General features: G+C 37.6%; 50 protein-coding genes, 1 tRNA gene, 1 rRNA gene, 1 pseudogene and 1 other annotated feature (1 of these 54 running past the window's edge). Of the genes and pseudogenes, 15 read left to right on the forward strand and 38 right to left on the reverse strand.

Annotated elements, in window-relative coordinates; translation table 11 throughout:
• Window positions 1-72 (reverse strand): 16S ribosomal RNA (locus ACWM35_RS22615); the annotation flags it as partial.
• Between the two features lie 432 nt (window positions 73-504).
• On the opposite strand from ACWM35_RS22615, the gene ACWM35_RS22620 reads away from it, so the two are divergent.
• The 7 genes from ACWM35_RS22620 (at window position 505) to ACWM35_RS22650 (ending at window position 7,196) form a co-directional block, all read left to right on the forward strand.
• Window positions 505-1,200 (forward strand): MgtC/SapB family protein, encoded by a 696-nt coding sequence (locus tag ACWM35_RS22620; protein ID WP_454821162.1) that lies wholly within the window; start codon window positions 505-507, stop codon window positions 1,198-1,200.
• A gap of 85 nt (window positions 1,201-1,285) precedes the next feature.
• A tRNA-Ala gene (locus ACWM35_RS22625) sits at window positions 1,286-1,358 on the forward strand.
• Between the two features lie 233 nt (window positions 1,359-1,591).
• Complete coding sequence (locus ACWM35_RS22630) at window positions 1,592-2,926, forward strand: spore germination protein (protein WP_454821163.1); 1,335 nt, start codon at window positions 1,592-1,594, stop codon at window positions 2,924-2,926.
• Window positions 2,919-4,001, forward strand: coding sequence for a GerAB/ArcD/ProY family transporter (locus ACWM35_RS22635; RefSeq protein WP_454821164.1), 1,083 nt, complete (start codon window positions 2,919-2,921; stop codon window positions 3,999-4,001). Before ACWM35_RS22630 ends, ACWM35_RS22635 begins: the two co-directional genes overlap by 8 nt.
• Window positions 3,988-5,061, forward strand: coding sequence for a Ger(x)C family spore germination protein (locus ACWM35_RS22640; RefSeq protein ID WP_454821165.1), 1,074 nt, complete (start codon window positions 3,988-3,990; stop codon window positions 5,059-5,061). The genes ACWM35_RS22635 and ACWM35_RS22640 overlap by 14 nt, the downstream gene beginning before the upstream one ends.
• A 267-nt stretch (window positions 5,062-5,328) precedes the next feature.
• Complete coding sequence (locus tag ACWM35_RS22645; RefSeq protein ID WP_454821166.1) at window positions 5,329-5,655, forward strand: DUF485 domain-containing protein; 327 nt, start codon at window positions 5,329-5,331, stop codon at window positions 5,653-5,655.
• The gene (locus tag ACWM35_RS22650) at window positions 5,655-7,196 is read left to right on the forward strand and encodes a solute symporter family protein (protein WP_454821167.1); all 1,542 of its coding nucleotides are present in this window, start codon (window positions 5,655-5,657) and stop codon (window positions 7,194-7,196) included. Before ACWM35_RS22645 ends, ACWM35_RS22650 begins: the two co-directional genes overlap by 1 nt.
• A gap of 42 nt (window positions 7,197-7,238) precedes the next feature.
• Here the strand turns inward: ACWM35_RS22650 and ACWM35_RS22655 are convergent, their stop codons facing one another.
• Window positions 7,239-8,636 carry a DEAD/DEAH box helicase gene (locus tag ACWM35_RS22655; RefSeq protein WP_454821168.1) on the reverse strand — a complete coding sequence of 466 codons (1,398 nt, stop codon included), beginning with the start codon at window positions 8,634-8,636 and terminating at the stop codon, window positions 7,239-7,241.
• Between the two features lie 187 nt (window positions 8,637-8,823).
• Here ACWM35_RS22655 and ACWM35_RS22660 point away from each other — a divergent pair, with 187 nt between their 5' ends.
• Window positions 8,824-9,723, forward strand: a complete 900-nt coding sequence (locus tag ACWM35_RS22660) for a selenium metabolism-associated LysR family transcriptional regulator (protein ID WP_454821169.1) — start codon at window positions 8,824-8,826, stop codon at window positions 9,721-9,723.
• Window positions 9,724-9,740: 17 nt separating this feature from the next.
• Here ACWM35_RS22660 and ACWM35_RS22665 read toward each other — a convergent pair whose 3' ends face one another.
• Window positions 9,741-10,475, reverse strand: a complete 735-nt coding sequence (locus ACWM35_RS22665; protein WP_454821170.1) for an SDR family oxidoreductase — start codon at window positions 10,473-10,475, stop codon at window positions 9,741-9,743.
• Between the two features lie 318 nt (window positions 10,476-10,793).
• On the opposite strand from ACWM35_RS22665, the gene ACWM35_RS22670 reads away from it, so the two are divergent.
• The gene (locus ACWM35_RS22670) at window positions 10,794-13,328 is read left to right on the forward strand and encodes a putative bifunctional diguanylate cyclase/phosphodiesterase (protein WP_454821171.1); all 2,535 of its coding nucleotides are present in this window, start codon (window positions 10,794-10,796) and stop codon (window positions 13,326-13,328) included.
• A 44-nt stretch (window positions 13,329-13,372) separates the two neighbouring features.
• Here ACWM35_RS22670 and thrB read toward each other — a convergent pair whose 3' ends face one another.
• From thrB to ACWM35_RS22685, 3 genes are read right to left on the reverse strand one after another with little or no spacing between them, the layout of a single operon-like run.
• On the reverse strand, window positions 13,373-14,296 hold the full coding sequence (gene thrB / locus ACWM35_RS22675; RefSeq protein WP_454821172.1) for a homoserine kinase: 924 nt from the start codon (window positions 14,294-14,296) through the stop codon (window positions 13,373-13,375).
• On the reverse strand, window positions 14,293-15,354 hold the full coding sequence (thrC, locus tag ACWM35_RS22680) for a threonine synthase (protein ID WP_454821173.1): 1,062 nt from the start codon (window positions 15,352-15,354) through the stop codon (window positions 14,293-14,295). The genes thrB and thrC overlap by 4 nt, the downstream gene beginning before the upstream one ends.
• Window positions 15,351-16,646 carry a homoserine dehydrogenase gene (locus ACWM35_RS22685; protein ID WP_454821174.1) on the reverse strand — a complete coding sequence of 432 codons (1,296 nt, stop codon included), beginning with the start codon at window positions 16,644-16,646 and terminating at the stop codon, window positions 15,351-15,353. Before ACWM35_RS22685 ends, thrC begins: the two co-directional genes overlap by 4 nt.
• A 265-nt stretch (window positions 16,647-16,911) precedes the next feature.
• Window positions 16,912-17,123: a binding site (T-box leader), on the forward strand.
• A 75-nt stretch (window positions 17,124-17,198) separates the two neighbouring features.
• Here ACWM35_RS22685 and serA point away from each other — a divergent pair.
• Window positions 17,199-18,833, forward strand: a complete 1,635-nt coding sequence (serA, locus tag ACWM35_RS22690) for a phosphoglycerate dehydrogenase (RefSeq protein ID WP_454821175.1) — start codon at window positions 17,199-17,201, stop codon at window positions 18,831-18,833.
• A gap of 62 nt (window positions 18,834-18,895) precedes the next feature.
• On the opposite strand, the gene ACWM35_RS22695 is transcribed toward serA, so the two are convergent.
• Complete coding sequence (locus ACWM35_RS22695) at window positions 18,896-20,035, reverse strand: HAD family hydrolase (protein ID WP_454821176.1); 1,140 nt, start codon at window positions 20,033-20,035, stop codon at window positions 18,896-18,898.
• Window positions 20,036-20,187: 152 nt separating this feature from the next.
• On the opposite strand from ACWM35_RS22695, the gene ACWM35_RS22700 reads away from it, so the two are divergent.
• Together ACWM35_RS22700 and ACWM35_RS22705 are read left to right on the forward strand one after the other, a co-directional pair.
• A complete protein-coding gene (locus ACWM35_RS22700; protein ID WP_454821177.1) occupies window positions 20,188-20,649 on the forward strand; it encodes a MarR family winged helix-turn-helix transcriptional regulator in 462 nt (153 codons plus the stop codon).
• A gap of 114 nt (window positions 20,650-20,763) precedes the next feature.
• A pseudogene (locus ACWM35_RS22705) lies at window positions 20,764-21,195 on the forward strand (peroxiredoxin-like family protein); the annotation flags it as partial.
• 43 nt (window positions 21,196-21,238) lie between these two features.
• Here ACWM35_RS22705 and ACWM35_RS22710 read toward each other — a convergent pair.
• From ACWM35_RS22710 to ACWM35_RS22765, 12 genes are all read right to left on the reverse strand, one after another.
• Window positions 21,239-21,547, reverse strand: a complete 309-nt coding sequence (locus ACWM35_RS22710; protein WP_454821178.1) for a DUF3870 domain-containing protein — start codon at window positions 21,545-21,547, stop codon at window positions 21,239-21,241.
• A 9-nt stretch (window positions 21,548-21,556) separates the two neighbouring features.
• Complete coding sequence (locus tag ACWM35_RS22715) at window positions 21,557-22,765, reverse strand: acyl-CoA dehydrogenase family protein (protein ID WP_454821179.1); 1,209 nt, start codon at window positions 22,763-22,765, stop codon at window positions 21,557-21,559.
• Between the two features lie 13 nt (window positions 22,766-22,778).
• Window positions 22,779-23,963, reverse strand: a complete 1,185-nt coding sequence (locus ACWM35_RS22720) for a CaiB/BaiF CoA transferase family protein (RefSeq protein WP_454821180.1) — start codon at window positions 23,961-23,963, stop codon at window positions 22,779-22,781.
• A 240-nt stretch (window positions 23,964-24,203) separates the two neighbouring features.
• Window positions 24,204-25,625: an NAD-dependent succinate-semialdehyde dehydrogenase gene (locus ACWM35_RS22725; RefSeq protein WP_454821245.1), complete on the reverse strand. Its 1,422-nt coding sequence runs from the start codon at window positions 25,623-25,625 to the stop codon at window positions 24,204-24,206.
• 40 nt (window positions 25,626-25,665) lie between these two features.
• Window positions 25,666-27,033, reverse strand: a complete 1,368-nt coding sequence (gene gabT, locus ACWM35_RS22730; protein WP_454821181.1) for a 4-aminobutyrate--2-oxoglutarate transaminase — start codon at window positions 27,031-27,033, stop codon at window positions 25,666-25,668.
• A 31-nt stretch (window positions 27,034-27,064) separates the two neighbouring features.
• Window positions 27,065-28,438 (reverse strand): putrescine aminotransferase, encoded by a 1,374-nt coding sequence (locus ACWM35_RS22735; protein WP_454821182.1) that lies wholly within the window; start codon window positions 28,436-28,438, stop codon window positions 27,065-27,067.
• 21 nt (window positions 28,439-28,459) lie between these two features.
• Window positions 28,460-29,953, reverse strand: a complete 1,494-nt coding sequence (locus ACWM35_RS22740) for an aldehyde dehydrogenase family protein (protein ID WP_454821183.1) — start codon at window positions 29,951-29,953, stop codon at window positions 28,460-28,462.
• Between the two features lie 184 nt (window positions 29,954-30,137).
• Window positions 30,138-32,270, reverse strand: a complete 2,133-nt coding sequence (locus tag ACWM35_RS22745) for a sigma 54-interacting transcriptional regulator (RefSeq protein ID WP_454821184.1) — start codon at window positions 32,268-32,270, stop codon at window positions 30,138-30,140.
• Between the two features lie 233 nt (window positions 32,271-32,503).
• A complete protein-coding gene (locus tag ACWM35_RS22750) occupies window positions 32,504-32,752 on the reverse strand; it encodes a hypothetical protein (RefSeq protein ID WP_454821185.1) in 249 nt (82 codons plus the stop codon).
• 23 nt (window positions 32,753-32,775) lie between these two features.
• A complete protein-coding gene (locus ACWM35_RS22755) occupies window positions 32,776-33,066 on the reverse strand; it encodes an SAV0927 family protein (protein WP_454821186.1) in 291 nt (96 codons plus the stop codon).
• 21 nt (window positions 33,067-33,087) lie between these two features.
• Window positions 33,088-34,377, reverse strand: a complete 1,290-nt coding sequence (locus ACWM35_RS22760) for a Glu/Leu/Phe/Val family dehydrogenase (protein WP_454821187.1) — start codon at window positions 34,375-34,377, stop codon at window positions 33,088-33,090.
• Window positions 34,378-34,689: 312 nt separating this feature from the next.
• Window positions 34,690-36,036, reverse strand: a complete 1,347-nt coding sequence (locus ACWM35_RS22765) for an APC family permease (protein WP_454821188.1) — start codon at window positions 36,034-36,036, stop codon at window positions 34,690-34,692.
• 343 nt (window positions 36,037-36,379) lie between these two features.
• On the opposite strand from ACWM35_RS22765, the gene speB reads away from it, so the two are divergent.
• Window positions 36,380-37,330 carry an agmatinase gene (gene speB, locus ACWM35_RS22770; protein ID WP_454821189.1) on the forward strand — a complete coding sequence of 317 codons (951 nt, stop codon included), beginning with the start codon at window positions 36,380-36,382 and terminating at the stop codon, window positions 37,328-37,330.
• 77 nt (window positions 37,331-37,407) lie between these two features.
• Here speB and ACWM35_RS22775 read toward each other — a convergent pair whose 3' ends face one another.
• Window positions 37,408-38,004: a cell wall hydrolase gene (locus tag ACWM35_RS22775; protein WP_454821190.1), complete on the reverse strand. Its 597-nt coding sequence runs from the start codon at window positions 38,002-38,004 to the stop codon at window positions 37,408-37,410.
• Between the two features lie 333 nt (window positions 38,005-38,337).
• On the opposite strand from ACWM35_RS22775, the gene ACWM35_RS22780 reads away from it, so the two are divergent.
• Window positions 38,338-38,784, forward strand: a complete 447-nt coding sequence (locus ACWM35_RS22780) for a Dps family protein (RefSeq protein WP_454821192.1) — start codon at window positions 38,338-38,340, stop codon at window positions 38,782-38,784.
• A gap of 23 nt (window positions 38,785-38,807) precedes the next feature.
• Here the strand turns inward: ACWM35_RS22780 and ACWM35_RS22785 are convergent, their stop codons facing one another.
• The 3 genes from ACWM35_RS22785 to ACWM35_RS22795 form a co-directional block, all read right to left on the reverse strand.
• Complete coding sequence (locus ACWM35_RS22785) at window positions 38,808-39,233, reverse strand: disulfide oxidoreductase (RefSeq protein ID WP_454821193.1); 426 nt, start codon at window positions 39,231-39,233, stop codon at window positions 38,808-38,810.
• Entirely contained in the window at window positions 39,226-39,945 is a 720-nt protein-coding gene (locus ACWM35_RS22790; RefSeq protein WP_454821194.1) for a DsbA family protein, read from the reverse strand. The genes ACWM35_RS22785 and ACWM35_RS22790 overlap by 8 nt, the downstream gene beginning before the upstream one ends.
• Before the next feature lie 193 nt (window positions 39,946-40,138).
• On the reverse strand, window positions 40,139-40,450 hold the full coding sequence (locus tag ACWM35_RS22795) for a PTS lactose/cellobiose transporter subunit IIA (protein WP_454821195.1): 312 nt from the start codon (window positions 40,448-40,450) through the stop codon (window positions 40,139-40,141).
• 115 nt (window positions 40,451-40,565) lie between these two features.
• Between ACWM35_RS22795 and ACWM35_RS22800 the strand changes: the two genes are divergently transcribed.
• Complete coding sequence (locus tag ACWM35_RS22800) at window positions 40,566-41,618, forward strand: lactonase family protein (RefSeq protein WP_454821196.1); 1,053 nt, start codon at window positions 40,566-40,568, stop codon at window positions 41,616-41,618.
• A gap of 55 nt (window positions 41,619-41,673) precedes the next feature.
• On the opposite strand, the gene ACWM35_RS22805 is transcribed toward ACWM35_RS22800, so the two are convergent.
• The 15 genes from ACWM35_RS22805 to ACWM35_RS22875 all read right to left on the reverse strand — a co-directional run.
• Window positions 41,674-42,768 carry a lipid II:glycine glycyltransferase FemX gene (locus tag ACWM35_RS22805; protein WP_454821197.1) on the reverse strand — a complete coding sequence of 365 codons (1,095 nt, stop codon included), beginning with the start codon at window positions 42,766-42,768 and terminating at the stop codon, window positions 41,674-41,676.
• 32 nt (window positions 42,769-42,800) lie between these two features.
• Window positions 42,801-43,796: an ATP-grasp domain-containing protein gene (locus ACWM35_RS22810; RefSeq protein ID WP_454821198.1), complete on the reverse strand. Its 996-nt coding sequence runs from the start codon at window positions 43,794-43,796 to the stop codon at window positions 42,801-42,803.
• Between the two features lie 23 nt (window positions 43,797-43,819).
• The gene (locus ACWM35_RS22815; protein WP_454821199.1) at window positions 43,820-45,067 is read right to left on the reverse strand and encodes a diaminopimelate decarboxylase; all 1,248 of its coding nucleotides are present in this window, start codon (window positions 45,065-45,067) and stop codon (window positions 43,820-43,822) included.
• A gap of 12 nt (window positions 45,068-45,079) precedes the next feature.
• Window positions 45,080-45,928 carry a hypothetical protein gene (locus tag ACWM35_RS22820; RefSeq protein WP_454821200.1) on the reverse strand — a complete coding sequence of 283 codons (849 nt, stop codon included), beginning with the start codon at window positions 45,926-45,928 and terminating at the stop codon, window positions 45,080-45,082.
• 37 nt (window positions 45,929-45,965) lie between these two features.
• Window positions 45,966-46,862: a beta-1,6-N-acetylglucosaminyltransferase gene (locus tag ACWM35_RS22825; protein ID WP_454821201.1), complete on the reverse strand. Its 897-nt coding sequence runs from the start codon at window positions 46,860-46,862 to the stop codon at window positions 45,966-45,968.
• A 78-nt stretch (window positions 46,863-46,940) separates the two neighbouring features.
• On the reverse strand, window positions 46,941-48,884 hold the full coding sequence (locus ACWM35_RS22830) for a right-handed parallel beta-helix repeat-containing protein (protein WP_454821202.1): 1,944 nt from the start codon (window positions 48,882-48,884) through the stop codon (window positions 46,941-46,943).
• 12 nt (window positions 48,885-48,896) lie between these two features.
• Window positions 48,897-49,712 (reverse strand): glycosyltransferase family 2 protein, encoded by an 816-nt coding sequence (locus ACWM35_RS22835; RefSeq protein WP_454821203.1) that lies wholly within the window; start codon window positions 49,710-49,712, stop codon window positions 48,897-48,899.
• Window positions 49,709-50,914, reverse strand: a complete 1,206-nt coding sequence (locus tag ACWM35_RS22840) for a glycosyltransferase family 4 protein (protein ID WP_454821204.1) — start codon at window positions 50,912-50,914, stop codon at window positions 49,709-49,711. The genes ACWM35_RS22835 and ACWM35_RS22840 overlap by 4 nt, the downstream gene beginning before the upstream one ends.
• 96 nt (window positions 50,915-51,010) lie before the next feature.
• Entirely contained in the window at window positions 51,011-52,549 is a 1,539-nt protein-coding gene (gene murJ, locus ACWM35_RS22845; RefSeq protein WP_454821205.1) for a murein biosynthesis integral membrane protein MurJ, read from the reverse strand.
• Between the two features lie 42 nt (window positions 52,550-52,591).
• On the reverse strand, window positions 52,592-53,674 hold the full coding sequence (locus ACWM35_RS22850; RefSeq protein ID WP_454821206.1) for a hypothetical protein: 1,083 nt from the start codon (window positions 53,672-53,674) through the stop codon (window positions 52,592-52,594).
• A complete protein-coding gene (locus ACWM35_RS22855; protein ID WP_454821207.1) occupies window positions 53,640-54,947 on the reverse strand; it encodes an O-antigen ligase family protein in 1,308 nt (435 codons plus the stop codon). The genes ACWM35_RS22850 and ACWM35_RS22855 overlap by 35 nt, the downstream gene beginning before the upstream one ends.
• Window positions 54,948-54,978: 31 nt before the next feature.
• On the reverse strand, window positions 54,979-55,653 hold the full coding sequence (locus ACWM35_RS22860) for a CpsD/CapB family tyrosine-protein kinase (protein ID WP_454821208.1): 675 nt from the start codon (window positions 55,651-55,653) through the stop codon (window positions 54,979-54,981).
• 16 nt (window positions 55,654-55,669) lie between these two features.
• Window positions 55,670-56,830, reverse strand: coding sequence for a YveK family protein (locus ACWM35_RS22865; protein ID WP_454821209.1), 1,161 nt, complete (start codon window positions 56,828-56,830; stop codon window positions 55,670-55,672).
• A 15-nt stretch (window positions 56,831-56,845) separates the two neighbouring features.
• On the reverse strand, window positions 56,846-57,184 hold the full coding sequence (locus tag ACWM35_RS22870; protein WP_454821210.1) for a helix-turn-helix domain-containing protein: 339 nt from the start codon (window positions 57,182-57,184) through the stop codon (window positions 56,846-56,848).
• Window positions 57,185-57,193: 9 nt separating this feature from the next.
• A protein-coding gene (locus tag ACWM35_RS22875; RefSeq protein WP_454821246.1) for a DegT/DnrJ/EryC1/StrS family aminotransferase crosses the window boundary here: on the reverse strand, window positions 57,194-57,671 show its 3' portion. It continues 680 nt past the right edge of the window; the window shows 478 of its 1,158 coding nt (coding positions 681-1,158); the start codon falls outside the window, past its right edge; it ends in the stop codon at window positions 57,194-57,196.

A 57,671-nucleotide genomic window follows, 5' to 3' on the forward strand; every position in this document is an offset into this window, starting at 1 on the left:
GATTCGCTCGACTTGCATGTATTAGGCACGCCGCCAGCGTTCGTCCTGAGCCAGGATCAAACTCTCCAAGAAAGTTGATATAGCTCATAAAGTTACGTTGGCTTAGTTTCTATAGTAGAAACTAAAATATTATTGTTTGTTGACGTTTTTGTTTGTTTAGTTTTCAAAGAGCAACTAGTACGTCGCCCAAAAGCGACTCCTTTAATTTAACACATCTCAATTCGCAAAGTCAACAACTTTTTTTTTTTTTTTCGTTACGACTCTCTCGAAGAGGACGAGATTTAATATAACATGATATAAAAATGATTGCAATATAATTTTTAACTTTTTTTTGATTTGCTAACATCCCACTATAAAACCGACTTCCTGTTTGATGAGGGAATAAAAGTATAATTAAATAGAGGATAACTATGAAAGTGTAACGAAATCATAAAATATAGGATAACTGTATAAATAATTATAATAACGATTATTTAAATTTTCTGTCATTGGACGTGAAACTTCATGGAATATGTAGATATTGATATGTTAATTAAATTAGGTATTTCAGCAGTATTTGGGCTTATCATTGGACTTGAACGTGAATTAAAAAGAAAACCAGTTGGTCTAAAGACAAGTTTGGTAATATCCGTCGTAAGTTGTCTTCTAACGATTGTATCAATTGAATCCGCCTATATGTTTCCTAATTCTGATGATGTAAGAATCACAATGGATCCGCTCCGACTTGCAGCACAAATCGTTTCAGGAATTGGTTTTTTAGGAGCTGGTGTTATCCTTAGAAGAGGTAATGACAGCATCTCCGGCCTAACCACTGCAGCGATGATTTGGGGAGCAGCGGGAATTGGGATTGCTGTAGGTGCCGGCTTTTATATCGAAGCATTTGTTGGAGTTGCCTTACTAATCATTAGTGTAGAATTTATGCCCTATTTAATGAAACTCGTTGGTCCTAAACAATTAAGAGAAAAAGAAATTATGCTTCAGCTTTTTATTCGAGATCAAATCCAAATTGAAAAAGCGATAACCTCATTAATGGAGAAAAAATATATTATCCGCAGAATCCGAATTAAGGATTTAGACAATGGTGATCATCTTGTTCAAATATTGGTTGCTGTGGATTACCGTGAAAGAACAACCGATGTCTATTCATCTGTTTCCGCACTTGAAGGTGTTAAAAAAGTTGAAATCGAGAGCATGAGTTAAGGACCAAACTTTCTTGGTCCTTTTCAAAAAAATTCTCTTGCCAGAATGCTTTGATGCAGATATAATTTTCTTGTACCACTTATACGGGGGCTTAGCTCAGCTGGGAGAGCGCTTGCATGGCATGCAAGAGGTCGTCGGTTCGATCCCGATAGTCTCCATACGATTTTGACCATGTTAACGCATGGTCTTTTTTGTTTTTGATCAAACAGTAATCAAGTTTATTATCATAGTTAAATTTATCTCCCAAAAGATTAATCTTGTTAATTTGTTAATAATCATTCGAGGTAAATGAATGGTTATTTTTTATGTTAATTTGCTCTATAGGAATTACATAATTTTCTAATTCAAGGGAATAATTGTCATAAGAATATTATTGGGATGTGATTAATCGGTGGATGAGTTATTACATAAAATAAAAGGATCTCTTGGTGACAATGATGATTTCTTCTTTCAGGAAAAAATATATTTTAACAACCCAGTAATGCTTTTAGGCATTAAAACTATCGTTGATTTACCAAACACACTAGCAACCATTCAACATCATCTTGAGAACACGTACACAAGTTATTCATCATTGGTGATGTTTTTAGAAGCATTGGGTGAAAGGCTGGATCCAGCTACTAATCAAGCCGTGTCATCTATATTAGAAGGAAACCTGCTAATCTACAGCCCCGAAAACAGAATTCTAGTTAAAATCACCCCAGTTTCAAAGTCGCTTACACGCTCCATCGAACCTCCATCCAATGAAAATCTCCTCCAAGGTTCATTAAGTTCCTTTAATGAAGATATGGACACAAACTTAGGATTAATAAGAAAACAGCTGATTACAAAATCCTTGCAGATTCGGACAATTTCTATTGGAAAGAAACAGACTAAAGGCATTTCTATTATTTATGACCTAAATTATGCTGATCAAAAGTTAGTACAAAAAATCATTGACCAGGTGCACTCGAAAAAAAACATGACAGTTAATCATCTTCAGGATATTAACAAAATGTTTGGAATCTCCCCATGGAGTGTGCTATCCCAATATAACACCACCGAAGCGCCTCAAGAGGCAGTGAAATTTCTATTAAAAGGGAGAATTATTATGTTTGTGGATAGAATCCCGTTTGCTTTAGTTATTCCTAGTTTGTTCTGGGACATGTTTGCAACAGGAAATGATCGTAACTATCCATTTTTGATAATGTTATGTATACGTTCCTTACGGATTATCGGAGTATTATCAACTTTAATTATACCAGGGCTGTATGTTGCCTTGGTTGCGGTTAATCCTGAGGTCTTAAAAATCGAATTAGCATTATCTGTTGCACAAACACGTGAGGGAGTTCCATATCCAGCACTTATTGAGATTATTTTTCTGCTTATTATTCTTGAATTAGTATTAGAAGCCAGTGTGAGGCTTCCAAATAGTATTGGTCCAACGATCACTATGGTTGGTGGTATTATTCTTGGACAAGCAGCAGTGGAAGCACGGCTCGTTAGCAATCTGCTTATCATTATTTTAGCCGCAACGACCATCGCCAATTCTACGATTGTTGGTTTTCGAAACTCTATCTCGATTCGCTTATTTAAATATGGAATTCTCGTCCTTGCCTCTATATATGGGATTTTCGGGATATTGGCAGGGTTATTCCTTGTTTGTACATATCTTGGCAGTATCAGCACTTTCGGGATTCCATCCCTCAACTTTACTTCTTTTAAGGGTGACGACAAAAGTGGATAAAAGTTTACATGTAGTTTCAATGTACCTCCTAACTCATTTAGGACTTATTTTCTTTTTATATCCTGGAGATGTCATTGCCAGCACTGAGGCTGGGCATTGGCTGCCAATTATGATAGGTGAAGTCGTTCATTTCACCATAATCATGGTATACATGAAAGGATTGAGCTATTTTCCAAACGAAGACATCATCCATATTTATTCTAAAAGAGTTGGGAAATGGACTTCGCTTTTTTTTCTTCTGCCCATTGCCCTCTATTTCTTTGCGGTTATTATAATTACTGTACGAACCTACTCAGAAATAGTATCTATCGTTTTATTGTCAAATACCCCTTTGTGGGCGGTCTTAGCACTAATCTTAATTGTATCTTTTAGTCTTGCCGCACAAGGGGTGGATGCCATTTTCCGCACTGGGGTCTTGCTGGCGTTTCTTTTTCTTCCATTAGTCATTTTTATCTTTTGCATTTCTTTTCAAAATGTCGATTGGTATTATGTATTCCCTTTACTAGATAAAGATTTTTCCTTTTTTACCACTTCCAATTTCCTTAAAAGCTTTTTTGCTTTTGGTGGTGGGTTTTTGTTCCTTGGTTTTATACAGCCTCAGCTTCCTTATAGCAAGAAGTATGTCATTTATACCGCGGTAGCTCTTATTCCTTGTTTTTTATTTTCTGTTTATATCCCCATTCTAACCTTTGGACAAGCGACAGCATCAACCTTTATTTTTCCTTTTGTTGTTGCAGTGGATGCTGTCAATATTAATTGGCTGATGTTTGATAGGATAACGATCTTTTTTCTTATGAGCTTGATTACATTTATCATGCTGTTCCTTGCATTAGTGATATGGAAAATGCTGAAGATTATTAATGCCTACCTTCCAAGCATTAAAAATATTTACCTATTACTATTTTTCATTTCTTTCTTTTTTATAATTTGCATGCTAATTCCAAACTGGGAGGATGCAGAACGCTTCTTTAAATGGAATACCGTATTACGGTTTTATGTCATGTTGGTTATTCCATTTTCAATATACTTTCTTGGTATTCGGAATAGAAAGAGGAATAACAATGAGAATATCTAAAATTGGAAAACTATATCTCATTTGTTCAATGGTATTCACCTTATCTGGCTGTTGGGATAACAAAGATATCAATCATCGGACAATACCTGTGGTCCTTGGCGTGTCCAAAAAGGAAAAAGATTACACAGTCTATTTACAAATTCCAATTCCTCTTAAAGAAACCATAAAAACAAAGATCATTATTGGGAAAGGAAAGACCGTGAATCAAGCGATTGATAATATCAGTAGAGATGAAGAGAGCACCGTGGATTTGCTTCATGTAAAAGTAATTCTAATAGAAAATAACCTTGCTAAACAGGGGGTTAAGGATCTCATCAGCGGATTTATGCGCTCAAGGGATGTTTCTCCAAGGGCTCTAACTGCCATTGTTGAAGGCGATTTTGAGCAATTTTTTAAAAAAATGGAGAAAAACGAAGAGTTTGGAGGAACCAATCTATTAGACTGTTTTGAAAAAAGTGCCGGCTGGAGCCCGCAAATTGCCATCACCCGGATATGGGAGCTTTACCGGAGTATTCATTCGTATACACATGACGTACCAATCCCTCTGTTCACGATTGGAAAAACAACTATGGTTGAACAATTAGGTTCTGCCGTGATAAAAAATGGCAAAATGGTTGGAAAAATCAGCCCTGACGAAACATTGCTGTACAATGCCTTCAAAGGTGAAAGTGTCAACGGTAAAATTGAGGTAATGGATGCAGCAAGTGTAATGATACTCAGCAACCATTTAGACCATGAAAGTAGATTTGTTAAGGGCAAGCCTCAATTAAGTAGTACACTTAGATTAAAAGTGATGGTATTGGAAACGAACAAAAATCCTTCAACTGATATCATCAAGAAACAAACAACCTCATTACTTAGAAATCGATTCCAAGAAATGCATAAACACCTCCAAGAGGAACAAGCAGATATTATTGGCATAGGACAGTACTTTAGGCAAATCCTTCCTCGAGATAGATTAAAGTACTGGCGCTCTCAATACTTTCCAGACTTAATCATGGATTTTCAGGTTCATGTGGATATTCAAAACAGCGGAAATTTAAAAATACCTTTTAAGTGAGCTTGCAAAAGATAGATTTTTAGTTTTTTCCCAATAATCTCTGATAACAAAACCTTTGCCTAGCAAAGGTTTACTCTTTTTTACTTAAATGATATATTTCTTTACTTTAAAAATGACTTAAAATTTTTCCCAACCTTAATGTAGCAGTGCAATAGAAAATAATGTAAATTTCCCTATTGCCAACAATATTTTTTTACCCCTATAATGAAAAACGTAATAAAAATTTCTAATTTTTAGAAAATTCACGTATTGAGAGGGGGGCTTCCATTGGAGGCAAGAAAAATTAAAGGTAATTCTGAAAGCGATTACAGTTCGATAGTGAAATCAGCATCGTTCCAAACACTACTCTCCGAAAAGAAAAAGTTTATTATTCCTGTTACGATCTTCTTTTTTTGTTTTTATTTTGCCTTACCTATCTTAACTTCTTATTCAACCATCCTAAATAGCAAATTTATTGGCAATATTACATGGGCTTGGGTATTCGCGTTTCTCCAATTTGTAATGACATGGGCCTTATGCATCCTCTATTCGAGAAAAGCTGCGCGCTTTGATCAATTAGCGGAAGAAGTTGTTCGAAACGGAGGAAAAAGCTGATGAATACTACTGCCTTTATTATGTTTCTTGGAATTGTTTTCGTGACGTTGATCATTACATACTATGCTTCAAAACGAACGAAAAACGCGAGTGAATTCTATACAGCTGGCGGTGGGCTTACTGGCTGGCAAAACGGGTTGGCGATCGCAGGGGATTATATGTCTGCCGCCTCATTCCTAGGAATCGCTGGTGCTGTTGCCCTTACAGGGTTTGATGGTTTCTTTTATAGCATTGGTTTCTTAGTAGCCTATTTAGTAGTTTTATACATTGTGGCTGAACCATTAAGAAACCTAGGGAAATATACCTTTGCTGACATGATTGCTTCAAGATTTGATGCCAAAAAAGTCCGTGGTTTTGCAGCAATGAATACAATGACCATCTCTATTTTTTATATGATTGCTCAGCTGGTCGGAGCCGGTGCACTCATTAAATTATTGCTCGGCCTAGAATATACTACTTCTGTTTTGATCGTTGGGGTACTGATGACGGTCTACGTTATCTTTGGGGGAATGCACGCCACAAGCTGGGTACAAATTGTTAAAGCAGTCCTTTTAATGGGCGGTACTTTTATTATTTCAATGATCGTTTTTGCTAAATTTAATTTCAGTCTTATGGACATGTTTGCTCAAATGAAAACAGCCACACCTTTAAAAGAAGCTTTCTTAAACCCTGGGGTAAAGTACAAAGACGGAATAGACACGCTTTCGTTAAATTTAGGACTAGTTCTAGGAACGGCTGGTTTGCCTCATATTCTCGTTCGCTTCTTTACTGTAAAAGATGCAAAAACGGCACGTTCTTCCGTGGTTTATGCAACATGGGTAATTGGATTATTTTATGTAATGACGATTTTCCTCGGTTTTGGTGCTGCCGCATTTGTCGGTACGAATGATATCGTTGCTGCCAATGCAGCCGGAAACATGGCTGCACCATTGCTAGCACAAGCACTTGGAGGAAACATGTTGTTTGCCTTTATTTCAGCGGTTGCTTTTGCGACCATCCTCGCGGTTGTAGCAGGATTGGTATTAACAGCTGCTTCGGCATTTGCCCATGATTTTTATAATGAAATCTTGAAGAAAGGTAAAGCAACTGAAACACAGCAAGTACGTATGGCAAGATGGGCTGCAATCGGAGTTTCTGTCTTATCTATTATTCTTGCTTTAGGGGCTCAATCCCTTAATGTTGCGTTCCTTGTTTCTCTTGCGTTTGCAGTAGCGGCAAGTGCAAACCTCCCAGTCATCATTTATACGATTTACTGGAAACGATTTAACACAACTGGAGCTATTTGGGCGATGGTTGTTGGTCTCATTTCAGCCATTGGTCTAGTATTAATTAGTCCTAATGTATTCAGTCCTGAAGTTGGAAAGGCAATCTTTGTCGGAAATCCAATTTTCCCATACACCACTCCAGGAATTGTTTCGATTCCACTAGGATTTATTGCCGGTTATCTTGGCACGATTTTATCAAAACAAAAAGCTGATGTGAAGAAATATGAAGAAGTGCTTGTTAAATCCAATACAGGTATTGGGATTAATCAATCATAAAACAATAAGCGCTGTATTTATGAGAAGAGAGGCTGACCGTGGTCAGCCTCTCTTTCCTGTTCTTGGTTTGCTTGTGGTTTTACGACTAGTTGCACTATGCTTTGATTTTGATTCACTTACTTTTTTACGACTAGTTCCATCTTGTTTTGGCTTACTTGAGTTTTTACGCCAAGTTGCACCTTGTTTCTGTTTACTTTCATCCTTCGCCCTTGGCGGCTTATTACTACGCTCACCAGCCGGTTCAGTGTTTCTGTCTTTTTTGGAACCTGTTGTTTTTTTATTCTTAATTTCATTTTGCTTAGTAGGTTCCTTTTGTCTACCTTCGATGTTTCCGATATTCTGTTTTTGAATTTTAATATTCAGCTCTTTTTCAATCATCTCGAGAGTCTGCTTGTCTTCTGAGGAGTAAAAGGTAATCGCTATCCCTTTTGTCCCCGCTCTACCCGTTCGGCCAATTCGGTGAATATAGCTTTCTGCGTCCTGGGGAATATCGTAATTAAAAACGTGGGTAACCCCTTCAACATCAAGACCTCTTGCCGCTACATCCGTCGCGATAAGTAATTGTATTTCTCCATCCCTGAATCGTTTCATGACTTGTTCTCGTTTCGCTTGAGAAAGATCCCCATGAAGCTCATCACATAGAAATTTATGAGATTTAAGCACTTCGTATAATTTACTAACCCTCCGTTTTGTTCGGCAAAAGATGACAGCTAAATATGGCCGATGCGTTTCAATTAATTGTACGAGTGTTGCCTGTTTTGCCCGATCGATTGTATGAATCGCAATCTGTTTCACATTAGTAGCAGGCCCTTGAGTTTTCTCTACTTGAATATACGCTGGTTCTCTCATATGCTTACCAGCTAAGATTCTAATTTCCTCTGGCATTGTTGCAGAGAAAAGCATAGTCTGACGGCTTGTTGGCGTTTCTTTAATAATGTCCTCTACTTCATTTAAAAAACCGATATGAAGCATTTGATCGGCCTCATCTAGAACAAGGTGATTAACTTTTGATAATTGGATTGTCCCTCTTCTAATATGGTCTAACAGCCTTCCTGGCGTCCCTACAACAATCTGCACATTTCTCTTCAATTTTCTTAACTGTTTATCAACATCCTGTCCCCCATAAACAGCCAGTACATCTACACCTTCTAGATCAGATATTAGCTTTTCAAATTCATCGGTAATTTGTAAAGCCAATTCCCGAGTTGGGGTAACGATTAGAGCTTGTATATGCTCTGCTTCTAGATCTATTTTTTCTAGAATTGGTAAAATAAAAGCAAATGTCTTGCCTGTTCCTGTTTGGGCCTGGGCAATGACATCCTTATTCTCCAATACATATGGAATGGCTTGTTCTTGAATGGGTGTCGGCTCTGCAACACCAAATCCACGTAATTTTTTCACTAATTCATCTGAAATACCTAACGATAAAAAATCAGGCAAAAAAATCCCTACTTTCTAAACTCATATCGTATTTATATTGAGTGTTTATCACCGAAATAGCAAATATTCTTTTAAAAATGTTGAAATCACTCTCATTTTTACAACTGACATGCTATGATAAATTGAATTTACCTCTTCTATCGATGATGATTCATCGATTTTATAGATACGTAAGGAGAAGATTTGAATGGATTTGCACCAGCTCTATGTTTTTACAAAGGTAGTGGAACATAAAAGCTTTTCTAAAGCTGCAGAGGATATTTTCTTAAGTCAGTCTACAGTAAGTTCCCATATTCATACATTGGAAAAAACGTTAAACATAACCCTTTTTGATCGTGTTGGAAGAGAGAGTATTCTTACCCCTGCCGGAGAACGATTGTATCAATGGGCGTTAAAAATGCTACTGCTCAAAGATGAGGCGATGATGGATATAAAAGAAGGAATGACAGATCTTAGAGGAATGATTCGAGTTGCTGCAAGCTCGGTACCTGGTCAATTTATGCTCCCCAAAATGATAAAACAATTTAGAGCACAATATAATCAAGCCATGTTCCATATCACTCAGTCCTCTTCAAAAAATGTCTCAGAAAAGGTACTAAGCGGGAAGGTAGATTTAGGAATTTTAGGTGAAAAGTATGCAAATGATAAATTGAACTATATCCCAATCGTAAAAGAAAAATTGGTATTAATTACATCGAATGACTCGAAACTTCATGGCCCTGTTCATATTAAAGATATAGTAAATTTTCCTTTTATCATGCGAAATTCCGATTCTGGGACAAATGCACTCCTTGAGCGCTTTCTGAAAAAAAATATGATTTCGAAGGACCAATTAAATATTATTGCCTATACGGAAAGCGGACAAAGTTTAATTCAATTTGTTCTCCAGGATATCGGTATCGCGATTATTTCTGAAATCGCTGCTAAGGAATATGAAAGTAATCAAATGCTCAAGGTCCATGAGATAATTGGATTTAATGATGAAAGATATTTTTATCTTGTCTACAATAAACATAAAACGCTATCTATGTTAGCAAAATTGTTTATCGATGAGGCAAAAGGCATTGTAGAAAATAAATATGACTGACTATCACCACAGTCAGTCTATTCTTCATAGATCATTTTTCTTGTCATACCGCCATCTACTACTAAATTAATACCTGTAACAAAGTCATTTTCTTTTGCAGTTAAGTAAAGACATGCCCGAGCAATATCACTTGGTTTCCCAACACGTTTCGAAAAATGTTGTTCATGGTCAAGTGAGGTTAACTGGGAGTAGTCACCTGTATGAATCCAACCTGGTGATATCGCATTAACGGTAATCAAGTCCTCGCTGAAAGAAGCTGCTAATGCATGGGTTATTGCCACAATCCCTCCCTTAGTTGCTGCATATCCTTCCGAATTTGGCTCTGACATAAGCGCTCGGGTGGATGCAACATTAACAATTGCACCACCATTTTCATTGGTTCTCATATACCTTGCTGCTTCCCTCGAACATAAAAAGACACTTCTCAAATTCGTTTGGATAATATCATCCCATTCTTCCACCGTTACATCATAAGGAGATTTAAATAAGCCTTTTCCAGCATTGTTAATTAAGATGTCAATCCTGCCAAAGTTTTCATTTGTTTTATTCATCAACTGAATTATATCCTTTTCTTCACGAACATCTGTCTTGATAAACAGGAGATTACTCCGCTCGTTCATATGCCCCCCAGCGGGTTCTTCGATATCAGCCATGACTACTTTTGCTCCACATTTAATATATTCAGAAGCGATGCCTGCTCCAATCCCATTGGAAGATCCAGTCACAATGACCACTTTATTGTTAAAGTCCACTATTATTACTCCCTCCTCTGTTTGTGATTACATTTAGTTTACCTTCTTAAACGTAAAAGAAATACAATTTTTACTAAGTAAAAAATAAGTAATTTAAGAAAAAATAAGTGAAATAATAAAAGGAGGACAAAAATATGCCCGAAATATGTTTTTATTGCGTAAATGAAATCGAGGGAAATAAACATCATCATGTGAGTTTTCTAACCTCCAATACAGAAAGAGAGGAAGTCCTTTGTGCTGAGTGTTACCAAGAGTGGTTACATGGTTTAAAAGAATAGCTCCACAACAGCAGCAATGGCAGATTCGAGGTGATTGAACATGTCCATTAAAAAGAAACTTCCATTACTATTTACTTTGTCAGTTTTCTTAATCTTGTTATTAAATAACACCTTTCAATATGTTCGTTCAAAAAGTCAATTGCTTGACTATAATGAGAAACAAGTTGCCTTAATTACGAAAGAAGTATCCTTTCAGGTGGAAAATACAACTCAAGCCACATTATATGTAGAAGATATTTTAGCCAGAGAATTAAGAATAGCTTCGGTAGCAATCGCAAACGAACTACCGCCTGATTATCATGATGTTACTAATGAACAATTAATGCAGCTCGCCAAAGATTTGGGTGTATCCCATATTACACTTCTCGCCAAAACAAACGATGACATTATAGGTGTTCGCTCTTCTGACCCTGATGAAATAAACATGTCAACAAAGGATTGGGGCTATTGGTACGATGCATTTCACCAATTGTTTGACTTAAAACCTACCACCGTTAAAGAAGGGTTATCTTTACCCAATTACTGGTCTGGCCCAATCGAGATTGCTGCATCAGACCCAGATCATATTGATAAATGGGGGTATTATTTCGACGGCACCACCAATTACATGATTAACCCTTATTTTCGTGACAATGTGGTATTAGAATATGAAGAGCGATTTGGACCATGGAATTCCATTCGTACCTTAACAAAAGAAAAGGGAATTTTAGAAATTTCGGTTATTAATCCTAAGAATTTTGGTAAAGGCGAGGAAATTGCCTACTCAAACGGAAATAGCTTCATACGCATTTCCTCTCGACCAATCTGGTATGGCACCTACAATTACCGAAATATTAATAAAGATAGCACATATATTGAAAAAGCAATGTACTCAAAAAAGACCCAGTCCTACAAGGACGTGCTGAACGACAAAAGTGTTATGAAAACCTTTGTACCCATTTTCGACCACAATAAAGAGCAGCCTTATGTGATTGGTCTTGTTTATGACTATGGTTTGATTGAGAAGCAGCTTTATGAAGAATTGAAGGTCTATCTCCTCTTTTCAGTAGCCATTATGCTAGTTGTACTTTTCGTTAGTTTCATTTTTTCTCGTTCCATCACTCGGCCGATTGGCTATATTGTTGAACAGGTAAATGAAATTGCTGAAGGTAAATTTGGAAATACTCTGAAGTTAAATCGGAAAGATGAGTTAGGTTTGCTAACCGAAAACGTAAATTCACTTTCGAATCGGCTTCGGAATTATGTTGATGATTTGAAACAAAGTAAAGAACTAATAGAATTCCAAGCCTATCATGATCCATTAACCGGGATGCTGAATCGAAGATTTTTGCTGGAGAATTTATCTTCAATCCTAGAAATGGCAGACGGGCAGGGCGAACCCGTTTCCGTTTTATTTATTGATCTAGACCGATTTAAGCATGTTAATGACTCCTTAGGGCACAACAAAGGCGATGAAATTCTTAAAATCGTTGCAGATCGAATTGAAACTTTACTGCCAGAAAAAAACAATATGATTATAAGACAAGGTGGAGACGAATTTATTATTCTGGTGGTAAATAGCAGCATAGAGGCAATTAAAACTACCGCAAATAATCTTATTCAAGCCTTAAAAAAGCCATATTTTTTAGAAGGCCAGGAAATACATCTTGGTGCAAGCTGCGGTATAAGTCTTTACCCAGAGCATACCAAAAACCAGGTCAACCTCGTTGTATATGCGGATTTAGCGATGTATGCTGCTAAAAAACTGGGTGGTAATCGGTATATTTTTTATGATGAGGAGCTTGGAAAAGCAAACAAAATGAAGCCTCAGATAGAGTCTCGTTTAAGAAAAGCAATTGAGCAAGGAAATATCGAGGTGTATTACCAACCAAAAATGAATGCCAAAACGAATACTATTTTCGGTGCAGAAGCGTTAGTACGATGGACCGATGAAGAACTTGGTTTTGTACCTCCAGACATTTTTATTCCGATAGCCGAAGATACTGGCTTAATTCATCCTCTATGGGAGTTTGTAATGGAAACTGCTTGTCGGCAGATGAGCGAGTGGAACAAACAGTTTTCTCAAAATTGGATTATTTGCGTGAATTTCTCAGGCCGCCAATTTCTTGAACCATGTAATATGGTTAATAAGATTAAAGAGGTATTGGAAGCAACTAACTTGCCACCTAAAAATTTTGAAATAGAGATTACCGAAAGTATTTTAATTAACCATTCCTTAGAACTCGTCCAAACACTTCAATCTATCAAGGAGCTAGGTATAGCCATTGCCATTGATGATTTTGGGACAGGATATTCATCACTAAGTTATTTAAAAAATCTCCCTATCGATGCTTTAAAAATTGATAAGTCCTTTATTCAGAATATCGATGAAGACCTTGGAAATTCAGAGATACCAGAGGCGGTAATTAATCTTGCCCGCAGCCTCCATTTAATGGTTATCGCAGAAGGGGTCGAAAAGGAATATCAAAAAGAGTTCTTATTATCGAGTGACTGTGTATTGATGCAGGGTTATTTGTTTAGTAAGCCTTTAAATAAAGAGGATTTTGGCGATTTTATAATAAAGTATATGAATTAAGGCAATCGACTTCACGGAAAAGCTGAAGCTGATTGCCTTTGTTTTTATCTGCTAGTGCATTCGTCATACTTATATATGACACTGCCTTTGTCATCGATATTTAATTGTTTGACTGCCATATCTTTGAATGCAGCTTGTAAGGAAAGCGCCAAACTTTCCCCTTTTCCTTTTTCACAAAAGCATAAAAGTGTTGGACCAGCACCACTTAAAGCGACACCAAATGCCCCTTTTGCTATAGCCACTTCTTCCACTTCATCATAGAAAGGGATTAATGATTTTCGATAGGGCTGGTGAAAGAGATCCTGCTTCATCATCTTCCCTGCCAATTCCCAGTTTTCGCTAAGTAAGGCTGCCACTAATACATTTGCAGTTGCAGATGCTTGAATGGCATTGGAGTAAGAAAAAACAGACGGCAGTACACCACGGGAAGCTTTCGTTAATAGGCTTTCCTTCGGAATCACGGCTACCATTTCCAACGAGATATTCGTTGCTGAAAAAAGGTCAACATCATTTTCTTGGTAGCAGCCAATAATTAGGCCCCCATATAATGACGCACCAACATTATCAGGATGGCCTTCTTGCTCCGTGGCAAGCAGTAATTTCTCTTGCTTCGATAACCGTAATTCACCAAGGTAATCTGCCAGCTCAATCCCTGCAACAATCGCACTAGCACTTGACCCAAGTCCTCGAGCTAACGGAATTTCACTCTCTACTTTAATCTTACATGGTTGTAGATTCACATTGTATTTAGCAGCTGTTTGAATCGCAATCTGACAAATAAAATGATGTTCATCAGATGGGAACTGCTTAAGTTCATCATTTGTGGTGCTCAAAACCCAATTGTCACTCTTCTCAACTTCTAATCGCAAATACAAATCAAGGGCGACCCCGATCGAATCGAAGCCTGGCCCAAGATTTGCTGAACTTGCTGGAATTTCAATGACAAACTTTTCATCACTCAGAGTCATCGATGGACAACTCCTCTAATATGCTCCTTCACTGCCTTCTCATCATTCGGCAATTGTTGAACGTTTACAAGACTGTTATGAATCGCTGTATCTGGATCCTTTAATCCATTACCCGTAAGAACGGCCACAATTTTAGTTCCTTTTTCGATTTTTCCTTTTTGAATCGATTTAAATACTCCGGCAATCGATGCACATGACGCTGGTTCAGCAAAGATTCCTTCGGAAGATGCTAATTTCTTATAAGCAGCTAAAATTTCTTCATCACTAACTTCATCAAAGAGACCCTTCGATTCCTCTACTGCGGAAACGGCCAAATTCCAGCTGGCAGGATTACCAATTCGGATCGCTGTCGCAATTGTTTCTGGATTTTCAAACACACGATTGTGCACAAGTGCTGCAGCACCAGCTGCTTCATATCCATACATTTGCGGCAAGCCAGTTCCCTTATGCTCTCTGTATTCTTTAAACCCTTTCCAATAAGCACTAATATTTCCGGCATTCCCGACTGGAATTGCTAAAATATCAGGAGCAAAACCAAGCTGGTCACAAACCTCAAAGGCTGCCGTTTTTTGTCCTTCTAAACGGTAAGGATTGACAGAGTTAACAAGGGTAATGGGTTCCTGTTCACTGATATTTCGAACCATCTTTAAGGCTTGATCGAAATTCCCTTCAATCGAGATAATCTCAGCCCCATACATCATCGCCTGAGCTAATTTGCCCATCGCAATTTTGCCCTCTGGAATGACAATGATGCAGCGTAATCCTGCACGGGCAGCATAAGCGGCGGCCGCGGCTGAAGTATTTCCTGTCGAGGCACAAATGATGGTATCACTACCTGCCTCAATTGCTTTTGCAACTGCCATTACCATCCCGCGATCTTTAAAGGAGCCTGTTGGGTTTGCACCTTCGTATTTAACATAAAGCTCTATATCCAGTTCCTTTGAAAGACGATCGAGCTTTACTAACGGAGTATTTCCTTCATGTAAAGTGAGCAAAGGAGTTTCTTTATTTATTGGTAAAAATTCTTTATATGCTTCAATCAATCCCGGCCATCTCATAATGATTTCCTCACAACCCTATATGCGCTTTTTAGTTCTTTCACTGCTGGCAAATCATTTAATTCATGGATAATGGCATCATAATTCGTTAACGATGCCCGATGTGTCACTAAAACAATTTCAGATATCTCATTCTTCTTGACTGGCAGCTGCAGTATTTTTTCAAAGCTAACACCATACTTGGCAAAAATTGTAGTTATCTCTGCAAAGACTCCCACTTCATCTTGAACATGGATGCGTAAAAAGTATTTCGAGTACTTTTCATTATTATCCTTTAAGCGTTTCGGATATTGTGGTGTAACCGCACTTCGACCATTGACTCCGATTCGTAAATTTTTTATGACACCGACCAAATCAGAAACAACAGCAGTTGCTGTTGGCAGGCTTCCAGCACCCGGGCCATAAAACATCGTTTCCCCTACAGCTTCTCCATAAACATAAACAGCATTATATTCATTTTGCACAGATGCCAATGGATGATTATCAGATAAGAACGTCGGCTGCACACTTACCTCGACTTTTTCACCTTCACGATGGGCATATCCTAGAAGCTTCATCGTATAGCCCAACTGCTTGCCATAGCGAATATCTTCATCTGTAACGCTAGAAATACCACTAACACTTACATCTTCCAAATCTATATGCATTGAAAAACCTAATGTCGCTAAGATCGTCATTTTCCGGGCAGCATCCAAACCTTCTACATCCGATGTCGGATCTGCCTCCGCAAACCCAAGCTCCTGCGCTTCTTTTAAAACGTCTTCATATGCGGAGCCTTCTTGGCTCATTTTCGTTAGAATATAATTGGTTGTACCATTTACAATTCCCATCATTTGCGTTATCCGGTCTGATGCAAGACCATCCACTAAGCTTCTTAAAATCGGAATACCTCCAGCAACACTGGCTTCATAGAACAAATCACAGCCATGTTCGGAAGCAACAGTCAACAGTTCAGATCCATGGAGAGCCATTAAATCCTTATTTGCTGTAACCACATGCTTCCCATTACGGAGTGCTCCAAGTAAATATTCTTTCGTCTCGGAGATACCGCCCATTACTTCAATGACAACATCTATTTCAGAATCTTGAAGAATATCAGAAGGGTTCGATGTCAACAAACTTGTATCTATTTCAACAGGTCTTGTTTTATGTAAATCTTGGACAAGGATTTTTTTGATTTCTACCGGGCAACCCACCTGGTGCATCAGTTTATCTTGATGATTTTTGATTATCTTTACAACACCTGAACCAACAGTTCCTAAACCTAATAATCCAATCGAGATTGCTTTCATCCTTTTCCCCTCCTACACTGTCTACTGAGTGTGTACATTTGTATTTCTATAGTAGACATTATATGACTCTATCAAATTTTTTTCAATAAATTCTTTTTTTGTAAAATTCAGTGTAAACGCTTAACCACCTGTCAATTATAGCTTACAAATTTTAAAATAATTTTTAAAATCAAATCATTCAAAAAATTTTAATTTTATCCCTTTACAATGGTAAAGGTGAGGATGTAGAATAATCAGCAAGGTAAGATATTTCAGGTAATTTAATATAAATGTAATGATGAAGACGGTAGTAAGAAAGGGCTTCAGAGAGCCGGTGGTTGCTGAGAACCGGTGCACTTTCTTATCGTACCCAGCCCTTCTGAACTGGCTAGCCGAATTTTATTAAGTAGGCAGGCCCGGATAAAAACCGTTAACCAACCAGAGGCTGCACATTTTGGCAGCGAACGAGGGTGGCACCACGTAGATCACGTCCCTCATAACAAGGCACAACTGTCTTTGTTATGAGGGACTTTTTATTTATTTTTTTAAAAGTCGAGGAGGAATGGATAAATAATGTATAAGGTACTTGTAACAGATGGTATTAGTGATTCAGGATTAAAAAGCTTATTTGAACACCCGAATTTTACAGTAGAACGTCAGCCTACCCTTCCACCAGAAGAACTAAAAAACATCATCGGTGAATATGAGGCATTAATTGTTCGCAGTCAAACGAAAGTAACAGAGGATCTCCTTCAATATGCAGACCGGCTTAAAGTCATTGCTAGAGCAGGTGTCGGTGTCGATAACATTGATATCAACGCCGCAACAAGAAAAGGAATTATTGTCATCAATGCTCCAGGCGCCAATACCATCGCCGCTACTGAACATACATTAGCGATGATGCTCTCATTAGCCCGTAAAATTCCACAAGCCCATCAAAAAACGACTGCTGGCGCTTGGGATCGTAATTCCTTTAAAGGGGTAGAATTGTACAAAAAAACACTTGGTGTTATTGGGATGGGTAAAATCGGAACAGAGGTAGCCAAGCGTGCTAAGAGCTTTGGAATGAATATTTTAGGATATGATCCTTATTTTACTGAAGAAAGAGCAAAAAAACTTGGTATGACCAAAGCAAGCCTTGATTTGATTGCCCGCGAGTCAGATTTTATTACCCTCCATACACCGCTGACGAAGGATACAAAAGGGTTAGTAAATGAAGAATTCCTATCTAAAACAAAAAAAGGTGTCCGATTTGTCAATGTCGCTCGTGGTGGTCTTATTGATGAAAAAGCCTTGGTTCAGGCAATTGAAACCGGCCATGTTGCCGGAGCTGCCCTTGATGTTTTTGAGCAGGAGCCTGCTGTTGATCCAGAACTGCTAAGTAATCCAAACTTCGTTGTGACACCTCATCTCGGTGCCTCAACCGTAGAGGCTCAGGAAAAGGTTGCCCAAGAGGTAAGTGCGGAAATCATCGACATTCTTGAAACGCAATCGATTCGAAATGCAGTAAATATGCCGCAAATGTCTGGAGAAACACAACAAAAAATGCAGCCATATTTACTCCTCGGCGAGCAAATTGGACAGCTAGTGGTTCAATTATTAAAGCATGCTCCTTCCAAAATTGAAATCAATTATTATGGTGATTTAATTGAGGAAGATACAGAGCTATTAACACGAACAATGATCAAGGGAATACTCGGTTACCACTTAAGTGACTCGGTTAATCTAATCAATGCGTTCCATTTATTGAAGGAACAAGGTGTTTCTTACAATGTCCAAAAAAATGCTACGAATAAAGGTTTTGCTAATTATCTAGAACTTTCAATCTCAAAAGGTGTGGAATCCGCTAAAATTGGCGCAACGGTTTTAAACGGCTATGGCGCCAGAATTGTAAAAATTAACGATTCTCGTATTGATGTAAGGCCAGAAAAACATCTTCTGTATGTAAAACATCAGGATGTTCCAGGAATGATTGGAAAGGTTGGTTCTCTTCTCGGAGATTACGATATCAATATTGGAACGATGCAGGTGGGAAGAACAGCCGTTGGCGGAGAAGCAATCATGGTTCTTACACTTGATAAGAAGTTAAGTCCAGAGGTTACCCGGATGTTAACGATGATTAACGGTCTCGATGAAGCTCAGCTTTTAGAGCTCTCCAATGTCGATTCCTTTTATCCAGGAAGGCTCGAGTTGGAAAAAGTAAAATAATTTCAATTGAAAAGAGGACTTGCCGATTTATTGTGGCAAGCCCTCTTTTTTATTAGGCAAGATTATCCTTCAGTATTAATGGTGTTTTTTACCTCAAGGACTGTATCAAGAATATAGTCTGCCTCATGCTTTTCAAAGGTCCCTCTTGCATCATTACCTGATAATCCCGTTAGCACCGCGGCAAATTGACAGCCCATCTGCCTTGCAGCCAGTAGATCTGCCAATGAATCCCCCACCACTAGTACCTCTTCCGCGTTTTCAAGTGGTAAACCAATAGCTAAACACTCTTCATCAGAGGTCTCCCTGCCCAAAATGCCCTTGATATAGGTAAAAGGGTGCGGCTTTGATAACGATTTCCATTCCGGAAGCTTCTTTTCAGCTTTCAGCACATCATCAGCCGTAACAATATGATTTTCATCAAAGTGTTTTAACCAGTCTAAATGTTGAAAAGGCTGAATGGTCTCCAGCTCAGGCCTTCCTGTACCAATCCCAATTTTCACACCTAATCCTATTAAAAACTGAAATAAAGCATCGATCTTTTCTCTTGGGGATAAAGTTGTTTCATTGGCTAGAAACCCCTTTTTACCAGTTTGGACAGATTGCCTTCCAGTCGAACTAAAAACATTTTCATCACCAACATACCATTCCTGGGACACATGTTCACATACAGACCAAAGCTCTCCTTTTTCAAAAATGTTGGTTTCAATTCCCAGCTTTTCTTGAACAAGATAATTCAAATAACTTAATAACTCCTGTTTCATCGCCTGTGACCGCTCAAAATCTTGAACAAATAAATGAAAATCCGTTCTTACTGAATATTGGTTCAAGACCTTCCCAATTGCCAATAATGTTTTCCGATTAACCGGTGCCTGGCACCACGAGATTATTTTTTCTAATTCAGTATCCTTTATTTGCGATAATAGGTGGATTAATTGATAGCTGAAGGCTAGATAGATCATGTCCCAGTTTGCATTTAATCCGCGAGATTTCATAAACTTTAGGACTTCATCGTTTTTACCAAACACAGCCTCTCGGATTTCCTGAATTTCATTACGATTATAGTCTGTTTTAAATTTTTCAGGTGCCAATGCTAAATACTTATCGCTAAATAACATCTCCCAAACGGTTAAGGCAGATGCATCGAAATAATGTTCTTCACTTAATAAGACTCCATCAACATCAAACAAAACAGTTTTAATCATGCTCCTCTACCCTTCTGTCTACTTTTATACTTTATCGTACCACAGTAAACCATATTAGATAAAGGAAAAACAAGCTATTCGTTGACAATAATTAAGTATAGGGAGTAAAATTTAATTGTGCGCAATTTAATTTTACAGGAGGAGTTAAACAATTGGATTCTGAGTATTTTTTAAAGCTGGAAAACCAACTTTGCTTTGCTATCTATGCATGTTCAAGGGAGATTACTCGCTTGTACCGCCCTATTCTAGAAAAGCTGGAGCTTACCTACCCGCAATTTTTAACCTTAACGGTATTATGGGAACATAAACGACTCACTGTAAAAGAAATTGGTGAGTTTCTATATTTAGACAGCGGCACCTTAACGCCAATGTTAAAGCGGATGGAAGCAATGGAGCTGCTTAAACGTGTACGGGCAAGTGAGGATGAACGGAAAGTGTTTATTGAAATAACTGATAAAGGCATGAAGCTTAAAAAAGAGGCATTACAACTACCTGAAGAGTGCATCCCTCATTTTGGGCTATCCAAAAATGGGTATAGTGATTTACTGGTTCAAATGAAACAAATGATTGAAAATCTGCAAACTGTAACAAGATCAACTAACGAGGTGAAATAAATGGATGTCATTCTTCAACGGTCACCACATCATGATCAATCATTTAAGGATATTATTAAAAATCAGAAGAGCTTAGTTGTCTTCGTTAGACACCCAGGCTGACCTGTTTGCCGAGAAATGCTTACGCAGTTGCGTGAGAGATATCAAGATCTAACTGCAACAGGTTTCCAAGTGATAGTGATTACCCCCTCAATCGGCTCATACCTAGAGCAATTTGAAAAAGCTTTCGGTCCGTTTCCATTTCCAATTTACGGAGATCCTAAAAGAGAGCTTTACAACAAGATGGGCCATCAAACGATGGAAAAATGGAAGCTGCTTGCAAAAGCTGGAAAGGCACTTATCAAAGGCGGCTCGAAAACGTTCATGCCAGAGGATCCAGAACAAAAACGCCTCGTTCAAAAAGCGATGAAGACCCATGACATCTATATCCAAGGTGGAACATGGTTATTTGATGAAAAAGGGAATATCCTTTGGAACCATATTGACACCATCCCTGAAGATCATGCTCCCATTGAGACGATACTCTTAGAAATGAAAAACCACTAAACGCAACAACAGCTTAACGAAATGGTTAAGCTGTTGTTTGCACCTATCCATTATATTGACTGAATAAATCTTTAACAGCTGCGATAAGGGCGTTAGCTGCCTTTCCCCGGTATCCTTCTCTTATCAACTCAATAATTTCTTCAATCCCATCCTGTAAACTATGCCCCTTCAATAGCTGTTGAATGTATTCTCTTCCATGATCAGTAGCAAGTGTACAGGAAGATGCGATAATAACTCCATATTTTCTATCGATCTCGATGGTTATGGTTAAAGAATCAAACACACTTTGGGCAGCCATCCCCTGCGGAAGGCGGGCATGCCCTGCGAGAAAATAGGTTTTAATCCCTGTCATAAAAAGCACCTATCCTTTTATCAACATTTCTTCAAATGGCCATGCAGGCAGCATTTTTCGCAGTGGTTTATCCTCGCGGTAACCAAGAGCATATTCCCCCTGCATGATTGTATGAATTTCTCTTGTTCCCTCATAAATAACAGGTGCCTTTGCATTCCTTAAATAACGTTCTACTGGGAATTCATTTGAAAAGCCATATGCACCATGAATTTGCACGGCATCGTTGGCTGCCTCAAAGGCCGCATCACAGGAGATCCACTTAGCCAATGAAGTTTCTTGAGTGTTGCGTTTGCCGTTATTTTTTAACCAGCCAGCTTTAAACACTAGCAGGCGTGAAATTTCAAGATTAGCAGACATTTTTGCAATCATTTGTTGGACAAGTTGGTGCCTGCCGATTTCCTTGCCAAATGTTTTTCGTTCCTCACAGTATTTTACACTTGCCTCAAGCGATGCCATAATAGTCCCGCATGCCCCTGCGGCCACAGTAAACCGGCCGTTATCAAGTGCTGACATTGCAATTTTAAAACCCTCGCCATCATAGCCAAGCATGTTCTCCGCTGGAACACGAACATTGTCTAAAAACACTTCCCCTGTATTTCCTGCACGGATCCCAAGCTTTCCTTTAATCGCTTTTGTTGATACTCCTACTAGTGTCCGTTCAACAATAAAACAGGAAATGCCTTTATGCTTTGCACCAGGATTCGTTTTGGCAAAAATCAAGAAATGATCGGCGACATCACATAATGAGATCCATGTTTTCGAGCCATTTAATAGATAGTAATCTCCGTCTTTAACAGCGGTTGTCTCCATTGCCGCTACATCAGAGCCGGCGTTTGGTTCCGTGAGCCCAAAGGCACCGATTTTTTCCCCTTTTGCCTGCGGAACGAGATACTTTAGTTTCTGCTCTTCTGTTCCCCATTGCAAAAGCGTCATGCTGTTTAAGCCGGTATGAACAGAAACCGCGGTACGAAAAGCGGTATCCCCCCGTTCTAACTCCTCGCAAACAATGGCGAGTGTGTTATAGTCCATGCCAACGCCGCCATATTCCTCAGGGATACAGACACCCATTAACTGCAAATCAGCTAAGCGCCTTAAAATATTCGTTTCAAAATGCCCCTTCTCATCCCATTCCTTAATAAAAGGAATGATTTCCCGATCAACAAACGTTCTCACAACTTTTCTTACACTCTTTTGTTCCTCTGTAAATGAAAAATTCATCTTTACTTTCCCCCTAGATAATTTGGTTTTGTTTCATGGCTATAATTTCAGCTTTGGAATATCCGAGTTTTATTAAGATTTCTTCAGTATGTTCGCTGTGTAATGGCGGGTGCCGTTCGATTCCTACCGCTGTTCTAGAAAATTTTAATGGCGAACCCACAAGCCTTAAATCAGGGATAGTCGGATGCTTTACATCTACAACCATATCTCTTGACATTGCCTGCTCAGACTCTAATGCTTCTTTTACATTATGAATTGGGCCGTTTGGGATCCCTGCATCATCAAGAAGCTGTTGCCATTCTGATCTTGGTTTCGTAATGATTTTCGCTGCAATCAGTTTTACTAACTTGTCCTTATTTTTCAGCCTGCCTGAATTGGTTTCAAATGCATCTGTTAACAGTGATGGATCCTTGAGCAGAATGGCCAGCTTTCGGTACTGCCTGTCGTTTCCAACAGCGATGATAAAATCGCCATCACTGGCTGTAAACACTTGATACGGGACGATATTTGGATGAGCATTACCAAGACGATCAGGTACCTGCCCTGAACATAAATAGTTACTTGCAACATTCACCATCGCAGCAAGCTGGGAATCAAATAGAGAGATAGCTACTTCCTGTCCCTCACCTGTCTGATCCCGATGTTGAATCGCTCCTAAAATTCCTATACAGGTATATAATCCTGTAAGGACATCAGCAATCGCTACACCGACTTTGACTGGCTGGGCATCCTTCTCACCGGTAATGCTCATTAATCCTGACATTGCTTGAATGATATAATCATAGCCTGGGAGATGGGAGTATGGCCCATCGGAGCCAAAACCGCTGATAGTCGCAAGAATAATAGACGGATTATATTTTTTCATTTCCTCATGTCCAAAACCTAATTTTGCTAGCGTTCCGGTTTTGAAATTTTGAACAACGACATCAGCCTCTGAAACTAGTTTTTGTAAAATTTCAATCCCTTTTTCCGACTTCAGGTTTAACGTCATTCCTTGTTTATTACGATTGGCACATAGATAATAGGCACTTTCACCTTCCACAAACGGAGGTCCCCATCCTCTCGTTTCATCTCCTGTATCAACACTTTCAATTTTTATTACTTCTGCCCCCATATCTCCTAAAATCATTGTGCAATAGGGTCCAGCCAAAACTCTGGATAAATCGATCACCTTCAAACCATGCAATGGTCCTGACACTGCATGATCACCTCATTTCTATTTTCTTTGTAAAAAAAGCCAGTGAAATCAATCCATGACAAATATCGTCACAGATGAATTCACTGGCATTTATTCGTGAATCTTCCTCTGGCAGGAGGATGAAACGAATTTGGCAGTTTTTTTATCGGACAGCGTAGAATAATTCCGCGAGTTTTTGCGAATATTCCGCGGACTTTCGCATTAATTCCGCGATGTGAACAATTTGTTCAGTTAATAAGGTTAAATATCTAACCCAATCGAAATATATTTCACTTCTAAAAATTCTTCAATTCCGAAGTGACCGCCTTCACGGCCAAGACCACTCTCTTTGTAGCCGCCAAATGGAACTTGAACAGCTGACGGAAGTGCATCATTAAGGCCAATGATTCCGTACTCGAGCTGCTCCGTTATTCTAAAGGAACGGCTAAGATTTTCCGTGTACACATACGCAGCTAATCCGAAGCGGGAGTTATTTGCCCGTTCAATCACTTCTTCTTCCGTATTGAAGGTTGAAATCGGTGCCAGCGGACCAAAGATTTCATCTTTCATACATTCCATATTGTCGTGAATGTCAGTTAAAATTGCCGGGGCATAGAAATAACCATGATCTTCAGCAGGTTTAAGCCCGCTGTAAGCGATTTTCCCTCCCTTTTTTACTGCATCATTCACAAGAGCTTCTACTTTATTATAAGCGGCTTTATCAATTAATGGTCCGATATCGGTCCCTTCTTCTAGTCCGTTACCAACCTTCAGTTTCTCTAATTCTGCCTGAAAAAGCTTAAGAAACTCATCGGCTACCCCTTCTTGGACATAGACACGATTCGTACAAATACAGGTTTGACCGGCATTGCGGAATTTAGATTGAACCAATCCAACAGCAGCCTTCGCTAGATTCGCATCATCCATGACGATAAATGGAGCGTTTCCTCCGAGCTCAAGCGATACCTTTTTCACATTTTCAGCGGCACCGCGCATCAACGTTTTTCCAACTTCTGTGGATCCTGTAAAGGTAATTTTTGTTACACGAGGGTCATTCAGCCAAGTTTCGCCGATTTCTGATGATCTGCCGGTGATTACGTTAATTACACCATTAGGGATTCCTGCTTCATGAGCCAGCTCTGCCATTTTTAACGCGGTAAGCGGTGTCTGGTTGGCCGGTTTTACTACGCAGGTACATCCTGCAGCAAGGGCTGGTGCCACTTTTCTTGTTATCATTGCAGCAGGGAAGTTCCAAGGTGTAATCGCTGCGACCACACCCACCGGTTCTTTTCTAACCAGAATTCGTTTATTTGGTTGGGATGCCGGAATCGTTTCACCGTAAATCCGTTTTCCCTCTTCCGCATACCAGGAGATAAAGCCGTTGGCATATTGGACCTCTCCCAATGCTTCTTTCAGAGGCTTCCCCTGTTCCATAGTCATAATCCTGGCAATCTCATGTTTATTTTCATCAATCAAATAAAACCATTTCATCAGGAGCTGATAGCGTTCCTCAGCTGTTTTTTTCGACCAGATTTTAAAGGCCTTATGGGCAGCATCAACAGCCTGCTCGGCTTCAAAAGCACCTCCGGTTGGTACCGCTCCTAAAACTTCCTTCGTTGCCGGATTGATTACCTCGGTAAAAACCTCATAATCATTCCCAACCCATTTTCCATCTATATACATTGGATAGATTTGATATTTCTGCTCTACAATGTCCATTTCATTACCTCCCAGCCGGCAAAGCGGAATCATTCAAATAAACTGCCTCAAAGGCTTCCTCCAAAATTTGTAACCCTTCGTCCAGTTGGTCATCTGTGATTGTTAGCGGCATGAGAAGGCGGATAACGTTGCCATAGAGTCCTGCGCTTAGCAGCATAAGCCCCCGCTCACCTGCAGCTTTAACAATCTTTCCAACTGCCTCTTTATCAGGAGTTTTACTGTGTGGATCTTTCACGATTTCCATTGCGCACATTGCACCGAGACCGCGGACATCACCAATACAATCGTAACGGCTGGCAAGCTCGTTCATTTTTTTGTTCGCTCTCGCACCTAGTTTTTGTGCCCGATCATTGAGGTTTTCACTCTCAATGATATCCAGCACCGTTAACGCTGCCCGGCAGCCAAGCGGACTTCCGGAGTAGGTCCCGCCTAATTCTCCAATATCTGCTGTATTCATAATATCGGCTCTGCCAATCACACCGCTGATTGGGACTCCCGCTCCCATCGATTTTGAAATCGTAATTAAATCAGGAACCACACCAAAATGATCGATTGCAAAATACTTCCCAGTTCGGGCAAAACCTGTTTGAATTTCATCGGCAACAAATAAGATTCCATACTGTGTACAAATTTCGCGAACTCTTTTCACAAATGCAGTGTCAGGCACGATAAAGCCGCCTTCTCCTTGTACAGGCTCCATCACAACAGCAGCAACCGTTTCAGGAGCTACTTCTGCAAGTAAAAATTGCTCAAATTGCTCAATAATCATCGCACTGTATTGCTGTTCGCTCATTCCTTCAGGGCGGCGGTAAACATAAGGATATGGTGCCTTGTATACCTCTGGTGCAAACGGACCAAAGCCGAATTTATAAGGCTTAACCTTACTAGTCATCGTCATCGTCATTAATGTTCTTCCATGGAATCCCCTTGTAAAGGAGATAACCCCCTGGCGCTTTGTATATTTTCTGGCTATTTTCACGGCATTTTCAACGGCTTCTGCACCGCTGTTAAAGAAAGTTGCTTGCTTGTCAAAATCTCCCGGGGCAAGCTGGCAAAGCCTCTCCGCTAGATTAATATAGGATTCATACATCATGACATTGAAGCCTGTGTGAATAAATTGACTTGCCTGCTCCTGAAGAGCCCTGACTACTCTTGGATGGGAATGACCAACATTTAGAGTTCCGATAGCACCAGCAAAATCAATATAATGATTACCGTCCACATCCTCTACCATAGCTCCTTGTGCTTTTTTTACAAAAGATTGACAATTATTACTAATTCCCTTTGGAACGTATTTGTTTCTCCGCTCCAAAATTTCCTTTGATAATGGCCCTGGTATTTCTGTTTGGAGCTTTACATATTTCTTTTCCACTTCCGTGCTCCCCCCTATCAAAAATTAGTAGTTAGACGTTTACTAGATTTAAAACTTCCTTAAAAGTGCTGACTACTTGATCGACTTCTTCATAGCTAATCGTTAACGCCGGCTCAATTCGAATTGTCTTCGAGTTAATCAATGTTCCTGCCACAAGGATACCGCGGTCAAACATCCCTTTGGAAACTTCATAGCCGATTTCATCCTGATGGAACTCAATTCCAATCATCAAGCCTTGGCCGCGAATTTCAAGAACCTTGTCTTCATGACCTTTGGCAGCCTCATTCAGCTTTTGGAGGAAATAGTCACCAATGACTCCCGCTCTTTCTGGTAAATTTTCCTCTATTAATACACCGATGGTGGCAATAGCCGCTGCACAGGCTAATGGATTTCCGCCAAATGTTGTTGTATGCATAAATGGATTCGGGAACCAACTCTTGAACACTTCTTCCCTTGCTACAATTGCTCCAGCTGGCATTACTCCACCACCAAACGCTTTGGCTAGACAGATAATATCCGGCACAACATCGTATAATTCGGCAGCAAACATTTTCCCAGTCCGGCCCATACCTGTTTGCACTTCATCAAAAATTAACAGGGAACCGTATTGGTCACATAATTCACGAACCTGTTTTAAGTAGTTTTCTGGCGGAAGGATAATTCCACCTTCACCCTGAATTGGCTCTAGGATAACCGCAGCAACATCTTCTCCAACGGAGGAACAAACTTCAAAGGTTTTTCTCATCATATCAATATCGCCAAATGGCACATGACGGAATCCTGGAATTAATGGCAGGAATGGTTTACGGAACATTCCCTTTGCCGTCCCGGACAACGAACCAAGACTTTTTCCGTGGAAGGCCTTCGTCGTTGAGATAAAGGTTGTTCGCTCGCTGTACATTTTTGCTAGCTTTAATGCTGCTTCAACACTTTCAGTTCCGCTATTGGTAAAAAAGGCATACTTCAAATCACCAGGAGTAATATCTGCTAGAATTTTTGCCAGCATCGCACGAAGTGGATCGAGAAGGTCTTGGCTATGGAGAGCCTGGCGCTTCAATTGATCAGTAACTGCTTTTACAACCTTTGGATTGCGGTGGCCAACATTATAAATACCGAATCCGCCAAGGCAATCAATATATTCCTTGCCGTTTACATCTTTAAAACAAGCTCCATTATCTGACCATTCGACGGCGGCAAATTGACCATCTTTTGTCACTGTTTTACGATACGCTAGAAATCCTGGGTTCACGTGCTCGCGAAAACCGTCAACCGTTTCTTTTGTAATCCACGCTGCTTCTTCTTGATTAATTTGCTCCTTTTCTACTAAACTTAAGACCTTATTAATATATTCACTCACTTTTTGTTTTTGCTCATTCTTAGTCTCTTGTGTTAAATCGATACTCATGTTATCTCTCCTCATCATCAATTAGTTTGAAAACCATCCAATTGGCTCTACTTGTAAATTGATATTAATTTGTTTAATTTCCTGGAATTCTTCAAGGCCAAATGTTCCAAGACTTCGGCCGATTCCACTTTGCTTGTACCCGCCCCATGGAGCTTCATTATAAGTTGGATGATAGGCGTTCACCCAAGTGATTCCTGATCTTACCTTTTTAATGACTCGTAAGCCCTTTGCTCCATCATTGGTGAATACTCCCCCAGCAAGTCCATAAACGGTACCATTCGCAAGCTTTACTGCTTCTGCTTCATCCTTGAATTTCTGGATGACTACAACTGGTCCAAAGATTTCTTCCTGGACGATTCTCATTTCCTGTTTCACATTAACGAAAACAGTGGGTTCCACAAAGTAGCCTTTATCTAAGCCGTTATTTACAATTCGGTTTCCACCGCAAGCAATTGTCGCACCTTCCTGTTTGCCAATTTCAATATAAGAAAGGACCTTTTCCAAATGCTGCTGGCTCACAAGTGGTCCCATCTCTGTTGAAGGATCATTTCCAGGTCCAACCTTTATTTGCTTTGCTCTTTCTACAAACCTTGCAACAAATTGATCATAAATCGTTTCTTCCACCAAGATTCTGGAACCAGCTGAACACACTTGGCCAGTACCAGCGTATATGCCAAACAGAGCATAATCGACAGCGGTTTCAAAATCAGCATCAGCAAAAATGATATTTGGTGATTTCCCCCCTAATTCTAAGGATACTTTTTTCATTGTATCAGCAGCTGTTTTCATAATATGTTTGCCTGTTTTCGTGCCGCCAGTAAACGAGACCATGTCCACTTCAGGATGCGCTGCAATTTCATTGCCGACGACATGACCGGCTCCCATCACCATATTCGCAACTCCTTTTGGAAGACCTACTTCTTCAAAGATTTCAAAGAGTTTTTTCGGCGTAACTGGTGTTACTTCAGATGGTTTAAAAACGATTGTATTTCCAGCAGCTAAGGCCGGAGCAATCTTCCATACGCTCATTAACAGTGGATAATTCCAAGGAACAATCAGACCACAGACACCAACGGGTTCCCTGACAACCATTGCCTGCATTGGATCTGCTACATGATAGGTATAACCATCAGGCTTGGTAATCAATCCAGCATAATAACGGAAGCAGGCAGCAGCATCACCTACATCGAATCCCGCTTCTCTCAATGGTTTTCCATTATCCATCGTTTCAAGTTGCATAAGCTCATCAGCATATTCATCAATTTTGTCAGCAATTTTAAATAAATATGAGGCTCTTTCTTGGGCTGATAATTCTGACCATACTCCTTCTTCAAACGCTTTTCGTGCCGCAAAAATTGCTGAGCGTGCATCACCTGTAGTCCCTTCAGGTGCGTATGAGATCACTTCTCCATTTGCCGGATTAATGACTGGACGCGTTTCTTTATTTTCTGAATCCTTCCATTCGCCATCGATAAACATTTTTAGGTTTGCTAGCTTGTTTTTTAACTCGACCATTATCTATTCCTCCTTTTTTCTCCTTTACTAACTTATACTGCAAGTTCCATGCCAACTAAAAAATGACGATAATCGCTGCTTTATGTTCGGTATTTTCCAAAGACTATTCAGTTTTGCATAATCCTATTAATTTGTGCATAACAGAAAAAAGCCGCTTCAGAATGTCATCTGAAACAGCTTTGTATTAGATTGATAAATTCTCAATCTTAATGTTTTTCTCATTGAGTATTTTTTGATATTTCCGGCTCACGGATGATTGACTGATTCCTAATGCTTTGGCAGCCTTGGTTGTAGTCTTGTATTGATTCATAGCCAAAACAATTAGCTGTTCCTCAACATGATCAATCGCCTCCTGCAGCGGGATAACCCTTGTAATCACAGGCTTGACTTTTTTATTATCATAGCCAAGCGATAAGAACTGGCTGACAAACTCAGCATCGATAGCAGCATGGTCCGCAGTAACTACTAATCTTTCAATAATATTCTGTAATTCACGGACATTACCCGGCCAGGAATAAAACTCAAGAACATTAATCGCATCAGGTGTTAAATGATAATTGCGATCATATTTTTCGTTCAGCTGCTGCAGAAAATGAAACGCTAATAGAGAAATATCCTCCGTACGTTCTCTTAGTGGCGGAATTTGAATTGGAATAACATTTAAACGATAGTACAAATCTTCTCGAAAGTTACCTTCCTCAACCATTTTTTCAAGCCGTTTATTGGTAGCGGCAATGATTTGAACATTCACCCTAGTTGGGGTTGTACTTCCGACCGGAATAACTTCCTGTTCCTGCAACACGCGCAGCAGCTTTACCTGGAGATGCATCGGCATTTCACCAATTTCATCCAAAAATAAGATCCCACCATCCGCTTGTTTGAAATAACCTTCTTTTCCATTCTTATCAGCACCCGTAAAAGCACCCTTTGCATACCCAAACAATTCACTTTCCAGGAGATTTTCTGGGATCGCGCCGCAATTTAATTTAAGGAACGGCTTGTCGGAGCGCTTCCCTAATTGGTGGATGGCCTGTGCAATAACTTCTTTACCAACACCAGATTCGCCATTCAGCAGAACCGTCGATGAAAAATCAGCAATTTTCTTCACCTGGTTGATGATTTTTTCCATTTTTGGACTACAGTAGATGAGCTTTTTTAAAAAACGATCTTTGCTTTTAAAGTTATCTAATTCTTTTTTATATTGTTCCGATATTTTTCGCATTTCCTGCAGTTCACTTTTTAAGCGCGTTGTTTCGGTAATATCTCGTGATGCAATGATAATCCGGTCCAGTTCATTCTTTTCATCAAAGACCGGATTTCCGACGGCTAGGATTTTCCTTCCGGATTTCGTTTCCTGGACAACAGAGACTTTTTTTCTTTTTTCTAGGACTAATCTTGTTACCGATGGTGTAAAAAGACCCTGGTCCTCCAGCTCGAGAATATTTTTTCCAATCAACTCTTTAAGATCTACCTTCCAGAAGTCCTGAATAATATTGTCACTGTATCTGATTAATTCGCCTTTGGCATTGACGACAAGAATTTCATCATAAATACTCGACAAGATTGCGTTTAAGTCTCGATTCAAATCCTTGATATATTCAATTTCCAGAGCCATGTCTTCGACCATCGGCAAATCCTGAACAACAATAATAATTCCTTCCACTTCATCATCATAGCTCAAAATAGGGCAATAATCGACGAGTACTCCCATTTCATTGGTAATCTCAAGATGATTCAAAATGGTTTTTCCCGTTTCAAACACATTGTTAATATGCTGCTGGCTAAAGATATTTTCACCAGGTAGATTTAACACTTTTTCAGCAGTGGATTTAATCATATTTAATCCTGATTCATTGCAATTGATAATTTGTTTTTCTTTGTCTAGGACAAAGACTCCCATTGGAATGGAGGTTAGGAGGATTTTTAGCAAATCAACACTGTTATTTTCCTGTTTAAAAAGCTCCGCTAGCACGTCTTCTCTACGTATGTACCCAGTTGGGGCCCCATCCTCACCCATGACAATCGCAAACGGCTCGCCAATAATTTGGAACATGACGGGTAAGGAAATCTTCTGGCTAAGGTGGCAGATACTCTCTATAGACTTGGCATGCTCCATCAAGGACTCAGGTGAAAAATTTTGTTTATCCAGTTCTTCAAGAAACTGACTATTTAAAGCCGCATAAGCAATTAATTTGTCCTCTTTTTCTAAGAATATAAAGGGTTCTTTGAAATTTTTTAACGTCAATCGGATTTGTTCCACATCATCGATTGTAACGGAAATAATCGGCTTTATTTTTTCTTTCGCCACGGTGAGCATTTTTCTATTCCCCCCTAATTCTTATCAACCTAATACTAACATGTAATTCAGAATTTTTTAAATAGAAAATCAGAAAAGCGGAAGCGCCTTGCCCAGGGGCGACAGGCATAAGACGAGCAGGTGAGAAGGTTTCTCTTTAACCTTCTTGCCGGCTTGGCTTATGTCCCGAGCCCCTAGGCGCAGGAGCTAGACAAAAAAAGAAGATGCGGTTACCATCTTCTTTTTTCTAGCCATTAGTCGCTCCCGGTTACAAATAAATCTTCTTTTATAAAAGCAAGGACCATACCAGGAATGACTTGATCTCCTTCCTGGACTTCCAGTGATTCAACTTCTCCACTTAAACCGGTTTGAATCATTTCCACCTTGCCATTTTCATTTTTTATTTGAAACAATGGTTCCCACTCATAAATTCTGGTTTCATTTTTAATTGAAACTCTTTCAACCGTCCCATAGCATGGGCTAAGTACAACTCCAAAATACATCCTATTTCACCCCCACGTTTTATTTAGTATTGTTCCTGAAAATGTCCTGATTGTAAGACAAGACTGAAGAACTCTTGAAATTCTGGTATATCTTCCTCTTCAATCCCAAGTTTCTCGGACCAATGATGTACATGTAAGGTATCCTCTTGACAGAGAAGTACCATTTTCCCAGTTTGCATTGAGATGACCATTGCCTTCCCATAAAAATGATTGGAGTAGCCAATTGTTAAATCATAGCGATGATTATTAGATATAAGGCAAAAATAATGCAGCAGCTGCCGTTCTTTTTGTTCAGTCAGAATATCCAACTTCATTTATTAAACCTCCTCATTGTATTAGTACTTCAACCATCCTCGCAGTCTTGAGGTTTCAGCTAATTTTTTTATTCCTTCTATATAGGCAGCAATTTTCATATTCACTCCATATTTAGTTGAAGTATTATAAACATTCATAAAGCTGTCGGTTATTTTTTCTTTTAAGCGGGCATCAACGGTTTCCTCTGTCCAATAATAGCCCTGGTTGTTCTGGCACCATTCAAAATACGATACGATGACACCGCCAGAATTAGCAAGAATATCTGGAACAACGAGTATCTCACGTTCATCCAATATTTTTAGCGCATCCTTGGTCGTCGGGCCATTGGCGGCTTCAATCACAATATTACATTTCAGACGACTGGCATTATGTTTATTGATAACTCCTGAAATGGCTGCAGGAATCAAGACATCACATTGTTTCTCCAATAATTCCTGATTTGAGATCGAGTTATTAAATCGGTTTGTTACAATTCCAAATGAGTCTCTGTTTTCTAGAAGATAGGGAATATCCAGGCCATTTTCATCATACAAACCACCAAGAACATCGCCAATTCCGATAACAGTCGCCCCTAAATCATATAAATACTGCGCCAAGTAACTGCCAACATTGCCAAAACCTTGAATAATTACACGGAGGTTCTTAATCGGAATTTTTTTCAATTCGGCAACCATTTGAAGAGTATATAAAACCCCTTTGGATGTGGCGGTTTCTCTGCCCTTCGATCCCCCTAATGCGATTGGTTTCCCGGTAATAAAACCTGGAGAGTCAAATTCGCGGATATGATCATACTCATCGAGCATCCATGCCATGATTTGCGAGTTTGTATACATATCCGGTGCCGGAATATCTTTTGTAGGGCCGACAATTTGGCTGACTGCTCGAACATATCCCCTGCTTAATCGCTCTAATTCATCTAAACTCATTTTGCGTGGGTCACAGACAATGCCGCCTTTTGCCCCTCCATATGGAAGATCTGTAATCCCGCACTTTAAACTCATCCATCCGGCTAATGCCTTTACCTCCTCAGGGGTAACATCTGGATGGAAGCGAATCCCGCCTTTCGTCGGCCCAGCTGCATCATTATGCTGGGCACGGTAGCCCTGGAATATCTCCGTCTGCCCATTATCCATGCGAACAGGGATACTCACTTCTAAAAATCTCATTGGCTTCTTTAAAAATTCAAAGACCTGGGGAGGAAAATTCATGATATCTACTGCTTCACGTAGCGTTTCCTGAAACTCTATCAGTGAATTATCCTTTTCGATTACTCCCTCATTCCTTCTCAAATCTAAAGATTCGATTGCCATCATAACACCTCATTTTTTATTGTTACTAAGTAAATAGCAATTTCCGTGCCAAACAGAAAAGCGGAAGTGATTTGCCCAGGTGCGATATAGGGAGAATTAGCGATTGGCGAAGACAGAGCTTAGTCTCACTTAATGCGTACAGAAAGTGATAGCTTTCTGTAGCCAGGCATAAGACAAGCCGGCATCATTCTTTTGGGGGCAAAAAAATTTCTGACCTATGAAAAAATGACTTTGTTATTCAAATTTGCATACTTTTTATTTACACAAAAAAACGCATTCCCTTATTGTGCTGGAATGCGTTTTTCTAGCAATTTATACTTCTGCTTCCTCCGCCTTATATTGCGGAGGTGCTGCTCTGAAAGCTTTGGTTAAATAGGCAAGGTAGGCAAGACCAATAAGAAACCAGCCAGCCCCCATAATCAAGGAACTTATCTCAAGATTTATCCAAAGGATCGCAATCGACCCTGCCCCCAATAGTGGCATGATGACGTAATCAAAAAACCCTTTAGGAGTACGATGCATTTTTTGGCGGAAAGCAAAATGACTAATAACAGAAAGATTAACAAAGGTAAAGGCCATTAAGGCACCAAAATTAATTAAGGAAGTTGCTGTGACTAAATCAAAAAACCAAGCAGATAATGAGATGACTCCAACGATTAATACATTAATCGCAGGTGTTCTCCATTTCGGATGGATATACCCAAACCACTTTTCTGGGAAAACTTTGTCACGGCCCATAACATACAGTAACCTTGAAACACTTGCATGAGAGGCAAGTCCCGAGGCAAGGGTGTTCACAAAGGTTGTACACAAAAAAATGGATTGAAACAGCTTCCCACCAACATATAGCGCGATTTCAGGGAGTGCTGCTTCCGGATCATTAAACCTCGAATTATCCGGAAAAAAGGACTGGATAAAAAATGAGGTTGTAATAAAAATGACCCCTCCCCATAAAGCTGTAAGAAGAATCGCTTTGGGGATTGTTTTTTCTGGATTGGGTGTTTCTTCGGATAAGGTCGTAACGGCATCAAAGCCAAGGAATGAAAAGCAAAGTATCGTTGCACCTGTAATTAGGATTGGAATGTTCATACCATCAACAAAAAATGGCTGTAAGCTAAAAACAGATCCGGTCCCTTCGCCCGAATTTAGACCCTTCACTACCAAGATAATAAAGACAACCATAATTAATATCTGCACTAAAACAAAAAATGTATTGAAATTTGCCAGGACATTGACGCTTCGAAGGTTAAGTAGTGTTACAATCCCTACAAACACTAACACCCAGATAAAATCCGGAACCTCTGGAAAAAGAGCATTTAGGTAGAGTTTTGTTAAAAGTGCGTTTACCATTGGCAGGAATAAATAATCAAGTAATGAGGACCAACCAACTAAAAATCCAAGATGTCTGTTCATCGCTTTTTGCGTATACGTATAAGCGGAACCTGCCTGTGGGAATACCCTTACAAGCTTGCCATAGCTTACCGCTGTAAACAACATACCAATCAAGGCAATAATATACGCTGTTGGTACATGACCCCCTGTTTCACCAGAAACAATTCCGAATGTATCAAATACCACCATCGGAGTCATATAAGCCAACCCCATCATAACAACCTGCCATAACTTTAACGATCTTTTCAGCTTGACGCCATTTTCCACGTATCATACCTCCCCTTTTTTTAAAACGCTTTCATCATTACATAACCCCTTTGTCTTCTTGTAATTTTTTATTCCCCCTTATTTATATTTTGAAAATTCACTATTTTAACATGCAACTTTTATGCCAAAGTGTTTTTTAAAAAAATTTCCTTATTTCATTCCATGAGCGTAAAATAAAAGGAATAGAATGTCAATTTTGAATATTAAGAATTATTCAACTGTGCATACGTTATTCCAACTTAAATAGTCATTGTATTTAAGGGAGTGAAAAGCAGGGGCCTATTACTTGGCACAAAAATTGCAACATAAATATATGAAAAATAGGAAAATGGGGGGAAAATAGATGCAATATCCATTATCACCAGATGTTAAACCAGAGTTTTGTACAACAGGAACCTTTATGAGATTACCTTCAAGTGGGGAGAATGCAAAATTGGCCATTGTCGGGGTACCGTTTGATACAGCAGCTTCCTTCCGGGTAGGGGCCCGCTTTGCACCTCAAGCGATTCGCCAAGCGTCGATGACATTATTCCCATATCATCCTATTCATAAGGTCTATCCTTTTGATGATTGTAAGGCCATTGATATTGGCGATGTCTCCGTCATCCCTCATAATATCCATCGAAGCTACCAAGTGATTGAAAAAGCAGTTATGGAGTTAATGGATCAGGGCATCATTCCAATTGCCCTAGGTGGAGACCATTCCGTAACACTAGCAAATCTTCGTGCCGCCGCTAAAGTGCACGGTCCAGTTGCCTTAATCCATTTTGATTCCCATACGGATACTTGGGATACGTACTATGAAGAAAAATATTGGCATGGTTCCCCATTCATCCGTGCATATGAAGAAAATTTACTGATTCCTGATAAGGTTTTTCAAGTCGGTATTCGCGGAACACTCAATCATCCTGGAGATATTGATGCAAGCACGGACCTAGGCTATAATGTCATCACCACACCAGAATTAAAGGAGCGCGGATTCGAAAACGTTGTCAAAGAAATGAAAGAGAAAATCGGTGATACTCCATGTTTCCTTACCTTTGACATTGACTTTGTCGATCCATCCTGCGCACCTGGAACGGGTACACTAGAGGTTGGCGGTTTAAACAGTTTTGAAACCCTGCAAATGATTCGTGCATTAACGGATTTTAATTTTATTGGTTTTGATTTAGTCGAGGTGTTACCACCCTACGATCCAACCCAGATAACATCGCTGCTTGCAGCCACGATTATCCATGATTTTGCCAGCCTCGTAGCCTTAAAAATAAATAAAGAAGCAACCGTTTCAAAATAAAAAACAGTGGACTCCGTTAAAAGAGTCCACTGTTTTTTGGATAAAACCTATCAATTTGGAAAAGCTAATGTATATCTTTATTTTGCGAATACATGATTCCCAATTCTAGTCGTCACTTGGCGTGATTTAATCCAAGAGCTTGATGCCGTGTTTGGATTATAGAAAAATAGTGAACCGCTCCCTTTACCGATTAAAGCGATCGCTTCATTGACGGCTTTTTTCGATTCTGCATCAGCTGGTTGATTAATCTGGCCGTTGGCAACAGGAGTAAAAGCATAATATCCATTGGAGATTTGATAGATAACTCCACGGACTGTATTAGGAAAGTCAGAGCTCATAAATACCCGGTTTAAAACAACGGTGGCAACAGCTACCTTCCCAGCGTAGGGCTCGCCCACTGCCTCTGCACGAACTAAGCGTGCCAATAAATCTTTATCGGCCGCTGAAATTGGAGAGTTTGGTAGAATCATATTTTGACCAGCAATTAGTGCCTTACTATTGTTTGCAGTCATTAAATTGTTAAGAGGAACACCGAATCCCTTAGCAATTTTCCAGTATGTCTCACCATATTGAATGGTCCGAGTTGTTGCAGCTTCTGATTCTATCGCACCTGAAAACACGGACATTGATAAAATTAATCCAGTAGCAATGACTAGTTTTTTAAGTTTATTCATTTGATAACCTCCTAGTTGTTTGCTTGTTGCTCTACGACTAAGGCTATCAGTTGTAACATATGGAATCATCGTCCAATAAATGGAAGAATTATAAAAAGAAATATTAAACTTGCTATCAAAGCGTTTCTCTACTAAAAGGAATTAATATCCAAACATTAGATATGTCCTTATACTTCCATTTCTGGATAGTTAAGGATGTTTCATGACAGTCTGTTTCATTATTGTCATAAAGCTACTTCACAAAATTGACATTATTCCCCTCAAAAGCCACAGGAATCCTGCGATATTTTCTGGTAATAATATAATGGAAGACAAATATATGGAGGTTTATTTATGGAAAATCAGTTAGTTAGTGTTCTTAACAAGCAAATAGCAAATTGGACAGTATTGTATACAAAGTTACATAACTATCACTGGTACGTGAAGGGTGGACAATTTTTCACTCTACACGCAAAATTTGAAGAGTTCTATAATGAAGCTGGACTCCATGTTGACGAATTGGCTGAACGCTTATTATCCATTGGTGGTAATCCCGTTGCCACGATGAAAGGATGTCTCGAACTTTCATCGATCTCAGAAGCAAATGGATCCGAGAGTGCGGAAGAAATGGTTCAAACGATTATTAATGATTTCTCTATCATCATTGGTGAACTAAAGGAAGGAATGAGTTTCGCAGGTGAAGTGGATGATGAAACTACCGGAGATATGCTACTAGCGATTCATTCAGGTCTTGAAAAACATGTTTGGATGTTAACTGCGTTTCTTGGGAAATCGATTTAAGTCCAATAATATAGAAGGAGAGATTACCCGCGGGTAGTCTCTCCTTCTTTTTCGCTGCGTGTAATGATTACCAAGCAGACTGTAATAATCGTAAAAGCAATAAAAGCTAAAATAGGAATCGTGATAAAGCCTAACCAATTAATATAATCCTTCGAACAAGGTACACCTGTTGTACACATTTCAAACTGCTGAAGATAAGGGATCTTCTGTAACGCACTATGATAGCCAGAAATGATCATCCCGATTATTGATAACGGTAAGGTGTATTTCGTAATTCCTTTGTCATTCCGGTAAAAAGCAACACCAAGGATGACCGCTAATGGATACATAAAAATCCGCTGGTACCAGCACAGCGTACAAGGGATATAGTGGAGAACCTCACTAAAATACAAGCTGCCGATTGTAGCAATCAATGCCGCAACCCATGCAAGTAATAGAGATTTATTCATTCCCTTTCTCCTTTGAGGCTTCCTCTACCATTTCATTTAAATCATCCAAGGTTTGTCCATCAAATTTCTTGCCATTTACAAAAATTGTTGGTGTTCCAGTGACTCCCAACTCTTCTGCCAAAGCCTTGTCCTTTTTCCAAGCTTTTTCAGGATCTTTTGTATCAAAATATTTCACTACCTTGTTCACTTCTTCCTCACTAGCAATTTCTTGTAAGGTTTCAGTTAAAAATTCTTCCGTAAAGTAATTCATGGTTTCATAACGGGTATCTTCCGGTTGTTTCTTATAAATGAGTTCATGAAACTCCCAAAACATTTCGTTTCCTAGCTCATGATACACTGCTTCTGCAAATTTTGCTGTGCGGTTAGAATCATCATGAATAAACGGATAATGGAAATAATAAAATTTCGCTTTCCCAGTATCAACAAATTCTTTTACAATCAGCGGAACCGTTGTCTCAGCGAAGTTCTTACAATTAGGACATTTGTAATCACCAAATTCCACTATAGAAACAGGAGCTGATTCTTCCCCTAGAAATGGCTGATTCGCGTAATCAATTTCCTCTTTTACGGCTTGATCTGAATCTGATTGATTATTTAAAAAGATTAATCCAATAATACCGATAGCAATCAATCCAATCACCCAGAAAATGAATTTAGATGATGATTGGGTTTCCTTTTTTTTGTTACTCTTGCTATTTTTGCTTTTGGCCATAATCATACCCCTTGCATTATGTATTGATAGTTTAAATTTTACTAGAAAAAATCTCTATTGCAAAATAAAAGATACTTTCCTTTAATTGTTAAAAGCAGCCATTTCCTTTTGGCTTAGGAAAAATTGTATATGTAAATGTATCCAACCCTTCTATAAAATAATAGGAGCCAAACTATTTTTTGGCTCCTTCAAATTATTTTTTATAGTTTTTATAAAGATCAACAAATTCAGCTGCTAGATCTTTTATCGTAATGGCATTCATTAAATGGTCCTGTGCATGCACCATGAGCAGTGAAACCTCTGTTTTTTCGCCGCGAACCTCGCCCTGAATTAACGCTGTTTGAATATGATGCGCTTCATTTAGTTCACGACCTGCTTCCATTATTTTGGCATCAGCGGTGACAAAATCTCCTTGTTTCGCTGCGAGAATGGCTTCCATGGCACTGCTTTTGGCATTTCCACCATGGAGAATAATTTGAAAAATGACCGTTTCTAATTGTTCCATACTGCTTTTCCCCCTTTTATCTAGCGTCGTATAAATCTTATTGCTTGGTATTAAATATATTTTTATATAGGATATTATTATATAGCATAACCATTTATTCCTAAGGAGGATCGCAATGATAAACAAAACTACATATAAAGGCTATATTGGAACCTACACAAAAGGTGAAAGCAAGGGCATTTACACTTTTACTCTTGATACGGAAGCAGGAAAAATAACAGATGTGAAGCTAGCAGCACAGTTAGATAACCCTACCTATTTAACGATTAGTCATGACCATCGTTATCTTTATGCCGTTACAAAAGAAGGAGAAAATGGCGGGGTTGCTTCCTTTACGATTACGGATGGCGGTGAGCTTCAAGCCATCAACAGCCAAGTTTTAGCCGGATCACCCCCATGTCATGTGAGTGTTGATCGGCAAAACCATTATCTATTCAGTGCCAATTACCATAAAGGCTCCGTGGAATCCTATTTAATTAACGAGGAAAATGGCTCGATCCACCCGCCAGTATCGATCATGAAGCATGAAGGCTCCGGGCCAGATCCAAGACAGGAAAAACCGCACACACATTATGCAGGACTAACTCCTGACGAAAAGTATTTGGCGGTTGTAGAATTAGGGATTGACGCCCTAATTACCTATAAGGTAAATGAAGATGCTACACTGACAAACGTCAACTTGCTGCCGCTAAAAGCTGGCAGCGGTCCAAGACATATCACTTTTCACCCGAATGGCCAATTCGCCTATATCATGACCGAATTTAGCTCTGAGGTAATTGTCCTTAACTATAATCCTGACAATGGACATTTCACTGAAAAGCAATACATTTCCACCCTACCTAGTGACTTTACTGAAAATAATCAAGGAAGTGCGATTCATATTTCATCTGATGGACGCTTTGTTTATGCAGGTAATAGAGGACATAATAGTATTGCTGTTTTTAGCGTTAATCAGGAAACAGGGGAACTTAGCTTTGTAGAATTGACCTCATCAGAGGGGGATTGGCCGAGGGATTTCAACTTCGATCCTACCGAAAAATTTATCGTTGGTTCTAATCAGGAATCCAACAACTTAGTACTGTACTCAAGAGATGAGAATACCGGGAAACTAACTTTATTACAATCAGATATAACGGTGGGGCATCCGGTTTGTGTAAAATTTTTATAAAAGAAAAACAACAGGGGATAGAGCAATCTATTGCCCTGTTGTTTTTTATCTAACTTTAAATAGGGACGTGATCTTTTTTTCTATGATATCGGTATGCTGGGAAGAATTTTTCTTGTGATGGAATTAAATAATATTGTTCCCATTCCTGGTTTAGCTTTTGGTAGAATTCAGGAAGATGAACTTTTTTCCCCACATAAAAATCAAGGGTTCCTTTGGGATTGAACCGATGTTTGAATTGAAATAAGGAATCCCTGCCTATATGCCCTCCTCCTAAATGGAAGGCGTACATGCCAATTTCCTTTCCCCACAACGCAATATGATGGAGTAAAAAAATCGTAGTCCCTAGATTTAAGAACTCCTTTTTTGAACACCCCAAATGGTAATGTATTGTATTACCTTCATACATACAAATTGCAGCAGCCACCATTTTATTATGATGAAATACAGCTCCAATGATTGAATTCTGTTCAAACCCATCTAACAGATTTTTAAGATATTCAACAGAAAAATAGGAATATGCAGAAGCATTTAATTTATCCATGGTTTCTTTATATAATTGATAAAATTCCTCCAGATGCTTATATTTCTCTTCAGACTCAAATACCTTAAATTCTAAATTATTTTTTTGGGCTTTAAGGACATTACGTTTGTGATTTTTATGATATTGGTTAAATATTTCGTCCTCACTTTTTCTTAAATCAAAGAATACTGTCTCCCGGTCGTAGGTTATTTCCATCATATGATCCATTCCTCTTTGATTTTGGAGTAATGGATGAAATCTAATAAATTCAGTTATGATATTCTCCTTTTTACAATATTGTTCAAATTCCCTTCGAAACTCTCGAATCAAATCCATATCTTCAACATCATACAGCGGTCCACCATATCCATATGATGGAGTGATAATGTCAAATAACTCCACATCCGTTTTGCTTATTCTAAACGGCAATTCGTTAATCCTTCTTTTTAAAAATGTGTAGCATAGCTTGTTCCCTTTTCCATTGTAGAAATAAAATAAATGAGGATCACCATCTCCCATTTTCTGATACAAACTCGAATAAGAATGACAATAAAAAACATCTTTTTTGGTTATTTCTCTTATTCGCTGTTCCCATCTTTCCCTATCTTTATATGAAATGACTTCGTACATATTAATCCCCCTTTACAAGGAAAAGAACACCGTTATTTAATGATTGTTCCTGAATTTGTTAATACAGAATTTATCAGCATTACATCATCATATTTAATCATGATTGTTCGGTCTTGGTAGTTTCCGATTTTCGGCATATTTGTTTCACCTTGTAAATTATTGATTATGCACCTAATAAAGTTTTGACCTGCTTCGTAAGCATGAAGATAACCACCTCCAAATCGAGGATTGATTTCAGAAATTACATAGCCTGTTTCCGTTTTAAAGCAGTCAATATCAATTGGCCCAATAAGTCGTAAAGTATTAAGTAAATCCTCAATCAATGCAAATAGAATTGGGTCAACAACCGCCTCCGATTTGTCTGTTTCCCCAGCTCTCATTTTCAATTTCCTTTTGCCAAAAATATGTACTGCCTCGTGAGTGAGTAAGTCCACATAACAATCGACCCCGTATTCATCGCCTTCAATAAAGGGCTGTACAATTAAATCATCTGACAGCCTCCATAGATTTTCAAGTTCATTAATGGATGTTACTTTTGAAACCCTTATGCTCGCACTGCCCGTTCGCGGTTTTACAATTAGGGGGAAGGAAAGTCGCTTCGTCTTCAAATCATTTATTACTTCGTTCATACTTTCATAAACAGGAACAGCCGGGATGTTATATTTTTGCAAGATTTTATAGGTTAAATATTTATCAAAGCAAACGTCAACAACATCTTTATCTGAAACAATTAGCTTAATGTTTTCTTCCGCAAACTCATCTTTATGCTGGGCTAATATACTTAGTTCTGGGTCAATAAGGCTCATAATAGCGTTTACTTGATATTTTTTGCACAGATCTTTGATCCTCTGAACATATTCAGGGTGGTTGATTTGAGGGACTAGCTCCCAATGGTCGGCAAAATAAAGAGCTGGTGCTGCAGAATCGCAGTCTATTGCTATAATTTTTCCTCCGATTTTGCTAAGTTCAGTTTTAAAATAGTTAATTAATTTCACTCTTCTTCCCGCACTGCAGATTAATATGTTCAAAATAGATCCCCTCTTTAAAAAAATTAAAAAACATACAACTCCTCATTGAAAAATTCCTTTACCGTTTCCTTTTTCCTAACTACAAAAACATTCTCATTGTCTTTCGCTAAGATTCCAGGTCTCTCTTTAATAAACGGCGGGTTAAAAACAATCGTATAAGCACCCACATTTTCAAAGATAATATAGTCACCTGTATATGGCACTTCCGCTTGGACTTGATGGGCTAAATAATCTTTTTCCATACATGTATAGCCAACAATGTCAAATGTTCCACGGTGTCTTTCTTCATTTTGTTTTACTAGTTTCATTGGAAGATTTCTTTTATGCATGGTTGGTTTTATATTATGAACACTGCCATCAACCAGCACAAAGTTTCGGCTTCGAACATCCTTTGTCTCAATTACTTTTGCGATAAATGTGAAGGTATTCGCCACCATAGAAATGCCTGGCTCTAAAATGAGTGCAGGTTTTTTATCAAAAATTCCGAATTCCCTGTTCATGATTTGACAGATAGATTCTGCATAATCATCAAACGATGGGACCTCGGCATGAAAGGATTCAGGTAGTTCGCCATAAATACCTCCTCCAATGTCGATATATTCTAATTGATCGATAATATGTTGTTTTGCTAACTCACATAGAGTTTGAGTAATCTTTTTATAAGTATCGACACTTCTATTTCGAGTTGAAAAGTGACCATGAAGTCCAATAACACTTATATTTTCATAGTCCCTCAGCTCATTTAACGCAGATTGTAAGTTGCCATTTTCTATACATATTCCAAATCTACTTACTTCATATCCCTCTTGAAGAGGACTAATTCCATTTTCAGAGATATCAAAATTTAATCTTAAGCCTACTTTTACTTGCTTATTTGGATGGAAGAGCGCATATTCCTTTACATAATCAATTTCATATAAAGAATCAATATTGATGATACTTTCATGTTGAAGAGCAAGTTGAATGTCCTCCCGACTTTTTACTGGACCGTTAAAAATGATTTTTTTTGGATCCTCAACTATTTTGAGCGCTAAATCATACTCTAATCGTGAGACAACCTCTGCATAAGCACCTAGTTTTGATAGTTCTTTACATAAATATGGGAGGTAATTGGTTTTATAAGAATAACCAACAATAAAATTTTCATATCTATCTTGAAATGCCTTCTCGATTTTTCGATAGTTATCCCGTAATTTATTTACATTTAATAAATAAAAAGAAGAACCAAACTTTTCGTCTAGTTCTTTAATCTGCTTGTATTCTAATATCATGATTAATTTCCCTCACTCATATTTTGATATCAATGACTCCAACTTTTGGGTAAATTTATATTCATGGCTTTTTTTCCATTTTAAATATAAAAACAAGAGGCCTAATTTACCAATTAGACTTTTAGAAAAGAAGGTTCTTGAGTCATATCCTGTAGTGATGGGTCCATATTCTAGTTTAAAGTTATTTACATTTTGACCGCCTTGATCTTCTTTATCAATTACTTTTCCCCCAAAGTTATACCATTGGCATCCTTTATTCTTAAAACTCTGAATATCTTTCCAATGTAAATACCTATTTGCTCTACCTATTAAGTTATGTTGACTTGAATCTTTTTTTTCAAACCGTTTAGATGCCGAATAAATTAAATACCCTTGATAGGCATCTTTTTGATAGACATGATAACACAGGACCTGTTGATCCTTATCAATAATATATGAAATAATTAATGCCCCTTGATCTCTTAATGCTTTTAACTTGTTTACATCACAAAAACTTATATTTCTTTCTTTCGCAAACGGATTGAAAAACTGTTTAAACTCCTCAATTTCACTATCTGTTGGATTAGTAAGTTCTAAGTAAAAAAGCTCATCCCTCAAATGTGCTCTATTAATTTTATATCTAGTATTTTTGTGTATTTTGTTATAAATTTCATCTTCTTCATCCCCGAGATCAATGAGATAGTTTGGTATTAAGAGGCGAAAAGAAAATTTTTCACTATTAGGTTCAGTAAAATTCACAGGGGGAACTAAAAGTTCAAATCGAATATTTATATCGGTTTTCTCGCTTTTATTCTCAAAATTTCCGGTTCCAATGTCTTCACGGATATTAAAAATACTTCGCTTATAGTTTAAAGAAAGCATTATATCCTCCCGATTTTTTGATTAATCGTTCATTTAATTATTCGAATCTTATCTTACTAGTAAAATATTGAATAACTGAAGGATCGATTTTTTCGTCAAATTTCCTTGCAAAAAAATGATTTGATCTCTCAATGGAGTGAATATCTTTACTGGTTAAATATACCGGGGAATTTCTCTCCCTTAAGTTTTCTCCCATTCTTAAATATAATAGGTTGTTTTTTACTATGTTTGATTTAAAGCGAGAGTTCATAAGTAATGTATGAAAAAACCATTCATCCGGTGTATACGTATTTTCAAAGTATTTACGGTACCATTTATTTTCATCTAAAAAATTTATGATATATTTTGCAGCTTCAAAAGGGATGGTGAACCATTGTGATCCACAATAAAAATCATAATCTTCCGGCCAAAAATTTTTATTAGGGAATATTTTCATACCCCTATCATAAAAATATTTGATCATTCTCCTGAAAATTCGAAAAGGATGGGCTGTCGTATACCTTTGTCTAGTTATCTTTGGCCAATTAAGTTTTATTGCCCCTTCATTTTTCCAAGTTATATTGATAAAATCCATATATATTTTACCTTGGTTTTCAAATAAAAAGTTTTTAAAACCATTCTTCACTAATAAATCTTGACCACTCCTTAAGCAGACAAAATCATACTGATTCCCTGAGGCTAATACCTCTCTTAATAAGAGAATCGTAGTATCCACTTGACTAATATCGCCCCATTCACAAATGATACTTCGTTCAAGTACTCTAACACTTGGATTTTTTAGGATTTCCCCATTCATTTCTTCATAATGCCTTTTATCAATATGGATATATATGTCCGCTTGGTCATCAGATACAAGCTGGTTAAGAAACTCATTTACTTGATTGGGGTTTTTGTGAATTTGTAAAATATAGGCTGTCCGCGGAGTAGCACTCATTTTCTAACCTTCTTTCACATTAGTTCTATTTAAAGTGTAATTCTTTTCTTTAAAAAGAACAATCAAGAAAAAATTTTTTCATTCTTGAATGATATTATTTCGCACAAATTTCTTTAATCCATCTGGAACCTTAATTTTGTTTTTAGCGTTATTCGTTAAGATATTTTTACTAATAGAAACATTTTTTAGCAGGGATGCTCTACTCTTAAGTTCTATGGCTGCATTTGAGTTATTTGAAATATGATTATCATTGATCGTAAACCTATTTAGTGAACCTTTTCCATATTCCTCTTGTACTATCCCATCTTTTCCACCAGATATTGTGTTATTGCTAATCGTAATGTTAGACATCGGTCTTCCCTCGTGGACGTAAATATACGCACCTGATGAATTAGTGACAACATTCTCGACCATGGAAAGATTATGAACGGGCCCTTTGGCGTAAAGGGCAAAATTATTTAAGTCTATGAACCTATTTTCGCAAACTTTCACTCCATTTATCATTACGTCCCCATAATACTCAAAATACACCCCCTTGTCATAGGTAGTAAATGTATTCTCACATACAGTGATGTCATTAATGTTATTGGATGCAAATAACTTGATGCCTGACTTATTACCTTCACCTGAAAAGGTGTTGTTAACGACCTTTGTTTCTTCTGCACCCGCCTGAATTAAAACACCCTCCTTTGAAGTCGAAAAGGTATTTCCATAAATCTTCGTTGCAGTTGAAACTAGATTACCCTCCCATCCACCTTCAATCCGGACACCAATTTCTGCATGAACTAAGTTTTTATAAATATTGACGTTTTCATTTTTTCTCCACACCTTTATATCCTTAACATTCAACTTATTCTCAAAAAATTTTATTCCTGATGTGTCCTCAATTAAAAACACACCAGTAGGACAGTTAACCGTATTTTTGTAAAACTCAATTCCATGAAAGAAAAATCCTTTCCCCCCAAGCCCTGCACGTTCTGAATCCGCACCTCTTAGCAATGAACAGTATCCAGTAGAGTTAGTAGTGATTGTATTACCCGTTATTTTTGCGTCAAAATACTCTTTTTCCTCCCATGGCTCAAAGTGTATCCCAGGGCGTCCGGTTTGAGAGGTTATTGTATTATTAATAACTTTTAGATGGTTTACTTGTTCGATTACAATTTGGGACCGCTGATTCTCCTCCATAATATTATTGGAAATCACGACAAAATTACTTGATTTTTCAGATCCTGAGATTGAAATACCATCGCCAAAAGCATTTTTCAATCTACTATTTTCTATTAATAGATGATCCTTATCATAAGCAAAGATACAGTGCATATGCTCAGTTCCTTTTGGATGATTCCGATAATTCCCATCACATGTGATGTTTTGTATTTTTGTATTATCCTCCATATTAATTAACCTGTTGTGACCATCTGGTGCATCGTTTGCAAGTTTTAACGAAACCCTATCACGACTTTCTCCTACTAAATTAACTTTAGGCTTTAGAAAAATTGGTTGTAAAATATAGGTTCCTTCCGGAATGAAAACATTACCGCCTTCTTGTTGGGAAAGATCATTGATTGCATTTTGAAAGGCATTTGTATCATCGATCCTACCATCACCAACTGCTCCGTAATCTTTGACATTTACCTGAAGAATCTTATTTTCCACTGTAACCGTAACAATTTTAGTAAATTCCTTATAACGAATCATGATTTTTGCTTTTCCTGGACTAATCGCTGTGATTACACCGGACTGATCAACAGCAGCAACCTTTTTATTTGATGTAATAAATTTACTTTGTTCGGTTACATTGGTTTTTCCACCATTAGATTCATTTAAGATAACGAAGGTATGATGCCTCTCCTTATTAGCTATATGGATACTGGTTGTATCAACCGCTAACGAAGGCGTTTTGCTTTGTCCATTTTGGAGACCATCCTGGGCAAGGAAAAAATAAACTAAACCTGCTCCAATTAATAAAAAAATAAGTAACAACCCATTCGTTCCCCGCTTTCTTTTTAAAACCTTCAACATTTGCTCACACCTTTATGCATGAAAGCTTTTTTTACTTGTTTGCCATGCATGATATTTTTTTAGAGCATTTTTGGGAACTAGCATTACCACCATAGGCTTAAAAGCGAGTATTCTTTTTAACATAGGTATATTTAATCTCTTACATGCATCTAACCTGGCCCTTGTTTCCGTAACTCTAAATTTTCTACTTTTCCGGTGATAGGATTCATGATCTTCCCTAAAGTAAATTAATGGTACTTGAAGATTATGAAGAATAAATCCCTTTTCATAGAATTTAAGCCAAAGATCATAATCCTCTAGTCTTTGTTTTGTTAATTGATTATCTGAATAACCTGCAACCTCAAGTAATTTTTCATGTTTCATTATGACGGTTGGATGAATAAAGGGACCATCAGTAATCATTATATTTCTATGAGGAAACCTAACTGGCTGTCTTGTTCCCCAAACTCCTCTTTTATCAAATAAATAGGCTCCTGACCCGCATGCATCACAATCATGATTATTCATATAAGCTACTTGAGTTTCAATCCGATTTACCACCATAATGTCATCCCCGTCATGCCTCAAGATGTATTCTCCTTGACAATGTTTTAAGCAATTATTAAGTGTTTTAGCTAAACCCAAGTTAGTATTATTTTTTATCAACTTGATTCTTTCATCTCTTTTCACAAATTCAGCAGCAATTTTAATAGTGCCATCCGTTGACCCATCATCACAAAGTATTAACTCCCAATTTTTATACGTTTGATTCATTATGGACGTAAGGGATTCCGCAAGAAAGTTTTCACAATTATAAATACCCATGATAATTGAGACTTTTCCCTTCAAAATTTCACCTCTTTTCCTAAAGAATTATCTTGTTTAAGCACATTCGAAGAGGATTTCCTTTGAAACTTTGATATTTTACAGGATGCTTCCGTGTAAATTTCCTTCAATTCACTGATAACATTTTCAAGCGAGTATAGTTGTATGAGTTCTAAACTTTTTTCACCGAACTTCCTTCTTAATGCTTCAGATTGATAAAGCTTGCTAATCGCATTTGAACAATCCCTAGCATCATTTACATCAACGATTAATCCATTTTCTCCACCGATAACTAAATCATGATTTCCCCTGCAATTCGTTACGATTACTGGCAATCCTGTCGCCATTGCTTCCATAACATTAACAGGCAGACCTTCCTGTCTTGATGTTGAGATGGCAACATCTGAAATCGTTAATAAATGATGGACATCTTTTCGAAAGCCTAAAAATTCTACATTTTCCTCTACACCTAATCGATTAGCCAAATCAGCGTAATCATTTAAAAGGTCTCCATCTCCAACCAGTAAAAGCTTAAGTTTGGGTATACTTCCTTTTATCAAACTAATTGCCTCGATTAAGAGATCTTGATGTTTTCTATAGCTAAGCTCTCCAACATAGATTAATAGAAAATCCCTTTCCTTATAGCCATACTCCTTCCTTAATCTATTCTTTTCTTCAGTGGTTTGAGGAAAGAATTTTTCTAAGTCAAGCCCTACGCCATGGATTTTATAGATTGATTCTGCTTTTCGTAATCGAAGCTTATCAGCAGACATATAATCCTCTTGATTCATTGTTATCAGCCCATCCGTCCATCTTGCAGCGATCTTTTCAAGTGTAAAGTATATCAGCCAATTCCACTTGGGAGCTCCCTTAAAAAAGTGGAACCCATGAGCAGTATATAGAATCGTAACATTTATTAATTTTCTACATGCGAATCGAGTAAGGAATGAAGCAACTGGCGTATGGACATGAACGCATTCATATCCTTCTTCTACAATAGCCTGTTTAATTTTTTTATAAGCATTGAGATTCTCTTTTTTTAATGGATTTCTTTGAAACTCGATTTGGTGTATCTTACAGCCAAGGTTAATTATTTCCTGACTTACTTCTTGAATCGTATTAAAAGCCAGACCGACCTCATTTCCCTGTTCAATGAGAAATTTTACATGTGGAATTAAAAAGGCATTAACGGTGTTTGAATTAGTGGTAACATATAATATTTTCATTGTTTTCTCCTTAGCCAATAACATGGATTTTTCCATAATAAAAAGGCCATACGGTTCATTCGTAAGCCCTTGCTGAAAGACTAAAAATAGTAAAGTTTATGAGGCTGCTTTTGCATTAGTGGAACTCTTCGATTTATGTTTTATCGAAATGATAAGACTATTCACTTCTTTAATTTTCATAAAGGATATCATCGTAGCGTATACAATCATCCCAATTAACACAGAAAGGAACAAAGAAAAGGTAGAACCAATCTGATTAATCAGTAAATTGTATGCATGGTGGCTTATTCCCCCCATAGCGAGCGAAGCAAAAAATATTTTAGTAAAAGTTAGCATGATGGTTTTTAATCCAAAATTTCCAATCTTTTTTCTAAGATTGATTAAAAGGAGGAGTGAGCAAAATAAAATCGATATACTTGTAGCAAGTGCCAGCCCGCCAATTCCCAAATACTTCGATAAGACAAAGTTTAAAACAATATTTATTAACATAGAAATAGCAGCATTAACCATTGGTGTTTTGGTATCTTGCAGAGAATAGAATACGTTAGATAGTATATCTCTAAGACTAAAGCCAATTAGTCCAATAGAATAGTAGAATAGAGCAATCGAGGTCAACGAAATAGCTTTTGAATCAAATTCCCCTCTTCCATATAACAATTGAACAATTGGTTCTGCAAAAAGCATATATCCTACTGTAACAGGCAAAACAAATAAATGAATCGTATTAATGGCTTCAGATATATATGTTTTTAACTCATTCATTTTACTTTGAACTGCCATTTTTGCTATTTTAGGATATAAAACGGTAGTAATGGTTGAAACAACGACCCCTAAAACAATTAAATTGATTGTATTGGCATAATTTAATGCCGATATTCCCCCCAGAGAGATTTTCGAGGCCAATGTTCTATCTATTAATAAATTAATTTGCGCAACAGATGAACCTAGGATTACAGGTAAAGCCAAAATAATCAATTGTTTAATATTCTTATCTTTTACATCCAACCTAGGTTTGTAGCGATAGTTATTTTTATACCCATAAAAAACAATTAATAAAAATTGTGACCCAATTGCAAGGACACTTCCAACTGCTAACATATAAACATTTGTTTGCGAACCTAAAAAAAAGGACCCAATTACGATAAAATTGGATGGAAGCCCAACAAGTGCAGTAATGATAAATATCCCTTTAACCTGAAGAAATGCTGCAAAGACATAATTTAATCCTGTAAAATAGACTCCAATTAATGAAATCCTTGTAAAAACAACCGCCAAATCTAATGTTTCTCCATCAAACCCAGAAGCAAACAACTTAACAATCTGTTCAGTAAATAGTAACCCCATGATCAGAATAATTGTACATACTACCATGACAAAATTAACTAAATTGTTAGTATAATTAATTGCTCTTTCTGTCCCTTCATTGGATTCAATACGGGTATACATAGGAACGAACCCGGTTGAAATACCCTTTCCGATAATCGCAAGGATAACAAAAGGAATTGTGCTGGCAATTAAATAGACGTCACTAATAATCGTAGCACCATAGAAGTAAGATAAACTTATATCCCTGGCAAAACCTAAGATTTTTGAAAAGATCGTTAATAACATCAAGAAAATAACCGTTTTTTTCATGCAATCGCCTACTACTCTTATTTTTATTTGTTATTAACTCGGTTATGTGTAAGCCATTCTATCTAATAATTTTTTATATTGATATAAATATGCTAGTTTTGCTTCAGGATCGAAATGTATTAATCTCTCATAAAAAAAATTTAATAAATAAATATTAAGATAGTCTAATCTGAGTTTCTCCTCAAACTTCATATCAAAAAATGAGAACAGATTATTAAACACATCATCATATTCACCTTTTAGATATTTTGCTATGTAAATATCATTATTATTCATATAAACTTCAAGCCACATCATAGTAAAAATATCATAGAAAAATATTAATGTATTAGAATATTCCCAATCAATATATTTAATCTGATGATTATCTCCCTTTATTAATAAACAATTAGATGTCCACAAATCACCATGAAGTTTAATATAGGGGAAATTCAGCGGCAGTAAATCTGGGTGAATTTGGTCACTAATATAACGAATCTCATGATGATTTTCCAAAGAATTAACTATTGCTTCAGGGGTTCGATATAAATCAATGCTGTTTGAGTAACTTTTTAAGTAATAAAAATGGCGCTTAAAAACATCGTTCATTACATACAAATAATCTTCCTTCATCCAAGTATGCACTGGTTGAAAATGAACAAGTTCCTCCATAACTAATAACCGCTTGTCGTTCTTCAATAAGATCACTGGCATCGGAAAATATTCCTTGAAAAAGTCGTAGATTTCGATAACTGAACGATAGGCTTGTTCAGTTGAAAAAATGGACAATACTTTGTTATGCGATAAATCAAAGATTTTACTATCGTTATAACCATTTGAACTCCTAATCGGTCGATAGATAGTTCCAGAAAATTGTTCAAGATGTACATCCTGTTCAGGAATATAGATATTCTTTCTAAAAAGCGTTTGTCTTAATAAGAAAATAAATAATCTTATTGATATGGGATAATAATCGGTCTGTAATATTTTTTTCGCACGATTTTTAATGTAATAGTCATTTTTGGTAATATACATAATAGATTCGTCTAGTACATAGTCACCAGAGCACATATATTTTGCATTTGCATTAAAACTCTTTATGACTTCTCTTTTATTCTTCAAATAATTGGTCATTTTCCTTTTCATTTTTTCCCTCCTTCATATCCTGAGTATTGTCCCTATATAATGAAGACACTAATGCCCCTAAAACCAACCAAAGTAATCGGGCATTGTTTAATGAAATCGCTATAGAACCTAATAAAAGGATTATAATAATGTCCCTTAATATATGGTTAAATATAGTGTTTGGTAAGCGTGCGGTTGTAGCTTTCCCCAACAAGAAAAATATATAGAAAAAAAGTAGAAAAGCTAATGGAATTCCCCATTCAGCAGATAGCTGTAAAAATGTGTTATGCGATATCTCGTCTGAATGAAACATCTGAAAAGCAACGGTTGAATAAGTCCCTATCCCAACGCCTATTATTGGTGAAAGCTGTATCACCCCAAATGCTACCCTCCAAGTGACATCTCTTCCGGAACCATTCTCAGAAATTGCCCCGCCAAAATCAGTAAGGAGTTGTTGAATCCTTACAAACGAGGGAATACTCGCACCTAATACATTGATTAGATATTGAAGAAAACCTAATATGGCTGGAACAATTAAAATGATAGATGTAAGTAAAATGAGCTGTACGACTACCACAAAGGCGTTCTTATTTTGTTTCAAAAGATATTCAAATACTCTTATAGTTAAATAGCATAAAAGTGAAATGATTCCCGTTTTAGATCCTGAATTAAGCACTGACATAAAGATAATAAAAAAAGCAAGCCATTTATAGCTCACCTTAATTGTGTTTATCCTGCTAATGTATACAAGGGCCGCAATCTGTAAAATAGAATAGTAATTTGGGTCAATCATGAATCCTCTAAACCTTGTACCTGCAAAAAAAAGAATTTCCGAAAATACCCGAATGTTAAAAACGGTAAAAATTATTCCGGCTCCCCCTATAAGTACGCCAATAGCTGAATACCATCTCACTATTTTTTCCATCAAATGATTATGGTTTAAATTATAACCTAATATGAAATACAAGAATAAAGCTACCAACTTAATGTATTCACTTATAATACTCAACGGCTCGGGATTAAACATATATTTAACGGGTACTAGGAAGACTGTGGATATTAGCACACTTATTGATACCACCAAAAAATACGAAACGGCAGTTATTGGTATTTTTATTTGATTATTTATTAATAAAACAATAAAAATATAGATACAAAATAGGTCAGCAAAAGAAATATTAACGCCAAATACTACCTGGGATTGGTGTAATAAAACAGCCATCAAAAAGATGGCTATTGTAAATAGAATATTAGTATTTTTTTTATAATGATTTAATTCTAGTGAATAACTCACGATTCTATCTACACCACCCTTTTTGTTATCTTTAATAATATTCGTAAACAGATTCAACTCCGTTCACAACTACACCAAGCATTTGTGTCTTTGTTTTTTCCATTAATTCTTTGGCCTTCATCGCCTGGTCTCTAAATGTTTTTCCACTTGAAACAACCAGAACAACTCCATCACATTTTTTGGCGATAATCTGAGAATCTGTAACTGCTAGAATTGGAGGTGTATCGAAAATAACATATTTGAAGCTATCTTTGAGTTGGTCCAGTACTTTCTCTAAAGCTTTTGAATTTAAGAGTTCCGAAGGGTTAGGGGGTACTGGACCACTGGTTAATATTTTTAAATTTGGAACATGAGTTAATGATATGGCAGTATCTAAATTACTTTTCTTAGCAAGAACACTTGTTAATCCATCTATATTATTCTTATTAAAGGTGTAATGAACAGATGGCTTTCTTAAATCAGAATCTACCAGCAATACCGATTTCCCTTGTTGTGCGAGAACGATGGCCAAGTTTGCGGCAATCGTTGATTTACCATCTGAAGGTTCTGGAGAAGTGACGACAATGGTTTTGATTTCTTTATCTGCAGAAGAGAATAGAATATTTGTCCTTATTTGCCGGAATTGTTCAGAAATGGGGAGTTTAGGATTACTTTGTGCGATTAAATGAACCGCTCTTTTCCGATTAAATTTCACCTTACGTTTCATTGGTCCCACCACCCTTTTATATAGTGTTTACTTCTTCAACCTTTCTCACAAAACTCTTAATCCTTTCATTTGCATCATGAGATACACTCGCTGCTATTTCTAAATCCTCAAATTCTTCTATTACGTCTAAAACCTTTTGTAATTTACTTTCAACAGATACGATGCTGATATTTTTCAACTTAGAAGTTAATTCCTCTTGTTCCTCTTTTAACAATTCAATTTTCGCAGCTATTTCCTGTTTTTTTACAGCAATTACTTCCGCTGTAAATATTCCCTGAACGGCAAAATCAACTAGTTTTGAAAATGCTATTTCCTGATCAGCGATGTTTTTGAGAGTAACATTTAACTGCTCCACTATTTCGGTGATTTCATCCATGACCTCATTTTTTAACAGCTTTTTTTTCTCTTGATCTACCTGTGTCCTTAAAGAAGTTATTTCCTGTATAACCCCATCGGATTCATCAGCAATTTCAAAATTTACATACTCTACTTTTTCAACCATTTTATCTGTTATTTTTGGGATATAACCTAGTACTGGTAATCCCAGATACGCTTCAATATCCTGATCTTCTCTAAGTGTTTTATCCAAATGTTCTAATATGATGGCAAAAGATATTCCAGCCATCACACCTACCACGATTGCAATAGTACTATTTAATAATCGATTCGGTTTAATAGGGGTGGGATTCTCTTTTATTTCTGCTTGTGCCAGTATGCTGACATTATCCACCTTCATGATCCCTTTAATTTCTTTTTGAAACGTTTCAGAGGTTGAATTTGCGATTTCTACTGCCCTAACCGAATTGGTATCCTCAACAATTATTGAAAAGACTTGAGAATTTTCAGAGCTATTAATCGCGATTTTTTCATTTAGTTGTTCTTCAGTTAGGGTGAGATTAAGACTTTCAATGACTTTATCTAAAATGACGGGACTTTTAATAATCATGCTATAGGTATTAATTAAATCAACATTGCTTTGCATTAAGGTAATGTCCAGTTTGTTTTCCGAGTCTTTTTGGTTGACTAGAATTTCTGTGGATGCCTGATATACTGGTGTCATGACAAAAAATGAAATGATGATACTAATTATTAACGCAACCGATGTCGTAAGCATGATTAGTTTCCAGCGTTTCTTTATGGTAGCAAAAATATCTAATACACTGATCGCATTCTTCATATTCTCCTCCAACAACTAGTTTCTTTCATTTTGCCACTTAATAAATTCAATTAGTGTTTTATACTGGTGTATTTGCTCTTTTTCCATCCCTATTTCCTTTAGTTCATTTACAAAGTCAATCCATTCCTTTTCAAGAAACAACTTCCTATCCTTCCCATCACTCGTTTCTAATAAGGTTGAGATATCTACGTCTAAAACATTTGCAATCCGTTTAATAATTTCAAGCGAGGGGTTTTTATGCAAATTGCGCTCAATATTACTTAGGTACGACTTCGATATCTTAGCTAATTCAGCAAGTTCTGATAACGTATAACCTCGTTGTTTTCTTAATTTTGAGATTTTCTGTCCTATCATTTCATTCCCTCATTTTTCAAGCATTTTTTTCAAACATTCGATCACTCTCATTTGATCTTCTAATGTCAAATTAGATCCTGATGGTAAACATATTCCCGTTTGGAAAAATTCTTCCGAAATGCTCTCGTTTTTAGAATGACAATAGTACTTACAATTTTTAAAAAGCGGCTGCATATGCAGGGGCTTCCAAACATGTCTAGCTTCTATATTCTCAGACTCAAATGAATGAAGAATTTCGTTTACAGACACAGATGGGAATTTTTTATTAATTGTTAATACGGTAAGCCAACGATTCGAAACAGAATTTTCTAATTCAGGCATAAATGAAATCAAAGGAAGATGAGCTAATTCTTGTTGGTAGATCTCGAAAACCCTTCTACGTGCACGCACTCTCTCATCTAATACCGCTAGTTGTCCCCTTCCAATTCCCGCTAATATATTGCTCATTCGATAGTTGTACCCCATCATGCTATGCTGGTAGTATGGT

It is taken from the genome of Neobacillus sp. K501 (assembly GCF_053749995.1).

Excerpts from the sequence above, each read along its gene's own strand:
- ACWM35_RS22620 (WP_454821162.1), top strand. The coding sequence starts at position 505 with ATGGAATATGTAGATATTGATATGTTAATTAAATTAGGTATTTCAGCA.
- ACWM35_RS22640 (WP_454821165.1), top strand. The coding sequence starts at position 3,988 with ATGAGAATATCTAAAATTGGAAAACTATATCTCATTTGTTCAATGGTA.
- ACWM35_RS22650 (WP_454821167.1), top strand. The coding sequence starts at position 5,655 with ATGAATACTACTGCCTTTATTATGTTTCTTGGAATTGTTTTCGTGACG.
- ACWM35_RS22660 (WP_454821169.1), top strand. The coding sequence starts at position 8,824 with ATGGATTTGCACCAGCTCTATGTTTTTACAAAGGTAGTGGAACATAAA.
- ACWM35_RS22670 (WP_454821171.1), top strand. The coding sequence starts at position 10,794 with ATGTCCATTAAAAAGAAACTTCCATTACTATTTACTTTGTCAGTTTTC.
- thrB (WP_454821172.1), bottom strand. The coding sequence starts at position 14,296 with ATGACTCTGAGTGATGAAAAGTTTGTCATTGAAATTCCAGCAAGTTCA.
- thrC (WP_454821173.1), bottom strand. The coding sequence starts at position 15,354 with ATGAGATGGCCGGGATTGATTGAAGCATATAAAGAATTTTTACCAATA.
- ACWM35_RS22685 (WP_454821174.1), bottom strand. The coding sequence starts at position 16,646 with ATGAAAGCAATCTCGATTGGATTATTAGGTTTAGGAACTGTTGGTTCA.
- serA (WP_454821175.1), top strand. The coding sequence starts at position 17,199 with ATGTATAAGGTACTTGTAACAGATGGTATTAGTGATTCAGGATTAAAA.
- ACWM35_RS22695 (WP_454821176.1), bottom strand. The coding sequence starts at position 20,035 with ATGATTAAAACTGTTTTGTTTGATGTTGATGGAGTCTTATTAAGTGAA.
- ACWM35_RS22710 (WP_454821178.1), bottom strand. The coding sequence starts at position 21,547 with ATGACAGGGATTAAAACCTATTTTCTCGCAGGGCATGCCCGCCTTCCG.
- ACWM35_RS22715 (WP_454821179.1), bottom strand. The coding sequence starts at position 22,765 with ATGAATTTTTCATTTACAGAGGAACAAAAGAGTGTAAGAAAAGTTGTG.
- ACWM35_RS22725 (WP_454821245.1), bottom strand. The coding sequence starts at position 25,625 with ATGTATATAGATGGAAAATGGGTTGGGAATGATTATGAGGTTTTTACC.
- ACWM35_RS22735 (WP_454821182.1), bottom strand. The coding sequence starts at position 28,438 with ATGAGTATCGATTTAACACAAGAGACTAAGAATGAGCAAAAACAAAAA.
- ACWM35_RS22740 (WP_454821183.1), bottom strand. The coding sequence starts at position 29,953 with ATGGTCGAGTTAAAAAACAAGCTAGCAAACCTAAAAATGTTTATCGAT.
- ACWM35_RS22745 (WP_454821184.1), bottom strand. The coding sequence starts at position 32,270 with ATGCTCACCGTGGCGAAAGAAAAAATAAAGCCGATTATTTCCGTTACA.
- ACWM35_RS22750 (WP_454821185.1), bottom strand. The coding sequence starts at position 32,752 with ATGTATTTTGGAGTTGTACTTAGCCCATGCTATGGGACGGTTGAAAGA.
- ACWM35_RS22755 (WP_454821186.1), bottom strand. The coding sequence starts at position 33,066 with ATGAAGTTGGATATTCTGACTGAACAAAAAGAACGGCAGCTGCTGCAT.
- ACWM35_RS22760 (WP_454821187.1), bottom strand. The coding sequence starts at position 34,377 with ATGGCAATCGAATCTTTAGATTTGAGAAGGAATGAGGGAGTAATCGAA.
- speB (WP_454821189.1), top strand. The coding sequence starts at position 36,380 with ATGCAATATCCATTATCACCAGATGTTAAACCAGAGTTTTGTACAACA.
- ACWM35_RS22775 (WP_454821190.1), bottom strand. The coding sequence starts at position 38,004 with ATGAATAAACTTAAAAAACTAGTCATTGCTACTGGATTAATTTTATCA.
- ACWM35_RS22780 (WP_454821192.1), top strand. The coding sequence starts at position 38,338 with ATGGAAAATCAGTTAGTTAGTGTTCTTAACAAGCAAATAGCAAATTGG.
- ACWM35_RS22785 (WP_454821193.1), bottom strand. The coding sequence starts at position 39,233 with ATGAATAAATCTCTATTACTTGCATGGGTTGCGGCATTGATTGCTACA.
- ACWM35_RS22790 (WP_454821194.1), bottom strand. The coding sequence starts at position 39,945 with ATGGCCAAAAGCAAAAATAGCAAGAGTAACAAAAAAAAGGAAACCCAA.
- ACWM35_RS22795 (WP_454821195.1), bottom strand. The coding sequence starts at position 40,450 with ATGGAACAATTAGAAACGGTCATTTTTCAAATTATTCTCCATGGTGGA.
- ACWM35_RS22800 (WP_454821196.1), top strand. The coding sequence starts at position 40,566 with ATGATAAACAAAACTACATATAAAGGCTATATTGGAACCTACACAAAA.
- ACWM35_RS22805 (WP_454821197.1), bottom strand. The coding sequence starts at position 42,768 with ATGTACGAAGTCATTTCATATAAAGATAGGGAAAGATGGGAACAGCGA.
- ACWM35_RS22815 (WP_454821199.1), bottom strand. The coding sequence starts at position 45,067 with ATGATATTAGAATACAAGCAGATTAAAGAACTAGACGAAAAGTTTGGT.
- ACWM35_RS22820 (WP_454821200.1), bottom strand. The coding sequence starts at position 45,928 with ATGCTTTCTTTAAACTATAAGCGAAGTATTTTTAATATCCGTGAAGAC.
- ACWM35_RS22825 (WP_454821201.1), bottom strand. The coding sequence starts at position 46,862 with ATGAGTGCTACTCCGCGGACAGCCTATATTTTACAAATTCACAAAAAC.
- ACWM35_RS22830 (WP_454821202.1), bottom strand. The coding sequence starts at position 48,884 with ATGTTGAAGGTTTTAAAAAGAAAGCGGGGAACGAATGGGTTGTTACTT.
- ACWM35_RS22840 (WP_454821204.1), bottom strand. The coding sequence starts at position 50,914 with ATGAAAATATTATATGTTACCACTAATTCAAACACCGTTAATGCCTTT.
- murJ (WP_454821205.1), bottom strand. The coding sequence starts at position 52,549 with ATGAAAAAAACGGTTATTTTCTTGATGTTATTAACGATCTTTTCAAAA.
- ACWM35_RS22850 (WP_454821206.1), bottom strand. The coding sequence starts at position 53,674 with ATGAAAAGGAAAATGACCAATTATTTGAAGAATAAAAGAGAAGTCATA.
- ACWM35_RS22860 (WP_454821208.1), bottom strand. The coding sequence starts at position 55,653 with ATGAAACGTAAGGTGAAATTTAATCGGAAAAGAGCGGTTCATTTAATC.
- ACWM35_RS22865 (WP_454821209.1), bottom strand. The coding sequence starts at position 56,830 with ATGAAGAATGCGATCAGTGTATTAGATATTTTTGCTACCATAAAGAAA.
- ACWM35_RS22870 (WP_454821210.1), bottom strand. The coding sequence starts at position 57,184 with ATGATAGGACAGAAAATCTCAAAATTAAGAAAACAACGAGGTTATACG.